Source organism: Flavobacterium sp. TN-1, assembly GCF_052828645.1.
Genome location: NZ_CM128253.1, coordinates 3056592 through 3114262 on the forward strand (window position 1 = coordinate 3056592; position 57671 = coordinate 3114262).

Below are 57671 nucleotides of genomic sequence, written 5' to 3' on the forward strand. Positions count from 1 at the left end.
CCAAAAAATGGTTTTGCTGTATTTTCTGAAATCTATTATGGCAAAGGTTGGAATGCTTATATAGACGGAAAATTAGTTGATCATTATCGTGTAGATTATATTCTAAGAGGCTTGCCTATTCCTGCTGGTAAACATAATATAGAATTTAAGTTTGAACCTCAAGTTGTAAAAATAGGTAGCATTATAGCATTAATAAGCTTTATTCTAATGATAGGACTTATCATAGGAGGTATTTATTTAATTAAAAAGAAATCAATAAACTGAAATCAATATTTTATATAGGACTTGGAGGAGGGATAGGTAGTATTTTACGCTACCTAGCCTCTCTTTTTTTTAATCGGTTTGTTATAAGTGGCTTTCCTACTGGAACTTTTATGGTAAACAGCATAGGTTGTTTTTTAATTGGTCTTTTTTTGGGTTATTTTGAAAAACAAATTTATCATACAACCGAATTGAGATTTTTTTTTATAACTGGACTATGTGGTGGTTTTACTACCTTTTCTACCTATTCTAATGAAACTATTCAATTATTACAAAATAATCAAATAGGAATCGCTTTTTTGTATACTTTTTTAAGTATAGCCATTGGTTTTGGTATGACTTACTTAGGTATTCATTTAGTAAAAAATTAGCTCCTCTTAAAAAAAAGTATTGTAATGAAAAAAGTATTAATCATAACTTATTATTGGCCTCCTGCTGGTGGTCCAGGCGTTCAAAGATGGTTGAAATTTGTAAAATATTTACCTGATTTTAATATTGACCCGATTGTATACGTACCTGAAAACCCTACTTATCCTTTACTAGATAAAAAGTTAACAGAAGAAATATCTTCTACTATAACCATACTAAAAAGACCTATTATAGAACCTTATACATGGGCTTCTTTTTTTTCGAAAAATAGTACTAAAAAAATAAGTTCTGGAATAATTCCCGTACAAAAAAAACAATCATTAGTACAAAAATTATTATTATGGATCAGAGGAAATTTATTTATTCCTGATGCACGTGTTTTATGGGTAACCCCCTCTATTACTTATTTATCTGAGTACATACAACAAAACAATATAGATACTATAATTACTACAGGCCCTCCTCATAGCCTACACTTAATCGGATTAGGACTTAAGGAAAAACTAAATATCAGGTGGTTAGCTGATTTTAGAGATCCTTGGACAACTATTGGTTATCATAAGGCATTAAAATTAACTAAGAGTTCTGCTAAAAAACATAAAAAACTTGAACATAAAGTTATGAATACGGCAGATGAACTAATTGTTACTAGTCCAACTACTAAAAAGGAATTTCAATCTATTACAACAAAGCCTATACATATAATTACAAATGGTTATGATGTAGAAAGAATAAATAAACAAACTTTAGATGAAAAATTTTCATTAGCTCATATAGGTTCTTTCCTATCCGATAGAAATCCTGAAATTTTATGGCAGGTTTTAAAAGATTTAACTATTGAAAATTCTATTTTTTCTAAGAATTTTGAATTAAAACTAATTGGTGCAACTAGTCAGGAAGTTCTTAATTCTATAAAATCTTTTAATCTAGATTCGTTTGTAAATAATTTGGGTTATGTTTCCCATGAAGAAGCTGTTGCACATCAACGAAAATCTCAAGTTTTACTTTTAATTGAAATAGACTCTGAAGAAACAAAAAGTATTATTCCAGGTAAAGTTTTTGAATATATAGTTTCGGAACGACCAATAATAGCTATTGGTCCAAATGGTTCTGATTTTGCATCTATTATAACAGACACTAATACAGGTAGTTTCTTTACTTATAATGAAAAAGAATCTCTTAAAGAAAAGATATTAGTGTATTTTAATGCTTATTTAGAAAACAATTTAAAGGTATATGCTGTAGGATTACAACAATATTCTCGTAAAAATTTAACAAAAAAACTGGTTGATATTTTGTAAGGTTTTTTTATAAAAAATAATACCATTTAAACTTAAAATATACTGGATTAAAAAGTAAAATTCTCGATCTGTTTTTTTATTTTAAAAACAACTCGAACAAACGGTTAAGTATATAATTGAAATCATCGTTAGTTCGAGCGCGAAGCGCATCGAGAACCAATATTAATTTTTGTTGCTTTTGTAGGATAGTGTCTAAATCAAACAATGTGATTTCTCCCTTTGGTCGAAATGACAAGATTGCGAACTTTTTGGACAGTCTCAAGGTAAAAAATAGTATTATGCGGAAATTTCAAAGTTTAAATGGTATGACAATTCTTTTAATTGTTTTTATAGAGGGTATTCATTTAGCCCATAAAAAAAGTTGTTCTCTAAAAATAAGAACAACTTTTTTTGTAGATTTTCTAATATTCGTTTTAGATTTTTATAGTTTCTTTTTATTAAGCTTGCTGTTTTTAAATCCGTATGAAAAATAAATAACTAATCCTATTACTAACCAAATACCAAACCATTTCCAGTTAGATACTGCCATTCCTGTTAACAAATAACAACAAGATATTAATCCTAATAAAGGTATAAGTGATAATTTTTTTAAGAAAGACAGAACAGTCATAATTAAAGTAAAGATAAAAAATACTATTAAAGGCAAGTTTGTTGCTAAATTAACCTCATTTAAACTGAATGTGGTGCTAAAATAATCAGGTAATAGAAAGTTTATAGTTCCTAAAGATAAAATAACTATAATTGGAAAAATCCATTTTGAATTTATATATGGTATTCTAAATTTTCCTCTTGTAGGAGCATTCGCTTCTTCGTCATTATGAGGTGCTAACATAAGAACACCTCCACAAACTAACACAAAAGCAAAAAGAGTGCCTATGCTAGTAAAATCTAGAACAAAATTTTCATCTGTAAAGAAGATTGGCAATCCTACAACAATTCCTGTAATCACGGTAGCAAATCCAGGTGTTTTGTATTTTGGATGTATGGAGGCAAATTGTTTAGGCATTAATCCGTCACGACTCATGGTCATCCAGATACGAGGTTGTCCCATCTGAAAAACTAACATAACGCTAGTCATAGCTGCTACTGCTGCAATGGATACAATAAACAACATCCACTTTATTCCTTTTAATGCAAAAATTTCCGCTAAAGGATCACTAACTCCTAATAGGTCATATTTTACCATTCCAGTCAATACTAATGCTAAAATAATATATACGATCGTACAAACTACTAATGAATAAATCATTCCTCTGGGTAAATCATGTTGAGGATTCTTACTCTCCTCTGCTAAAGTAGAAACGGCATCAAAACCTATGTATGCAAAGAAAACGGCTGAAACTCCTGCCATAACACCTTTAAAACCATTGGGCATGAAAGGAGTCCAATTATCAATATCTATATAAAATGCGCCAACTACTATTACTAGTACTATGACAACTAATTTTAGATATACCATAAAATTGCTTACATTTTTTGACTCGCTGGTTCCTCTATAAATTAAATAGGTTATTAATACGTTTATCAATACGGCTGGCATATCAAAAATAATTTTTAATCCTGCTATTTCTGGAGCATTTTGCCAAGCTAAGTATCCTTCTCCTGTCTTATTTTCTAAAAAAGCTACATGTGCTGATTTATAGTTTATTGTTAGCCATTCTGGCAAATGTAATCCGAAGGATTCTAAAAGATTGGTGAAATATCCACTCCATGAAAAAGCAATATAAATATTTCCTATTGAATACTCCATTAATAATGCCCAACCGATGATCCAGGCAAACAATTCTCCAAAAGAGACATAAGCATAGGTATAAGCACTACCTGAAACAGGAACTCTTGAAGCAAACTCAGCATAACACATAGCTGTAAAACCACAGGCTATAGCACAGATAATGTATAACAAGATTACACCTGGTCCTCCTGAAAAACAGGCATTACCTATAGCTGAAAAAGTACCTCCTCCAATAATAGCTGCAATCCCAAAAAAGGTTAAATCTTTAACTGTTAACACTTTATTTAATCCTGAGTGTTCTCCATCACCTCCCTGTTTTAAGATTACGTCTAGTGATTTTTTTCTAAATAATCGTGTTAATGACATATTTTTTGATTGATTTTTTTTATTAAGATCAACAAATATATAAAACTTGCGGATTTTTTTTTATTTATCTATTTTTTTTTATTTATCTATTTTTTTTTATGTTTTTATTTGGTTTTCTATGAAACGGTTTTTCTAATCCTAAAGAATACTATACTTTTAGTTAACTTCTAACGGAGATAAGATTTTTAGAATAGACTATTAAAAAATATTTTTAGAACAAATATTTTATTTTCTTATAATTTTTTGTTTTTTCAAAAAATAGAAACAATCAAACTTTTACGATTTTATTATAAAAAAGTATTCAATCTTTTTCATTCGATATTTTTATATTATCTATAAAACAAGTTATCTTGATCTGAAAACGATTGAATACTGAAATTTATTGCTAAAAATAGCTTGAATTTTTTTTATATATACAATTAATTAAATACCTGCTAATTCTTTTAACTCACTCACAAAACGCTCCGCCAAAATATCAGCTTCTTTTTGTGAAGGTGCTTCTGTGTAAATACGAATAATAGGCTCTGTATTTGATTTTCTTAAGTGTACCCATTCCGTTGGAAAATCAATTTTTACTCCATCAATTGTTGAAATATTCTCATTTTTATATTTTTCTGCTATTTGGTTCATTACGCCATCAACATCTATTTGAGGTGTCAATTCTATTTTGTTTTTACTCATAAAATATTGAGGAAAATCAGCTCTCATTTCGGCAACTGTTTTATTTTGATTAGCTAAATGAGTTAAAAACAAAGCAACTCCAACTAACGCATCGCGTCCGTAGTGAATTTCTGGATAAATGATTCCTCCATTTCCTTCGCCCCCAATAATGGCTTGTGTGGCTTTCATTAGTTCTACTACATTTACCTCTCCTACTGCACTGGCTTGATAGGTTCCTTTATGTTTTTCTGTAATATCTCTTAAAGCACGAGATGAGGACATGTTAGAGACTGTATTTCCTGGTGTTTTACTTAAAACATAATCTGCTATAGCAACTAATGTGTATTCTTCCCCAAACATTTCACCATCATTAGAGATAAAAGCTAAACGATCTACATCTGGATCTACCACAATTCCAAAATCTGCTTTTTCTTCTACCACTAATTTACAAATATCTGCTAAATGTTCTTTTAATGGTTCTGGGTTATGCGGAAAATGACCATTAGGTTCGCAATATAACTTGACTACTTCTACTCCCATTTCTTCTAATAATTTAGGAATAATGATTCCTCCTGAAGAATTAACTCCGTCAACTACTACTTTAAACTTTTTTTGAGTAACGGCTTGAACATCTACTAAGGGTAAATTTAATACCTCATCAATATGAATATCCATGTAAGCATTATTTTCTATAATTTTTCCTAAAGAGTCAACATTTGCAAAATCAAATGCTTCTTTTTCTGCAATTTCTAAAATTTTAGCTCCTTCTAAACCGCTCAAAAATTCTCCTTTGGCATTTAACAATTTTAACGCGTTCCATTGTTTAGGATTGTGAGAAGCGGTTAAAATAATACCTCCGTCTGCTTGTTCTAAAGGTACTGCAACCTCAACTGTAGGGGTAGTAGACAACCCTAAATCAATTACATCAATTCCTAAGCCTATTAGCGTATTAACAACCAAGTTATGAATCATAGGTCCTGAAATACGAGCATCACGACCAATACAAACTTTTAATTTATCTTTTGAAATATTTTGTTTTAAGAAAGTTCCGTAAGCTGAAGCAAATTTTACTGCATCTACTGGTGTTAAATTATCGCCTACGCTCCCTCCTATGGTACCTCTAATTCCTGATATTGATTTTATTAAAGTCATTTTTGTTATATTTATAATTAAAAAACAAATATACTTTAAAGATTTAAGTAAAAAAACTATATTTATAACACTTCTAAAATGATTAAAACATAATAATTTTGAATTTTTTAGCTCATATTTATTTATCTGGTGAAAATGAATTACTTAAAATAGGTAATTTCATGGCTGATGGTATACGTGGAAAAGAGTATACCAAATTTGATATTGAAATTCAAAAAGGTATTCTTTTGCATAGGTTTATAGATTCTTTTACAGATGCTCATCCTTTGTATAGGAAGAGTAAACATAGGCTTCATAAAAATTACGGTCATTATGCTGGTGTTATTATGGATATTTTTTATGATCATTTTTTAGCAAAAAATTGGATCAGCTATCATTCTATACCGTTAGATCTATATGCTCATGCTTTTTATCAATTACTAAAAGACAATTATAATTTATTGACTCATAAGACGCAAAATATGCTTCCTTATATGATTGCTAATAATTGGCTTGTAAGTTATAGCACACTCACAGGAATTGAAATGATTCTTTTACAGATGGATTATAGAACGCAACATAGGGTAAATATGCCGCAAGCAATTTGTGAACTAAAAGAGTTTTATCTTCTTTTTGAAGAAGAATTTACGGCTTTTTTTGAAATTCTAATGAAAGAGTCTGATTTAAAAAGAGCTTCTTTTTAAACAATTTATTATGGTTAAAAAAATAGAAGTTGTTTGAAAGTAATTATCTAATATTAGTTTTCCTATTGGCTAAAAAAATCAATTTATAAGCATTATGTAACTTGCTTTAGATGTTTTCTTCTGATTGAGAGAACTTTTTAGAGCATCTTCTAATGTAAATAATACAGAAAAATATTAAGTTAAGATATTTTTCTGTATTATACTTTAGACAATTAAACTGTTTTTAAAATTTGAGATGCGTGTTCTTTTGTTTTTACTTTTAAGATGATATCTTCTATATATCCTTTTTCATCAATTATAAATGTGGTACGATGAATTCCATCAAACTCTTTTCCCATAAATTTTTTAGGCCCCCATACTCCGTATGCTTGAATTATTTCTTTATTTTCATCTGCTAATAAAGGAAAAGGGAAACTAAATTTTTCTGAAAATTTTTTTTGGTTTTTAGCGTTATCTGCACTTACTCCTAAAAGAACATAATTAAGTGAGGTAAATTTTTCAAAATTATTACTTAAATCACATGCTTCAGCAGTACAACCTGGGGTATTTGCTTTTGGGTAAAAAAATAGTATTATTTTTTTACCAGTATAATTTTTCAATTCATGCAAATTTCCATTTTCGTCTAAAACTGAAAAATCAGGAGCTTTATCTCCAATTTTTAAATTTGTCATTGTTTTACTTATTTTTGGTAAAAATAAAGAATAATGAACAAAGCAGAAAAAGTTAATTTTGTAATTAATACTCTTAAAGAACTCTACCCCACTATACCTATTCCTTTAGATCATAAAGATCCTTATACTTTATTAATAGCGGTCTTACTTTCTGCTCAATGTACTGATGTAAGAGTTAATCAGATTACACCTCTTCTTTTCGCAAAAGCAGATAATCCATACGATATGATTAAATTAAGTGTTGAGGAAATTCAAGAAATTATTAGACCTTGTGGACTATCTCCTATGAAATCAAAGGGGATTTATGGATTATCTCAAATTTTAATTGAAAAACATGAAGGAATAGTGCCTGTTTCTTTTGATGCGCTAGAAGCTTTACCTGCGGTGGGACATAAAACAGCTAGTGTTGTTATGAGTCAAGCTTTTGGTATTCCTGCTTTTCCAGTTGATACTCACATTCATAGGTTAATGTATCGCTGGAATCTTTCAGATGGTTCTTCTGTACAACAAACTGAAAAAGATGCTAAACGGCTTTTTCCTAAAGAAATGTGGAATGATCTTCATTTGCAGATTATATGGTATGGTCGAGAATATTCTCCGGCAAGAGGTTGGAAACTTGAAAATGATATTATTACTAAAACGATTGGAAGAAGTAGTGTTATCAAGGAATATAATAAAAAGCATCCTATTTAAGGATGCTTTAACATTACATAATCAAGTATTAATTGGTAACTAACTCAATTTTTTTACCATCTACTTTTATTATTTTTAAATCTCTTGAGTAACTCAAAATAAAATTTACCGTTTCTTTTTTTGGCATTATTTTAGAAAATCGAGATGTTTTTTTCGTGTAAAGTTTTGCCATAATAGTATTAAATAATCATTTGTATTACAACGTAAACTTTTTATTTTTATTGTTTTTAACTAGCTAAAGTTATATTATTTTTTTCTATACTTCTTCTCATATTAAGTAAAGCATAACGCATACGACCTAGAGCTGTATTGATACTAACTCCTGTTATTTCTGCTATTTCTTTAAAACTCAAATCGTCATATATTCTCATTTCTAATACTTGACGTTGATCATCTGGTAGTTCTTCTATCAAACGGATCAAATCATTTTCTACTTGTTCTGTGATCATCTTCATTTCAATATTAGGCGAACCATCTGTAATCAGAGAAAAAACAGAAAATTCTTCTGTATCTCGATATTTAGGCATTTTCTTTTCTTTTCTAAAAGTATCTATAATTAAATTATGAGCAATTCTCATAACCCAAGGCAAAAATTTTCCTTCTTCATTATAATGTTTTCCACCTCCTTTTAAAGTTTTGATTACTTTAATGAAAACATCTTGAAAGATATCATTTGCTATTTCAGTATCTTGTACTTTTGAATATATAAAACTGTAAATTTTAGTTTGATGACGATCAACCAATTGAGCTAAGGCATTCTCATTACCTTCTATATAGCTCCTTACTAAGAGTGCATCTGGAATTATAGTAGTAGTCATAAACAATACTTTTTAAAAGTTATTCAGGTAAAAAACTAAAATTAAAAGTATTATTGCTTTATAGGCCTCTATATTATATGTTATAACACAAATTTATAACTATTTTCTTTATAAGAAGAAAAAATATTTTTTTTTAACATTTTTATAAAAATATTTTTTCTTACAAAGGCAGGTTCAGAATGCTTTTTAAAGTTATTATTTGATAAGTATCGTAAAAATCAAAACTGCTAACATGCTTCCTAAAATAGGTCCTATTACAGGAATCCAACTATAAGACCAATCAGCATTATCTTTATGTTTAATAGGTAAAATAGCATATATGATACGAGGACCTAAATCTCGTGCGGGATTAATAGCATATCCTGTGGCTCCACCTAATGAAAGTCCTATTCCTAAAACCAATAAAGCAACGGGCAATGCGTCTAAACTACCCAAAGAATTTTCTGCTCCTGTTAAAAACAAGATTCCTATGACTAGAACAAAGGTGGCTATTATTTCTGAAATTAAGTTGTGTAAAACATTTCTAATTGCTGGTTCATTACAAAAAGTAGCTTTTACTAATCCAGTATCTTCTGTTTCATCATAGTGTTGTTTATAAATTAAATACACTAATAATGCTCCCATCATAGCTCCTAAAAATTGAGATAAGATATAATATGACATGTCTTTCCAAGTTAGTTTACCCAAAATGGCTAAAGCTAATGATACAATAGGATTTAAGTGAGCGCCACTGCTTGAAGCGGTTATATAAACTCCTACAAATACAGCGATCGCCCATCCAAATGTAATGACAATCCAGCCTCCGTTATGTCCTTTCGTTTTATTTAATACCACATTAGCAACTACTCCATTACCTAGTAGTAACATGATCATGGTTCCAATAAATTCTGCTAAAAAAGGATTCATCATTTTTATTTTATTAAATATTGATTAGCTAATTGTTTAAATTCTTTAATTTGTTTTTCCATACTTTTAAATGTTATATTTTTTTCCTTGGCTATTATTTCGGCAACTGTATCTGTGCATTCTAAGCAAGCAGAGGCATCTAAAAATAATAATCGAATGCGTCTTGCTAAAATATCTTCTATTGTTTGAGCCATTTCGTTACGAAGAAACCATACTACTTCTGCTTTTGTGTAAGGATATTTTGGATGAAGTAATTCTGCAAGTTCATTATTATGAACTAATAGTTCTTTTATTTTAGGTATATCGGCTCCATAAATAGTTAAATGAGTAGAATCGTTTAGACGAGTCCAACCATGTATTTTTAATTGTTGTGTTTGGCATTTTTTAAACGGTAAATTAGCTGCTTGAATAGCTGTATTTATAGTATCTTCTGCCATACTTCTATAAGTTGTCCATTTTCCTCCAATAACATGAATTAAACCTGATGGTAAAATGGTTATTTCATGATCTCTAGGCATTACTTTGGTTGTAGTTATATCTTCTTTTTTTACTAAAGGTCTTAATCCTACAAATATACTTTTAACATCGTTTTTAGTTATCTTGTGAGAGGAATATTTATTAAAATGTTTTAATATAAACTGTATTTCTTCTTCTAGAGCTAAGGGTTCGGTTAAGACTTTATCGACCGCTGTATCTGTAGTTCCTAAAATTATTTTATCATACCAAGGAATGATAAAAAAAACTCTACCATCATCTGTTTTAGGCATCATTAGGGCGTGATGTCCTTTAAAAAAACAGGAATCAATAACTAAATGAATTCCTTGAGATGGTGCTATTGTTTTAGAGTTAGTATTTTCAGCTAAAGACAAGAGATCATCTGCAAAAACGCCTGTTGCATTAATCACTACTTTTGATCTAATGGAATATTCTTCTTGAGTTAACACGTCTTTTACTTTAACTCCTTTTAAATGTTTTTTATCTTTTATAAAATCTATTACTTCAAAATAATTAATAATTATTGCTTCTTTTTCAACGGCTGTTTGTGCTAAATTTATTGCTAATCGACTGTCATCAAACTGACCATCATAATACAGTATTCCTCCAAATAAATCTTTTGATTCTAAATCTGGTAAATATTCTTTTGTTTGTTTTTTAGATAAGAATTGAGTTACTCCTAAACTTAATTTACTTGATAACAGTTCATATATCCATAATCCTATTCCATAAAACCATTTATCATACCAATGATAAGCAGGCATTACAAAAGGCACTTTTTTACAAACATGAGGTGCATTATTTAATAATCTTCCTCTTTCTAATAAGGCTTCTCTTACTAATCGTATATTTCCTTGGGCTAAATATCGAACTCCTCCATGAACTAGTTTTGTAGCTCGACTTGAAGTTCCTTTGGCAAAATCATTTTTTTCTATTAATAATGTTTTATATCCACGAGAGGCAGAATCTACGGCACATCCTAATCCTGTTGCTCCTCCTCCAATTATAATAATATCAAAATCATTAGTAGATTTTAGTTTTTGTATTTGATCTTGTCTATTCATTTATATAAATGCTACGGATGCGTTAATAGTTTTTTTCCAACCTTCATTTAAAGAATTTCGTAATTCAGGTTCCATTGTGGAGGTAAATACTTTTTCTACTTGCCATTGTTGTTGTAATTCTTCTATACTTTTCCAAAAACCAATGGCTAAACCAGCTAAATAAGCAGCTCCTAGGGCTGTAGTTTCTGTAATAATAGGTCTTATTACTTTGCTATTTAATACATCGGCCTGAAATTGCATGAGTAAATTATTAACTGTGGCACCTCCATCTACGCGTAATTCTTTTATATAAATATGGCTATCTGCTTGCATTGCTAATAATACATCGCGTGTTTGATAGGCTATACTTTCTAAAGAAGCTCTAGCTATATGAGCTGCTTTAGTTCCTCTTGTTAATCCTGTAATAGTTCCTCTTGCATGCTGATTCCAATAAGGTGCCCCTAAACCAGCAAAAGCGGGTACTACATAAACTCCTTCTGTGGTTAATACTTTTTCAGCTAATGTTTCTACATCTTCCGAAGATTCTATAATACCTAAACCATCTCGTAACCATTGAACAACGGCACCCGCAATAAAAACGCTTCCTTCTAAAGCGTAATGTGTGACTCCATTTATTTTCCAGGCAACGGTTGTTAACAAATGATTTTGAGAGGGTATTAATTCTTCTCCTGTGTTCATTAGCATAAAACAGCCTGTTCCGTATGTATTTTTGACCATTCCTGGTTGAATGCACATTTGACCAAATAAGGCTGCTTGTTGATCTCCTGCTATTCCTGCTATTGGAATAGTAATTGTTTCGTCTAAAACATTTGTATAGCCGTAAATTTCACTACTACTACAGATTTGGGGTAAAATGCTCATCGGAATATTTAATATTTCCAATAATTCTTCATCCCATTCACAATTATGAATATTACAAAATAGGGTGCGACTTGCGTTACTAACATCAGTAACATGAACTTTACCTTGAGTTAGATTCCAAAGTAACCAAGTGTCAATAGTCCCGAATAAAATTTCTCCTTGTTCAGCTTTTGTTCTTGCTCCTTCAACATGATCTAAAATCCACTTTACCTTTGTTCCACTAAAATAAGAATCAACTACTAAACCTGTTTTTTGTTGAATTATGTTGTTTAGACCTCTAGACTTCAAATCATCACAAAAGACAGCTGTTCTTCTATCTTGCCAAACAATTGCATTGTAAATGGGCTTCCCTGTTTTTTTATCCCATAATACTGTGGTTTCACGCTGATTGGTAATACCAATAGCTTTTATTTCTGAAATTTTAATTTGTGCTTTTTTTATAACTTCAAAAATAGTTGTAAGTTGTGATTCCCAAATTTCTATGGGATCATGTTCTACCCAACCTGGTATAGGGTAAATTTGTGAAAATTCTTTCTGAGATACTGCTACAACATTTCCTTTTAAATCAAATAAAATAGAACGGCTACTTGTAGTTCCTTGATCTAATGATAATATATAATTTGACATAATATGCACGCATAGTTTTACCAAATATAACAAAATCAAAATCTATTTTTAAAAAAATGTCAAAAAATATTATTATTATTGTTTTCTAACTTTTTATTAAATAAGCTACAAGCTGAGAAATTTATTGTTTTTAGGAGTTAAAGAAAAAAGAAGTTATCCTAAAAGGTAGCATTTTGTATTTTAACTTCATTTAATTATCTTACTTAAATCGAAATTAAGGCAAAATGAGCAGCTATAAAGAATCAAATATTATTATGTTTAGATTCTTTCTTAGTGTGAAAATAAGAAACTTAACACTAAGTTGTTCTCTTTTAGGAATCCTTCTTTTTATATTTTTTTGTTGTTAAAATAATTATTTTTTTTTGATATCATCTTGATTTCTGAAGACTAAATGATTATCAAAACAGTCTAAAAGAATCATAGTTTCTGTGGTTATTTTACTTGCTAAAATTTCCTTCGAAAGCTGGTTTAAAACTTCTCTTTGAATTACTCTTTTTACGGGTCTTGCGCCAAATTCTGGATCAAATCCTTTTTCTGATAAATAGGTAATTGCTTCAGGTGTTGCATCCATTGTTATATTTTGATGTGCTAACATTTTGGTTACACTTTTTAGTTGTAAGGCTACAATTTCTTTAATGTTAGTATTGGTTAATGGAGTAAACATAACAATTTCATCTATTCTATTAATAAATTCTGGTCGAACGGTTTGTTTAAGCAAGCCTAAGACTTCTATTTTTGCTAACTCTGTAGCAGCTTCTATGGATCCTCCTAAATTTTCAAATTTTTCTTGTATTATTTGACTTCCAATATTAGAGGTCATTATAATAATGGTATTTTTAAAATCGGCCAATCGTCCTTTATTATCGGTTAATCTACCTTCATCTAAAACTTGTAGTAAAATATTGAAAGTATCTGGGTGTGCTTTTTCAATTTCATCTAGTAATACTACAGAGTACGGTTTTCTTCTTACTGCTTCTGTCAACTGTCCTCCTTCATCGTATCCAACATAACCTGGAGGTGCTCCAACGAGTCTACTTACACTATGACGTTCTTGGTATTCGCTCATATCAATACGAGTCATGGCGTTTTCATCATCAAAAAGATATTCCGCTAATGCTTTTGCTAATTCTGTTTTGCCAACGCCTGTTGTACCTAAAAACAAAAAGGATCCAATTGGTTTTTTAATATCTTGTAAGCCTGCTCGGCTTCTGCGTACTGCATCGCTAATAGCTTGTATTGCTTCTTCTTGTCCTACGACTCTTTTATGAAGTTCGTCTTCTAGTTTTAATAATTTTTCGCGTTCACTTTGCAACATTTTTACTACTGGTATTCCTGTCCATTTAGCTACTACTTCTGCAATATCATCTTGCGTAACTTCTTCTTTTATTAAAGAATTTTCTTGTTGGTTTTCATTTAATTCTTTTTGTAAGCTATTTAATTTTTCTTGAGCTTCTTTAATTTTTCCGTATCTGATTTCGGCTACTTTTCCATAATCTCCATCTCTTTCGGCTCTTTCGGCTTCTAGCTTTAGATCTTCTATTGTTCGTTTTACATTTTGAATAGCGTCTACTAGATCTTTTTCTGATTTCCAGCGAATAAAGATATCATTTCGTTCTTCTTTTAAGTTAGCTAAATCTAAACCTAATGTTTTTAATTTAACCTCATCATTTTCTCTTTTTATGGCTTCTATTTCTATTTCTATTTGCATAATTTTTCGATCCAAAACATCTAATTCTTCTGGTTTAGAGTTGATTTCCATACGCAATTTAGAAGCTGCTTCATCCATTAAATCAATTGCTTTATCAGGTAAAAAACGATTAGTAATATAACGTTGAGACAATTCGACTGCGGCTATAATAGCGTCGTCTTTGATACGTACCTTATGATGTGTTTCATATTTTTCTTTAATTCCTCTTAATATAGATATGGCACTTTCTGTATCAGGTTCATCAATATTTACTTTTTGAAAACGACGTTCTAATGCTTTATCTTTCTCAAAATATTTTTGATATTCATCTAAAGTGGTAGCTCCAATAGCTCTTAATTCTCCTCTTGCTAAAGCTGGTTTTAAGATATTCGCTGCGTCCATTGCTCCTTCTCCTCCTCCTGCACCAACTAATGTGTGTATTTCATCTATAAATAATACAATATCTCCTTCTGCTGAAGTTACTTCTTTTACAACGGACTTTAGACGTTCTTCAAACTCTCCTTTGTATTTAGCTCCTGCTATAAGAGCCCCCATATCTAACGAATAGACTATTTTATCTTTTAGATTTTCAGGTACGTCTCCATCTACTATTCGGTGTGCTAGTCCTTCTGCTATGGCTGTTTTTCCTACTCCAGGTTCTCCTATAAGCATTGGGTTATTTTTTGTTCGTCTCGTTAGTATTTGTAATACTCTTCTTATTTCTTCATCTCTTCCAATGACTGGATCTAATTTTCCAATTCTAGCTAATTCGTTTAAGTTTTTGGCATATTTATTTAATGAATTATAGGTTTCTTCTGCTGATGCTGATGTAACTCGTTCGCCTTTTCGAATTTCTGCAATAGCGCTTTCAAGTCCTTTTTCGGTAACGCCTTGATCTTTTAAAATCTGAGCTACTTTACTTTTTGATTTGAAAATAGCTAAAATTAGATGTTCTATTGAAACATATTCATCATTTCTTTTTTTGGCTATGTTATTTGCTTCAATTAATGATGTGTTTGCTTCACGAGAAAGTATTAGATCACCACCTGATACTTTAGGAAAATTCTGAATTGTACTTTCTAGTATTTTTTTAAAAAGTTCTACGTTTACATTTAGTTTTTTTAGTATAAAAGGTGCTACATTTTCATCTACTTCTAGAATTCCTTTAAAAATGTGTTCATTTTCCAGTTGTTGTTGTCCACTGCCTTGTGCTATTTGTTGGGCTTCTTGCAAGGCTTCTTGCGATTTAATTGTTAAATTATTTAAGTTCATTTTAGTTTTAATTTCAAGTTCAACATTTTAGTTTTAATCTTAGGAGTATTTTTAAACTTTTATTTGTTTTAAAATAAACAATTTATGTTCCATTGCAATTCTTAAGACAAAATGTCTTTTATTTAAACATACAACTTACACAAAACAGTCAAAATGACAGAGTTATATCTTTCTTGTAGATGATTATAAAAAAATTAGATCAGAAGCAAAAAACAACAACGAATTGACCGAAATGAGTACGATAAATGTTGTTTTTTTGAATAGGTAGAAAATATTTTATATTTAAGAGTTCGTTATTTTGGTATGCTTCTATGTTTTTTAGTGATGAAAATGACGTTATACTTTCACTAGTAAAACTTTTGGAGATAAAAAATTAAACAAAATAGTGTTAATAAAAATTCAGTTTATATCAAACATCTAAATCAAACAATTTTCTTAAGGTATCTAAAGCTGGATTTATATCGCGCATTAATTGATATTTTTCTTCTGCTGTAAATGCTTTTTTTGTTTCAATGGTTTCGTTAAGTTTAATCTCTAAATTAATAGTATGGTTATGTAGTTTTCCTCTTAGATAACCTAACAAATCATGTTTTTCTCCTTCGAAATCTATTTTTGAACTTTCATTAGGCAATTCATGAATAATAGTAGTTCCTTCTAAAATAGGATCATTAATGAGCATTAAGGATTCTAAAATTTTATATCCTTTGTTTCCTAATTTTTGAGCATACTTTAACCATTGCTCTAGCATTTCGGTTTCAGTAAATGGTTCTACTGGTAGTTCATCATGATGTTTTTGTTCTGGTTTTAATTGAGCTTCTAATTCTTTTTTTACTCGGATACTTGACAATGATAAAGAGGATACTTTAGGGCCTATATCTTGGGTAGTTTCAGGCTTAGATTCTTTTTTTTCAGGAGAAACTTGCTCTTTATTTAGTTCTTTTCCTGAAAGATTTACTTTATTGGTGAGCTGATTTTTTGGCGTTTCAACAATTGGTTTTACCTCTGTAATGGAAAAACTAGAGTTTCTATAATAAGTAGGCGGGATTATAAATGAGTTAGCTTTTTTTTTTCTCCATCAAAAGTGATAGAGGCTAACTGCATTAAACACAACTCAACCAAAAGACGTTGATTTTGGGAGGTTTTGTATTTTAAATCACAATCATTAGCTAATTCAATACCTTGCAATAAAAAATCTTGTGATGCTTTTTGAGCTTGTTCTCCATAAAGTTTTTGTGCATGTTCTCCTGCTTCAAGAAGTATTAAAGTGGTTGGATTTTTACAAACTAACAAATTTCTAAAATGGGAAGCTAAACCTGCCACGAAATGATGGCTATCAAAACCTTTTGCTAAAATTTCGTTATAAGCTAATAATAAATCTGGAATTTTATTTTCTAATATTAAATCTGTTACCTTTATATAGTACTCGAAATCAAGTACGTTTAAATTTTCAGTTACAGCAGCTCTTGTTAAATTTTTACCACAATAAGATACTACGCGATCAAAAATAGATAGAGCATCACGCATAGCTCCATCTGCTTTTTGTGCAATTATATGCAAAGCATCATCTTCAAACATAATACCTTGATTCCTTGCCACTTCTGCTAAATGTTCTTTGGCATCTTTAACTGTTATTCTTTTAAAATCAAAAATTTGACAACGAGATAAAATGGTTGGTATAATTTTATGTTTTTCGGTTGTAGCAAGTATAAATATTGCATGCCTAGGAGGTTCTTCTAATGTCTTTAAGAAAGCATTAAAAGCCGCAGTTGACAACATGTGCACCTCGTCTATGATATATACTTTATATTTACCTGTTTGTGGTGGTATTCGTACTTGATCTATCAAATTACGAATATCATCTACTGAGTTATTAGAAGCTGCATCTAGCTCAAATACATTAAAGGCAAAATCTTCATAGGGATCATCATATCCTTCCTGATTAATTTTTCTTGCTAAAATTCGAGCACAAGTAGTCTTTCCTACTCCTCTAGGACCTGTAAATAATAACGCTTGAGCTAAATGATTATTATCAATGGCATTTAATAAAGTATTAGTAATAGCCTGTTGCCCAACAACATCCTTAAATGTTTGAGGTCTGTATTTACGAGCTGATACAATAAACTGTTCCATAGACAAAAATGAGCTACAAATATAACAGATTAAAACGATAGTTTCCAAAAGGAAGTTTTTTTTATTTTCAGATTGCTTTAAACATGAAAACTAAAATATTTTATTTTTTAGAATTAAATTGGCAATTATATCATTAGTTATTCATAAGTTTGCAGAGCAGATCGCCTTATCGCTCTCTATTTTTAGAGGGAGGAAAGTCCGGACACCATAGAGCAAGCGTAGCGGGTAACACCCGTCACTTTGAAATAATTCAGAGGAGGACAAGTGCAACAGAAAGAATGTACAGATAATGCTGTAGTGAAATCAGGTAAACTCTATGCGGTGAAATGCCATGTATATCAGTAGTTAAGGGTTGCTCGCCCGTTGCTGAGGGGTAGGCAGATGGATCAAATTAGCAATAATTTGACTAGATAAATGATAAGGACATATTTATTATGTACAGAATCCGGCTTACAGGTCTGCTTTTTTTTATTTTACTCCCACCTTTACACTCTCTTTTTTATTCAAGTAAAAAAATCAAAGTCAATAGAGAGATAATTTATAATTCTGATATTTATAAAAAAAGCCAACTTTGAAATTTTCAAAATTGACTTTTACCACACTAAATGAAATGAGTGTATACTAAACAAACATTCTTACAATATCTTCTTTTAAATAGCTCTATAAAATGAAAGAAAGCACCTCTATTCTTGGGGATAAGAGGCACTTCTCAATCAAATAAACAAACTAAAAAACTAAACTATCATGAATTTATTTTCAGATTTTTTAAAGGTCTAAAAACAAATGTTGTTCTGATTTCTGTTACAAATATAAAACAAGTTTCGATTAAATTACAAATAAAATCGATAAAAAGCATATTTTATTTTAAAAAGTAAGAAAAAACTTACGTTATGAGTTGTTTTCAAGGGGATAATCGACTAATTTCCCAATTAAATTCTTCTTTTAATTGATACCTAATACGATCATGTAGCCTATTTGGACGTCCTTGCCAGAACTCTACTTCTTTAGGTTCTATTAGAAATCCTCCCCAATAATCTGGTCGAACAATATCTTTTCCTTTTAAATCTATTTCTAATTTATGTAATTTTTGATCTAAAAAGGCTCTACTTGGAATTACTTCACTTTGTTTTGAAACTATTGCACCTAATTTACTTCCACTAGGTCTTGAATCAAAGTAAGCATCTGAGATAGAAGGTGAAATTTTTTGAGCTATTCCTTTTATAATGACTTGACGCTCCATTGAATGCCAAAAAAAAGAAAGACATACGTTTGGATTTGCTGTAATTGCTTTCCCTTTTTCTGATAAATAGTTGGTATAAAAAACAAAACCTTCTTCATTGTATCTTTTCAACAAAACCACTCTTGCTTTTGGAAACCCATCTAGTCCTATTGTTGAAATCGTCATAGCATTTACTTCATCTACTCCCCCAAATTCTTCTACCTCATGAAACCAACGATGAAAAAGATTTATAGGATCTTCTGGAATGTTTTCTTCTAATAATTCACTCCTTTGATATACTTTTCTATAATTACTTAAATCTTCCATTTTTGCTAATTCAGTTGTTATTTTTTTTACTGTGTAAGAAATACAAACTTATTATTTTTAACAATTCAAAGTTTTTTTATTCTACAAATTTACTTTGTATCATGATTTATTTTTATTTCAAGCGACTTTGGTTTTATAGCTGTATGCTATTGTTTCTTTATATTTCTGTATTGATAATATAAATGATTCTTCAGTATAGAATAAACTTCTTAATTTATCCTAAATTTTATTTTAATCTTTATTTTACGACAGATAAAGTATACTAAAATTTTCCACGTACTAAAATCATAAATGGAGTACTTTTTTAGATTTAAAAATTTTTTATCTAAAATTACCATTAACTAAATCTAATATTTCATTTTATTCAGATAGGTTAATGGTATAGATTTAAACTTGATGGAAGTTCTCAGAATAAATCTATTGTTACTTATCTTCTAATAACGATGGTTAATATAGTTTTTTTCTTACTATTAATTTAGAAGAATTTTATTTAAAATTCAAAACAAGCACCATCATCTCCTAATAAGACATTTTTAAATACTGCTTCTGCTTCTTTTTTAAAAGGTTTTATAGATTCGTATCGAGTAGAATAATGTCCTAGAATTAATTTCTCTACATTAGCTTGTTGAGCTATTAAGGCTGCTTGTTGAGCTGTTGAGTGCATTGTTTTTTCAGCAATATGTTCTTCTCCATTTAAAAACGTAGACTCATGATAAAGGACTTGTACTCCTTTTATGATAGGTACTATGCTTTCATCATATATTGTATCAGAACAAAAAGCGTAGCTTTTGGGCTTAGGAGGATCAAGACTTAGAACTTGGTTTGAAATTACACGTCCATCTTCTAAAACAACATCTCGTCCATTTTTAATATTTTGAAAATAACAACTTTCTATCTGATATTCCTGTACTTTATCTATATTTAGTTTTCGTTCCTTTTCTTTTTCTATAAATAAAAAACCATTGGTATAAACTCTATGTTTCAAAGGAATTGTTCGTACTATTACTTTTTTGTCTTCGTATATAATTTCTGTTTTTTTAGATTTAAGTTCTACAAAATTCAATTCATATTGAGGCCATGAGTTTGCTAAACGTAATTGTAATTTAATAACTTCTTTTATACCTACGGGTCCATAAATCGTGAGTGGGTTATGTCTGTTTAATAAGGTAAAAGTAGAGATTAACCCTATCAGTCCATAAAAATGGTCTCCGTGTAAATGAGAAATAAAAATGTGATTAATAGCCGTAAATCGAATTTTATTTTTCCTCAATTGTGTTTGTGTTCCCTCTCCACAATCAATTAAAAATAAACGATTATTAATTTCTAAAACCTGCGATGTAGGATTGGTAAATGTCCTAGGTGTAGCAGCATAGCAACCTAAAATAGTTAAATTCATCTAATTCATAAAATATAACAAACATTGCAGCTTTAAAATCATACGATATATGGAGCTGCAATATTTTTATTTTTGTTTTCTTCTGTTTCGTTCTTTTTTTATCAGTGTGAGTTCTCTACTTGTTTGACCTGCTACTGATGTATTTTCTTCGGCTCTTCTTATTAAATAAGGCATTACATCTTTAACTGGGCCAAAAGGTAAATATTTAGCAACATTATACCCGTTCGCTGCTAAATTATAACTAATATTATCACTCATTCCGTATAATTGACCAAACCAAACTCTAAAATCATTTTTAGCGACTCCTTTATGTGCCATTATTTCCATTAGCTTATATGAACTTTCTTCGTTATGAGTTCCTGCAAAAATGGCCATTTTATCTATATGTTCCATCATATAAGCTACTGCATCATTAAAATTATAATCTGTTGCTTGTTTAGATTCACATATTGGACTCTTGTAACCTTTTTCTTGCGCTCTTGCATTTTCTTTTTCCATATAGGCTCCTCGAACTAATTTCATTCCTATATGAAATCCTTCTTTTTTAGCTTGAGCATGTAATTTTTTTAAATACCCCAAACGATCCCAACGATACATTTGCAATGTATTATATACGATGGCTTTTTCTTTATTATATTTTTGCATCATTTGAGCTACTAAATTATCAGCAGCATCTTGCATCCAACTTTCTTCTCCATCAATTAATAGAGCAATATCATTTTCATAAGCTAACTTACATACCTTATCAAAACGTTCTTCTACTCGCTTCCATTCTGCCTGTTCTAACTCTGTTAATTCTTCTCTTTCCCCTATTTTTTGATACAATTCAAATCGCCCGAAGCCAGTAGGTTTAAAAACAGCAAAAGGAATCGCTTTTTTTTCTTTAGCAAAAAGAATAATTTTTAACGTCTTATTCATTGCATCATCAAAAGCCGATTCATCTTCTTTTCCTTCTACAGAGTAGTCTAAAACTGATGAAACTCCTTTCGTAAACATTTTATCTACTACAGGAATACAATCATCTTCTGATACTCCTCCACAAAAATGATCAAACACAGTAGCTCTAATTAATCCTTCTACTGGCAATTTTGCTTTTAGAGCAAAATTAGTAACGGCTGTCCCTATTTTCACTAAAGGCTCAGAATCAATTACTTTAAACAAAAAATGAGCCCTTTCCAACTCTGTATCGCTTTTTAAACTAAAAGCATTTTGTGTATTGTCAAATATTTTTTCCATCTTATTTTTTTTCTTATGCAAATATAAAGTCATGACTTCATAATTTATATAGTATTTTTTATTTTATTTTGCACAAAAACTTAATTCTCAAAAAAATGCAGGCTCCTTTTTCAGTATATTTTGTAAATAATGATTATTATGTATTAAATCATTTTCTAAAAGAAAATAAATTTTCAAAAATTTTCATTATTGTAGATGAAAACACTAATGAATATTGCCTTCCTCATTTTTTACCAAAATTAGAAACTGAACTATCTTTAGAAATAATAGAACTAGAAGCAGGTGAAGAAAATAAAACAATTGAAACTTGCGTGAATATATGGGAAGCTTTAACTGAATTAGGTGCTGATCGAAAAAGTTTAATTATTAACATAGGCGGAGGGGTTATTACAGATATGGGAGGATTTATTGCCTCTACTTTTAAAAGAGGTCTTTCTTTTATAAATATTCCCACAACCTTACTCTCTATGGTAGATGCTTCCATTGGAGGTAAAAACGGAATTGATTTAGGCGGACTCAAAAATCAAATTGGAACGATTACACAACCTAATATGGTATTAATTGATTCCTATTACTTACAATCTTTATCACAAAGAGAACTCCGCTCAGGTTTAGCAGAAATGCTCAAACATGGGCTTATTGCTAACAAAAATCACTGGAATCGTTTTAAAGATCTTTCTTCTATTAATTTTCAGGATTTTGATTCAATAATTAAGGAATCAGTAACTATAAAAGCACAAATTGTGGAACAAGATCCTCGAGAAATAGGCATTAGAAAAACGCTTAATTTTGGGCATACATTAGGACATGCAATCGAAACTTTTTTTTTAGAACATTCTAACAAAGAACGATTACTCCACGGAGAAGCTATTGCTTGCGGTATGATATTAGAAAGTTTTTTATCATTCAAAAAAAAGCTTTTATCAGCAGATGAATATCTGGAAATAAAAAATTTAATCTGTGGCATATACGATTCTATTTCTTTTGATTCTGATGAAATTAATTTTATTATCAATTTATTAATTCATGACAAGAAAAACGAATTTGGAAAAGTACAATTTAGTCTTCTAAATTCTATCGGTCAATGCGTAATAAATCAAACAGTAGAGCACTCTGAAATTCTGGCTGCTTTTAATGATTATAAAAATTGATTTTTTTAAAAATTTTCTTTGGAGTAAAAAGCTATTATTTTTTATTTTTGCCAGCATGGATGAACCCCTTTACACCGAACTAGAAATCATTTTTGCGAATATTCGTATTTGAATAAATTGTATAGAGTTTTTTTATTAATTTTAATTACAATTTATTTATAGCTAAATGAATACAAAATATTTCGACTTAATCAATCAAACATTTTATTTTCCTCAAGAAGAGTTCACTTTAAGCAAAGATCACCTACAATTTCATGGTATTGACCTAATGAAATTAGTGGAACAATACGGAACACCTCTAAAGTTTACTTATTTACCTAAAATTTCTCAAAATATCAACAAAGCCAAGATGTGGTTTCGTAATGCCATGGAAAAACATGGATATGAGGCAAAATATTATTATTGTTATTGTACTAAAAGTTCACATTTTGAATTTATTTTAAATGAAGCTTTAAAAAACAATATTCACATTGAAACCTCTTCTGCTTTTGACATTAATATTGTTGAAAAATTAATGGAAGATGGAAGAATCAATAAAAACACTTTTGTTGTTTGCAATGGTTTTAAACGCGGACAATATGTAACCAATATTGCCCGATTAATCAACAATGGACATAGAAATACAGTTCCTGTAATTGATAATTTTGAAGAATTAGACCTATTACAAGAAGAAATAGACGGTAAATTTAAAATAGGAATCCGTATAGCAGCCGAAGAAGAACCTAAATTTGAATTTTACACGTCTCGTTTAGGGATAGGTTATAAAGACATTGTCCCTTTTTATAGAAAAAACATTCAAGACAATAAAAAAGTTGAATTAAAAATGCTTCACTTTTTTATTAATGCTGGTATACGTGATACTGCCTATTATTGGAATGAACTATTAAAATGTATGAAGGTTTACATTAATCTAAAAAAAGAATGTCCTACTTTAGATAGTTTAAACATTGGAGGAGGATTTCCTATCAAAAATTCATTAGCTTTTGAATACGATTATCAATACATGGTAGATGAAATATTGAATCAAATTAAAATTGCTTGTGACGAAGCAGAAGTTCCTGTTCCTCATATATTTACTGAATTCGGATCCTTTACAGTTGGAGAAGCAGGAGGAGCTATCTATCAGGTATTGTATCAAAAAAAACAAAACGATAGAGAAAACTGGAATATGATAGATTCTTCTTTTATCACAACTCTTCCTGATACATGGGCAATTAACAAACGCTTTGTCATGCTAGCCGTAAACCGCTGGAATGACACTTACGAAAGAGTACTCCTAGGAGGTTTAACATGTGATGGTGATGATTATTATAATTCTGAACAGCACATGAATGCAATTTATCTACCTAAATACAATAAAGAAAAGCCCTTATATATCGGTTTTTTCAACACAGGTGCCTATCAAGAAACTATAGGAGGACATGGAGGTTTACATCACTGTATTTTGCCACAACCTAAACACATTTTAATTGATAAGGACAAAAATGGCATTTTTGCAACAGAAGTTTTCTCAGAAGAACAAAAAGCAGAAGAAATTTTAGAAATCCTAGGATACAATAAAAAATAATCACAAAAAATACAAACACAAACAATAAATAAAAATGAGTAAAGGACCTATTAGTCAATTTATTGAAAAACATTATCTTCATTTCAATGCAGCAGCCTTAGTAGATGCAGCCAAAGGATATGAAGAACATTTGTTAGACAATGGTAAGATGATGATTACTTTAGCAGGAGCTATGAGTACTGCTGAATTAGGCAAATCATTAGCAGAAATGATACGTCAAGACAAAGTACACATCATTTCATGTACTGGTGCTAACTTAGAAGAAGATATTATGAACCTTGTTGCTCATAATTCATATAAAAGAGTGCCCAATTACCGAGATCTATCACCACAAGAAGAATGGGATCTATTAGAAAATCACTACAACCGTGTAACAGATACCTGCATCCCTGAAGAAGAAGCATTCCGTCGTTTACAATCACATTTATTTGATATTTGGAACAAAGCAGATAAATCAGGCGAAAGATATTTCCCTCATGAGTTCATGTACCAAATGATTAATTCTGGTGTATTAGAACAATATTATGAAATTGATCCAAAAGATTCTTGGATGGTGGCAGCTGCTGAAAAAAACTTACCAATAGTAGTACCAGGATGGGAAGACAGTACAATGGGCAACATCTTTGCTTCTTATTGCATTAAAGAAGAATTTCAAGCAACTACCATGAAAAGCGGTGTAGAATACATGATGTGGTTAGCTGATTGGTACACTAAAAACTGCGAAGGAAAAGGAATAGGATTTTTCCAAATAGGAGGTGGTATTGCAGGTGATTTCCCTATTTGTGTTGTTCCTATGTTATACCAAGATATGGAAATGCACGACGTTCCTTTCTGGAGTTATTTCTGTCAAATTTCAGACTCAACTACTAGTTACGGTTCTTATTCTGGTGCTGTTCCTAATGAAAAAATTACTTGGGGTAAATTAGATATTACGACTCCAAAATTCATTGTTGAATCTGACGCAACTATTGTTGCTCCACTAATTTTCGCATACGTTTTAGGTCAATAAAAAAAGATTACCCCCAATTTATGAAAAGAGTTATTGTAGATTATTCAAAACTTACGAGTGAAATTTTAAACCTTTTAGTAGAAAAATTCCCTGAAGGTTATGATGATTCTGACATCATTCGTTTTAAAAATGCTAAAAATGAAACAATTGAAGCTGTTGAAGTTAGAACTGAAGATACTATTTATTTAGTAAAAGTAAGCACTAAACTAGCTGATCGAATTGTGAACTTTGATGACGATGACGATATCGATGGTGATGATACATTAGACGCATTAAAAGACTTAGAAATTGATTCTGATGCAGCATCTGATGAAGAAAAAGAAGACTCATCTGATGAGGAAGATTCTGAAGACGAAGAAGACGAAGAAGACGAAGAAGACGAAGAAGACGAAGAATAATAATAGAAAAGGGTTCAAAAAATTTTGAACCCTTTTTCTTTATATACAAATTCACTCGATTCTTTTCAGAAATCTTTATCATTTAATACTTCTTCTAAAATATTGAATCAAACTTACACCATTTAAACTTAAAATATACGGGATTAAAAAGTAAAATTCTCGATCTCTTTTTATTTTAAAATAACTCGAACAAACGGTTGAGTATATGATTGGAATCATCGTTAGTTCCAGCGCGAAGTGCATCGAGAACCAACACTAATTTTTATTACTTTTGTTGGATAATACCTAAATCAACATATAGTTTGTCACTCCTACGTAAGGAGGAGTCTCTTAATCAATAGTATGTGATTTCTCCCTTTGGTCGAAATGATTGCGAACTTTTTGGACAGTCTCGAGGTAAAAAAAATAGTATTATCATTAATTATAAATAACAGATCTTATTTATTATCAAAATAAAAGTAAATACATAATTTTAGTATAAATCTGGAAATTCATAAAAAACAAAGTATATTTTATTATCAAACATCTACCTCTCTAGCTGTCCCAGACAAGAATACCTCCCTCTATCCTCAATTACCAGAACCCTAATTCTTAATCAAAAAAAATTCCTTAAAAGAAAAAAATCATCATTTAGTTTAACATCCTCCTAACAGCACATAATCTACATAAGAAATATCATATAATTTATTTGCCTCATTCTTATTTAAATATTTTAAAAAAACAAAAGTAACCGAACTAAGTTAAACCAGAAATTTATTTAATTTCAAAAAAAATTTGCTCTATATAGAATTAAAATCCTAAATCACGTTCTATTTCTTCCATTTCAATTATATCATGTGCTTCTAACAAGGTAGGAACCACCAAAATAGTATCTGGAATTTCATTAAAGTCAATTCCTTCAGCTACTAATACAAAAGATTTTTTTAGTACCCTATGCTTATCTGACAATTCCACAAAAGAACTAATAGCTTCTAAATCAAATGATTGATCATGTGTAATATCAATAATTAAATTAGAATTTTTAAAGGAATTATATTGACTTATTAATTTTTGTAGAAAAATATCAGAATTTCCTTCTGTATCTTTTATAATGGTAGTATGGCCTTTATGATCAACTTTCATTGCTATTTTTTATTTGCTAAATTAAACATTCATTTATTAAATTAAAATGATAATCTATTTTATTTAATCTTTGATGCTAATAAATAAATCACCGCCATACGAACTGCTACTCCATTTTCAACCTGATTTAAAATAACTGATTGTTTAGAATCAGCTACATCGCTGGTAATTTCAACTCCCCTATTAATTGGCCCTGGGTGCATGATTATTATTTCTTTATTCAGATCATCTAAAAACTCTTTATTCACACCATATTGCATACTATACTCACGAGTCGAAGGAAAATAACTAATATCCAAACGTTCGTTTTGTACACGCAACATATTAGCCACATCGCACCATTCTAATGCTTTTCTTAAATTTGGTTCCACCTCTACTCCTAATTCACGAATGTATCGTGGGATTAAAGTGTTTGGCCCACAAACCTTCACTTGCGCTCCTAATTTTTGCAAAGAATAGATATTAGACAATGCCACACGCGAATGCAGAATATCCCCTACAATCACTACTTTTTTGCCCGCAACATCTCCTAAACGCTCACGAATTGTGTAAGCATCTAACAAGGCTTGTGTGGGATGCTCATGCGCCCCATCACCGGCATTTACAATACTTGCTTTTACATTTTTAGACAAAAAAACAGCTGCTCCAGGAGAAGAATGACGCATCACCACCATATCTACTTTCATAGCTAAAATATTATTCACCGTATCAATCAGCGTTTCCCCTTTGGTTACCGATGAACTCGAAGCTGCAAAATTTACCACATCAGCCGATAATCTTTTTTGGGCTAATTCAAAAGAAAGCTTGGTGCGCGTACTATTTTCAAAAAAGATATTGGCTATCGTAATATCACGTAACGAAGGCACTTTTTTTATCGGACGATTAATCACTTCTTTAAAATGGTCAGCTGTTTCAAAAATCAACTGAATATCTTCTTCTGTAATATATTTTATTCCTAAAAGGTGATTTACACTTAACTCCTTCATTTTATTTGGTAATTATTTCAACTGAATCTTCTCCGTGGATTTCTTGCCACTTTACTACTACTTTTTCATTATTAATCGCATCTACTTGACGACCTCTATAATCAGGCTGTATAGGCAAATGACGACTAAAACGACGGTCTATCAACACTAACAATTCCACCTCTACAGGGCGACCAAAAGATTGCATCGCTTGTAGAGCGGCATTGATACTTCTACCAGTATACAAAACATCGTCGATAAAAATGACTTTTTTGCCTTCAATCAAGAAATCGATTTGTGTTTTGTTAGCTTCCAAAGTTTCGCCACGACGGAAATCGTCACGGAAAAAAGTAATATCTAAGAATCCTAAGGGAATATTTTTCACTTGATATTCTTGTTCAAGTACTTGAACCAAACGTTTCGCTAAATAAGTTCCTCTGGGCTGAATACCGATTAAAACGGTTTGAGAAAAATCGAGATGGTTCTCGATAAGCTGACAAGCCAAACGATGCAGTATAATATTTACTTCTTTAGAAGTAAGGAGCGTTTTATGACTCATATTGTGTTATTTCGTTTGGAGTGTAAATTTATGCTTTTTATTTTATTAAACCATATAAGTCCCTTAAGAAATTGAAACACATAAAAAGTAAAAGAGAGCTTTCAAAAAGCAAAACCACGAATTCACAACAAGCGTACACTTCGTGAATTCGTGGCTTAAAATCTTTTTAGCTTGTTATTGCTTTACAAACTTCGTATGACTTGTTCCTTTATCAGAGTTAATTTTTATAAAATAATTACCCGAAGTCAAACCAGAAACATCAACATTTTTGACATTTTTAGCATTAGGAACTACTAATACTAATTGTCCAAGAGCATTATAAACCTGAACCGAATACAGTTCAATATCAGATTTTGTATCTATAGTTACATTCGAAGAAGCAGGATTTGGATACAAATTAAAATAAGTTTCAAACTCAAAATCCTGATTAGCTAAAGCAGCAATAGTTGTCGTAGCCGTATTTGTGGTAATTGGGAAATTGTAATCAAAATAAATATTGGCGTTTTTAGAAAAAGTATCACCTGCAACTAAGGATGCTTTAGTTTTTATTTTGAAAGACACATAACCATCATTGGTTGCATCATCAAACGGAAGATTAATATTTTCAAAAATAAATTCTACTTTATCCCCATTGACTCTAGTAGTAAAATCATGACTTCCTTTGATTGGAATGATTGAGTTTACATCATATTTAGCATTATCCACCCCGTCTTTTACCACAATATTTGTTGCATTAGCACTACCTGTATTTTCAAAACGAATCATATAATGCACATAATCACCAATTTTAGATGTTGATACTTTTGCCCCTTCTAAGCAAGTGATATCATTTGGATCAAATGAATTAACAACAGTTTGATTTAAGGTAAATGTATTATCGCTAGGTAATTCATCAGTATTCGCAGATGTAATAGTTGCAGTATAAATTAAAACATCACCACCATTTACTGCTGGAGTTTCCATGGGAGAATTCATATTGAAAACTAAATCAATCGTTCTGGTTTCAAAAGGTTGCAAATTACTGTAATTCCAAGTAAATTGGTTAGTCGCTTGACTATTGAAAACTGGACTTAAAGAAACATAATCCATTTTAGCATCATCAAAAGTTAAATTTACACTGCCATTTTCAACTTGGTTTCCTTTATTTTTATATATAATTTTATACTTAACATCAAATCCAGGTCTTGCAGCTTCGACAGGGATGACTGAAACTTCTACATCAGAATGAGTGCCATTAGGTGTTACACAAAAATCTTGTGTAAACGGACTAGCTTGTGTTGGGAAAGTCACAGTAGTACTTGCTGGAGAAACGTTAAAATATGTTGAGTTTTCTATAACTGGAGTAATTGTATGTGTTCCTGCTTGTACAGGAATTGAATAATTTCCAGTAGCATTAGAAATGAAACTACCAGTAATTGTTCCATTTGAAATATTGAATTTTAAATTTGCTAAATTTAAATCAGAAGCTTCACAACCATTATTATCAACATCTAACTTAGTTTGGCCATTTATTGTGTAAAAAGTTCCACCAGGAGTAAATGAACAATATGAATTTACATGGCAATTTTGATAACCGTAATAATTAATCATTGCTCTAAATCCATCAACATAAACATCATCAGCGCATATGTAATTTAAATTTGGATTATCATTAAAACCACTAATCCTTAAATCAGGATTACCATTTTTAATATATAAACTTGTTAATTTATTATAACTAACATCAAATTTATTTAAATAATAATTTCTATTAAAATCCAAAGTTGACAATTGATTGTAACTACAATATAAGGAGTATAATTTATAATTATCAGCAAGTTCCAAACTTTTTAATTGATTAGCACTACAATTCAAATCACACAACAATACATTTTTATTCAAAAAAAGATTCATCAATTGATTATTACTGCAATTTAAAGAAGCTAATGATACATTATTATTTAAATCAAGATTTCTCAATTGATTATTACTGCAATTTAAAGAAGCTAATGATACATTATTATTTAAATCAAGGTTTGTCAATTGATTATTACTGCAATTTAAAGTAGTTAATGATAAATTATTATTTAAATCAAGATTCGTTAATTGATTACCACCACAAAATAAGCTTGACAAAGCAATATTAGCACTTAAATCTATTGACGATAAATGGTTTGATGAAAGGAACAAACTTTTGATATTCGTAAAATTATTTATATCTACAGAAGTAAGATTATTTGCTGAATAATTTAATTTATCTAGACTTAATCCGTTTAAATTTAATGATGAAATATGATTGTTAGAACAAATTAAATTGTGAAGTGTATTTAACATACTCAAATCTAATGTTGACAGATTATTTGAAGCACAATTTAAATACAAAATATCAGTTACTCCTGTTAAATCTAATGTCGTAAATTGATTATTATAACAATTGATTGAATCCATATTTCCTATTCCGTCTAGATTAATAGAAGTTAATTTATTGTATTCGCAATGCATTATTTCTAAGTTAATTAAATTCGATACATCTAATGTTGAAAGTTGATTATACGAACAAATTAGTATCTCCAAATTATTCAATCCGGAAACATTTATATTCTTTAATCTATTAGAATTACAATTTAAATATTTCAAATTTTTTAAAGTTGAAACATTTAAATTTGTTAATTGATTTAACCTACATCGCAAATAAACCAAACTAGTAAAATTCTCAATTCCAGTTAAATCTACAATAGATGCTTTTGAAATATCTAACCATTTTACTGCTCGTGCTTCGTTCATATCAATAGCTCCATCATAATTAGTATCAATTCGTTCATAGGAAGAAGGAATCCAGCTTTGATAAGCTGCGATATAAATTGGTTCTTCTGTTGATGCAATTTTATTACTTGGACCTGCTGCCAACAATCTAGCTTTAAAATTAGCATCAGGAATATTAATAATCTGCGCATTAACACTAAGAAAAGAAACAAGCATTATAAGTAAAAAGTAGATTTTTTTCATTTGAAATATGGAAAAATTTAGTGGTGCAAAAATAACAAAAAAAGCCTCACATTTCTGTGAGGCTTTTACTATTTAGAGTCAGGAAATATTATTTCTCTCCTCTTTCCATTTTAGCTTTTAATTCAGCTAAAGCGTCGATATCACCTAAAGTTGATTTCTCAGCTTGAGTAGAAGTAGTTTTAGTTTCAGCTTCTTTAACTACTTTTTCTTCTTCTTCACGGAAGATAGCTGTGTGAGACGCTACTACTCTTTTGAATTCTTTGTTGAATTCAATTACTTTGAAGTCAGCTGTATCACCTTTTTTCAATTTTTTACCATCTTCTTTTTCTAAATGACGCGTTGGAATGAAAGCAACTACATCATCACCGAAATCTACAGTTGCACCTTTGTCAACCATTTCAGAGATAGTTCCGTTGTGAACTGTACCTACAGCGAAAGCATCTTCGTGTTTATCCCATGGATTAGCAGTAGTTTGTTTGTGACCTAAAGACAATTTACGTGCATCAACATCTAATTCTAATACAACAACATCTAATTTATCACCTACGTTAACAAATTCTGATGGGTGTTTGATTTTCTTAGTCCATGATAAGTCAGAAATATATACTAAACCATCAATACCTTCTTCTAATTCTACGAAGATACCAAAGTTAGTGAAGTTTCTTACTGTTCCTGTATGCTTAGAACCTACTGGATATTTAGCAGTAATATCTGTCCAAGGATCATTTGTTAATTGCTTGATACCTAAAGACATTTTTCTTTCTTCTCTATCTAAAGTTAAGATAACTGCCTCTACTTCATCACCAATTTTCACGAAATCTTGAGCTGAACGTAAGTGCGTAGACCAAGACATTTCAGAAACGTGAATTAAACCTTCAACACCTTCAGCCACTTCGATAAAAGCACCGTAATCAGCTAAAACAACTACTTTACCTTTAACTTTATCACCAACGTTTAAGTTAGCATCTAAAGCATCCCAAGGGTGAGCGTTTAATTGTTTTAAACCTAATTGGATACGAGTTTTCTCATCATCAAAGTCTAAGATAACTACGTTTAATTTTTGGTCTAATTCTAATACTTCAGATGGATGGTTGATTCTTGACCAAGATAAGTCAGTAATGTGGATTAATCCATCTACACCTCCTAAGTCAATGAATACACCGTAAGAAGTAATGTTTTTAACAACACCTTCTAATACTTGACCTTTTTCTAATTGACCAATGATTTCTTTCTTCTGAACTTCAATATCAGCTTCGATAAGTGCTTTATGAGAAACAACAACGTTTTTGAATTCGTGGTTAATTTTTACCACTTTGAATTCCATCATTTTGTTTACATACTGATCGTAGTCACGGATAGGCTTCACATCAATTTGAGAACCTGGTAAGAAAGCTTCAATACCAAATACATCAACGATCATACCACCTTTAGTTCTGCATTTCACAAAACCATTAACGATTTCACCAGACTCGTTAGCAGCGATAACTCTATCCCATGCTTTGATTGTTCTAGCTTTTTTATGAGATAATACTAATTGACCTGATTTATCTTCACGAATATCAATTAATACTTCTACTTTATCTCCTACTTTTAAGTTAGGATTATAACGGAACTCGTTTAAAGAAATAACACCTTCAGATTTTGCATTAATATCAACGATTGCATCTCTTTCAGTAATTCTAACAACAACACCTTCTACTACTTCTTCAGCACCTGTAGAAATGAAGGTTTTTGCTACTAAATCTTCAAACTCTTGTAAATTTTTAGCATCTACTGCGTCAATACCTTCAGCATAGTTATGCCAGTTAAAATCTGCTAAAAATTGTTCTTGTTCTTTTGTAATTTCAGACATGATCTGATTTTTAAAATTTGTATTCTGTCTCTTCGGTGTTTCATTAAGCAGTAAAAAACAGAAGCGTTTTACATATAATTACTTGAATTCCTTTTAGATACACCTACCGCTAAAAGGTTTGCAAAATTACACATAATTAATTAATTAACAAAAGTTTTTTCTTTTTATAAACAAAAAAGCCGATTTTATTAAAAATCGGCTTTTAAAATAATTTATTTTTTTTAGTGCGAGAAGGATTCTACATCTTTAGGATTATGTTTGTGCTTGAATAAAAAAGCAAAAGCAATTGCTATAATTAACGCATATATAGCAAAAGAAAACCAAATATTATGCCAATCTCTTTGTCCATTGATTGTAAAATAAGCATCTATTACCTTACCACTAATTAACCCTCCAAAGAAAGATCCAAAACCATTTGTCATCATCATAAATAATCCTTGTGCAGAAGAACGAATAGAGGAGTCTGTTGTTGTTTCTACAAATAAAGAGCCTGAAATATTAAAGAAATCAAACGCCATCCCGTATACAATACACGATAAAATAATCATCCATAATCCGCTTGCGGGATTTCCATAAGCAAACAATCCAAAACGTAACACCCATGCTAACATAGAAATTAGCATTACTTGTTTAATACCAAAACGTTTTAGAAAAAAAGGAATAGCTAATATAAATAATGTTTCTGAAATTTGAGAAATAGACATTATTAGGGTCGAGTTTTTAACTATTAAACTATCTGCATATTGAGGCATATTTCCAAATTCTGACAAAAACACATCTCCGTACATATTAGTCAATTGTAATGCTCCTCCTAAAAACATAGAAAAAACAAAAAACAATGCCATTTTATAAGTTCCAAATAATTTAAACGAGTCTAAACCTAATTTTTTAGATAATGTAGCATTTTCATCAATTAAGTTTTGAGGTTTACAAGCTGGTAGAGTAAATGAATACACTCCCAAAACTAGAGCTGTTAAGGCTGAAATATAAAACATATTAGCAGATGCTTTATTTCCTGTTAAATTAGTAGCCCACATGGCCAAAATAAACCCTACAGTACCCCATACACGAATAGGAGGAAATACCTTAACTACATCGAAATCATTTTCTTTTAAAATTGTATATGCTACAGAATTGGATAGGGAAATAGTAGGCATATAACACATCATTGCAGCAAAAATAACCCAATAAAAAGTGGTTGGATTATCTACTTGTGGAAGATAGGCTACACACAATCCTCCTAATATATGAAGTATTCCGTATAATCTTTCAGCATTCATCCATTTATCAGCCACAATTCCTGTAATAGCTGGCATAATAATAGAAGATATTCCAAGTGTTGAAAAAATGGCTCCAAACTCCGCTCCGCTCCATTGTTTGGTTCCAAACCAGTAATTCCCAACTGTAATTAACCAAGCTCCCCACACAAAAAACTGTAAAAAGCTCATTAGGGTTAGTCTAATTTTTATATTCATACGTTTTGATTTGGTTATTATATTCTAAAAAGCGAGTAAATCTATGAAAAAATCAGTACTTTGTGACGATTCTATAAAAAAATATCGACTTTTTTTACATTTTCTCTTTAATAATTTTCATAACCCATTCAAATTGTTCTTCTCGTGTTAATTCTGAATTATCAATTTCTATTGCATCATTTGCTTTAACTAAAGGCGAATCTTTACGTGTAGTATCAATATGATCTCGTTGTAATACATTTTCTAACACTTGATTATAAGAAACGATTTGTCCTTTTTCAGTCAGTTCATCAAAACGACGTTGTGCACGAACATTTGCTCTGGAAGTCATAAATAATTTAACTTCTGCATCTGGAAAAACAACAGTTCCTATATCACGGCCATCCATTACTACTCCTTTATCAACTCCCATTTGTTTTTGTTGGTTTACTAACATAGTCCTAATTTCTGATATTTCTGCAATTTTACTCACATAGTTAGAGACTTCTAATGTGCGTATTTCTTTTTCTATATTAGTTCCATCTAAGTGTATTTCTGCAAATCCAAGACTTGGATTAAACTGGAAAGTTAAATTTAACGTTGGTAAAAGCTTTATTAATTGCTTAACATCAATTTCTGACTTATCAATTAAATTATGTTTCATAGCAAAATAAGTTACGGCTCGGTACATAGCTCCCGTATCTACATAGACATATCCTAATTCTTTCGCTACTTGTTTAGCTAAAGTACTTTTTCCTGTAGAGGAAAATCCATCAATTGCAATTGTAATTTTTTTCAATTTTTAAAGATTTATAGTTAATCCAAACATCGAAGTATTGGATGCTAAAGTGTATCTTGCGTAAGAATAATCAAAACGAAATTTAGAAAAACGGATGCCTATCCCTGCTGAAAATCCGGCAAAAGTGCGCTGTTCTAATATTTTAAGTTCGGCTGCTCTTCTAAAATTATAACTTATTCTAAAATTAATCCCTTTATCTGGTAAAATTTCAGCACCTAAGATTACGTGACGTATGGCATTTCCTAAAAAACCAACTTTTTCTTCTTTTAGTGTTCCGTCTAGAGTTTGCTCGCTTCTTGCGGGATTAGAGAATGCTAATTGCCATTTTTGTAAATTATCTAATGTTAGATGCCAACGTATTGGTAAATGTTCTAATTTTTGAGAAACTCCTAGCATTATTTCAAATGGTAAGTTTTCCTGTATTCCATTATAGGTTTTTATCTGGGTGCCAAAATTTTTGATTAATAGAGCGTAGTTAACAGATTTTTGCTCATCTAAATAAGTAACTCCAATATCAGTAGCTATTCCAAATGACTGATAATTTTCTAAAGAAGATGCTATTAATTTAGCATTTGTTCCTAAATACCAATCGCTTCTAGGAATATTATATGCGTAACCTAAAGACATAGCTAATTCGTTAGCAGTAAAATTACCCGTTTGAGTACCTAACTCGTCTCTTCCATCAAATTTACCATAGTTAATATAGGATATTCCCCCATGAATTGTTTGAACGTGTCTATCATAGGTCAAGGCATAAGATGCTGTTCCATAATTTATATCCCCTAAATAGCTACCGTAATTAACCGCTAACTTTCCATCCATTTCTTGATTGATAGAGGCTGGATTCAAGATAGGCTGATTTACATCGTTATCGTATATCGTAATCGCTTTACCTCCTAAGGCTGCTTGCCTAGGGGATATACTTAAATTTAAAAAACGATATATACTATTCCCTCCTATTTGTGAATAGATAGAAAAGGAATAAATATAAGCTAAGAATAGGAGTTTAGATCGCATCAAAATTTGCGTTAATTAAATATTTATAACGCAGGGGCTAAGATATTATTTTTTCATGAGACTGTCCAAAAAGTTCGCAATCTTGTTATTTCGATCAAAGGGAGAAATCACATAATATTGATTATGAGACTTCTCTTAACGTTGGAGTGACAAACCGCATGTTTATTTATTACTTTTTGGACAGTCTTATTTTATAATGTTTTTGGATTTTTTACTTTTTCTTTTGTTATTGCTATTTCGAGTACTTCGCTCATTTCACTTACATAATGAAAAGTCAATCCTTCTAAATAATCTGGATTAATTTCATCTATATCTCTTTTATTTTCTACGCATAAGATGATTTCCTTAATTTTAGCTCGCTTAGCGGCTAGTATTTTTTCTTTTATTCCTCCTACTGGCAATACTTTTCCTCTTAGGGTTATTTCACCTGTCATTGCCAATTGTTTTTTAACTCTTTTTTGTGTTAATAAAGAAACTAAAGAAGTTAACATAGCTATACCTGCGCTTGGTCCGTCCTTAGGAGTAGCACCTTCTGGGATATGTACGTGAATATTATATTTAGTAAAAATTTCGGTATCTATGCCTAAACTACTTGTATTAGCTTTTACATATTCCATGGCAATTGTAATGGATTCTTTCATTACAGTTCCTATATTTCCTGTAAAAGTGAGTCCTCCTTTACCTGCTGAGATAATTGATTCGATAAATAAAATATCTCCTCCTACACTAGTCCATGCTAAACCTGTAACAACTCCTGCGGTTTCATTATTTTCATATTTATCACGTTCCATACGAGGAGCACCTAATACTTTTACAACATCTTCATCTGTAGCTTTTATATTGTACTCTTCTTCCATAGCTACTGATTTTGCCGCATTACGAACCATCTGTGCTATTTTTTTCTCTAAACCGCGTACACCTGATTCACGCGTATAACCTTCTACTATTTTTTCTATTTGTTTTTTACCTATAGAAAATTGTTTGGTATTTAGTCCATGATCTTTTATTTGTTTGGGAACTAAATGTTGTTTTGCTATTTCAATTTTTTCTTCAACGGTGTATCCTGTCATGGTTATAATTTCCATACGATCTCTGAGAGCGGGTTGCACGGCTGAAATATTATTAGAGGTAGCAATAAACATAATTTTAGATAGATCAAAACCCATTTCTAAGAAATTATCGTAAAATTCCTTATTTTGTTCTGGATCTAGTGCTTCTAATAAGGCAGATGATGGATCTCCACTATGGCTACTTGACAATTTATCAATTTCATCTAAAATAAAAACAGGGTTTGATGATTTTACTTTTTTTAAATTTTGTAAAATACGTCCAGGCATTGCTCCTATGTATGTTTTTCTATGCCCTCTAATTTCAGCTTCATCACGTAAACCACCTAAAGACATACGGACATATTCACGACCTAATGCTTCTGCTATAGAACGTCCAATAGAGGTTTTACCTACTCCTGGAGGTCCTGTAAAACATAATATAGGAGATTTCATATCATTTCGTAATTTTAAAACAGCTAGATGTTCTATTATACGTTTTTTAATCTCTTCCATACCATAATGATCACGATCTAATATGGTTTGCGCTCTTTTTAAGTCAAACTTATCTTTAGTATATTCGTTCCAAGGTAATTCTAAGAAAAGTTCTAAATAATTTCGTTGAATACTAAAATCAGGAGAATTAGGATTCGTTCTTTGTAATTTTTGTAATTCTTTTTCAAAATGCTCGCCTACTTTTTTCTTCCATTTTTTGACTTTTGCTTTTTTGCGCATTTCTTCTATTTCTTGCTCAGTAGAATTTCCTCCTAATTCTTCTTGTATGGTTTTCATTTGTTGTTGCAAGAAATATTCGCGCTGTTGCTGGTCTAAATCAAAACGAACTTTTGATTGAATATCGTTCTTCAATTCTAATTTTTGAAGTTCAATATTCATGTGTTTTAATGTTTCTAGTGCGCGTTCTTTTAGCTCATCTATTTCTAATAGCTTTTGCTTTTCTTCTGCTGTTAGATTCATATTAGAGGAAACAAAACTTACTAGAAAAGGATCACTTTCTATATTTTTTATGGCAAAAGTAGCTTCCGTAGGAATGTTAGGACTTTCTTTTATTATTTGAATTGCTAGCTCGCGTATTGAATCTATAATAGCATTTAATTCATCATCTGTTTGAACAGGACGAATCTCGGGTACTTCTTTTATAGTAGCTCGTATGTAAGGTTCTGTTGTAGTTACAGCATCTATTTCAAAGCGTTTTTTACCTTGTAAAATGACGGTAATATTACCATCTGGCATTTTTAATATTTTTAAAATACGTGCTACAGTACCTACTTTATTAATCTGATCTTCTGTAGGATCTTCATCTTCTTCGCTTTTTTGCGAAACAACACCTATGATTTTATCAAGACTATTTGCGTCATTCAATAATTTTATTGATTTATCTCTACCTGCGGTAATAGGAATAACTACTCCTGGAAAAAGTACCGTATTACGCAAAGGTAGGATCGGTAAATCTACAGGTAGACTTTCTTTATTCATTTCTTCCTCATCTTCTGGTGTTAGAAGAGGGATTAATTCTGCTTCATGATCTATTTCCTGAAGTGACATGTTGTCAAGTGTAATGATTTTTTGTTGTGACATATCGTAAACTAAGCCATTTTGACATTAAAAAAATTTTATCTGTTTTGTCTTTATTATTGTAAACAGTATAAAAAACATTGATTTACAAAGCCCTAAACACATATTGGGTTTTGTAAGCCCGAGTAAACTTTCAAGGATTATGCCATTTCTTTTAAATACTTGAGTATTTATTTTTTGGTATTCTTAAAAGTAATAATAGGCCTATCATAAAAAAAACAGCTAAAAATAATACTGAATTTCTCATGGTACCTGTAATTTGATCTATAATACCATAAATAGACATTCCTATTACGATTCCTATTTTTTCCGTTACGTCATAAAAACTAAAATAAGAAGCGGTATCTGTAGTTTCTGGTAAAAATTTAGAATAAGTAGAACGGGCTAATGATTGAATTCCTCCCATTACCAATCCTACAAATCCTGCTGTTCCATAAAATTGAACGGGTGTTTTTACATAAAAAGCAACTATACACAAAATAGCCCAACATGCGTTTAAAAAAATCAATACCTTAATATTTCCTAATTTACGTGAAGCTCTAGATGTTAAATAAGCCCCTATAATTGCTACTAATTGAATCAATAAAATACTTATAATTAATCCAGATGTTTTTTGGCTATCTGTTTTCCAAGTAATTTCTTCTGCTCCAAAATAGGTAGCTACTAACATTACCGTTTGAACAGCCATAATAAAAACAAAATAACTAGCTAAATAACGTTTTAATGCTAGATTTTTTTTTAATTCTTTCCAAACTAATTGCAATTCTCTGAAACCATCTAAAATCACGGCTCTTGTAACTCTATGTCCTGTACTAACTCCTTTGGGAAGATAATAATAGGTTATATGACTAAAAGCAATCCACCAAATACCTGTCATTACAAAAGAGTAACGCATCATTTCAATTGCTTTTTCATTAGAGTCTGCACTCATTACCATTCCTAGATTAACTAATAACAAAAGAGTACTTCCTAAATATCCCATAGAAAAACCGCGTGCGCTTACAGCGTCTTGCTGTTCTGGGTAAGCTATATCGGGTAAATAGGAATTATAAAATACCAAACTTCCCCAAAAACCTATTAATCCTAAAAGGTATATTGTAAAACTTAAAAAAAAGTTATCCGAATCAAACCAATACAACCCCATACATGCTATCCCTCCCATATAACAAAAGAAACGAAGAAATGCCATTTTATTTCCAACATAATCTGCTATTCCTGATAATATGGGCGAAATGAGTGCTACTATGACAAAAGCAATTGCTGTTACAAAAGAAATTACAGCGGTATCTTTAAAATGATATCCAAAAATATCAACAAAATGATTTCCTCTAATTTTAAAAATAGCACTATAGTAAATAGGAAAAATAGCAGAAGTTATAACTAAACTATATACTGAATTTGCCCAATCATAAAAAGCCCAAGCATTTAACAACTTTTTATCTCCTTTTTGAAGTGGTTGCATTTTTTTTTGATTTAGATTAAAAAAATAAAAGCCCCTTTCGGGGCTCCTAAAGTAGTCTTTTTTATTTAAATACAACACCAAATTTAGCGGCTTCTACTTTTACATTAGGAATCCACTGCTTTAGATTTGTAATACGAGTTTCGTTGCTAGGGTGCGTACTCATAAATTCAGGAGGTGCTTGTCCTCCTGCTTTTGCCGACATACGTTCCCAAACATATACTGCATTTTCAGGATTATAACCTGCAATGGCCATAAGTAACAGTCCTATTTGATCTGCTTCTGATTCATGTGATCTACTAAAAGGCAACATTCCTCCTACTTGAGAAGCTAATCCGTAATATTGCATAAACTCAGCTTGTTGTTGTTGTGATTTACTACTTGTAGCAATAGCAACCCCTATAGTTCCTGCTTGTTGTAATAAACCTGCGCTCATGCGTTGTTGTCCATGATTAGCAAGTGCATGTGCCACTTCGTGCCCCATAACTGCTGCCATTCCTGCTTCATCTTTAGTAATAGGTAAAATACCTGTATAAACTACTATTTTACCTCCTGGCATACACCAAGCATTTACCTCTTTGCTATCAACTAAATTGTATTCCCATGCGTAATTTTTTAAATAGGTTGAATTCCCATTTGCATTTAACCATCTTTCCGCTGCTGTTTTAATTTTTATTCCAACATTTTCTACACGTTTTGCATCTGCCGTTCCTTTTAGAACTTTATTTTCAGACAAAAACTGATTGTATTGCTGAAAAGCGGTTGGAAAAATTTGACTATCAGGCACTAATGCCATCGTGCTTTTTCCTGTAAAAGGATTTTTAGCACATCCTATTATGAGACATAAAATACCAAATCCGAGTACAATTATTTTTTTCATTATTTCTTTTTTAAAAAAGTAAAATTACATTTTTTTAAAAAGTCATTCTCATAAAATAAGTAGAAATTCATCTATAAATACTTCTTTTAAATCAAATTCTTTATTTAAACATCATCTTAAACCATTTTTTTTATTTATCATGAAAAATTTTCAAGAAAAAACAAATAAAATAATTATTTATTTCTTATTATTTTTTCATACAATAATTCATTTATATACTCTCTAATTAAATAGATAAATTAATAAGAATATATAATTAGAATTAAATAAAACAGAGTTACATTAGTCCATTTTAACTCAAATTCTATATATTTTTCTAATTTATTATATTTTTTTCAGTTATTCTCAAAAAAATCCCATTTAAAATTTCAATAAAAAACAGGAATAGCAATGCTTATATATTTTTAACATCTATATTTATGATTCATTAATTTGTATTAATTTAGCTTTAAAAAATTACTCTATTTTGAAGAAGAAAAAACAAAATGGTATTACTGTACCTAAGATAATTATTTATACAGCAAAAGGATTCTCTCTTTTTTCTAAAAAGTTAACTGCAAAATTTTGTATTCATTTATTTACAACCCCTACAAAGCATAAAACACCTAAGAGAGAATGGGAAATGGTAAAAAAATCACGAAAAGAATCTCTTTTTATTCCGAAGATAAACAAACCAATAGTAGTTTACCATTATGGAAATAGTCCGAGAAAAGTTTTATTAGTTCATGGTTGGTCAGGAAGAGGCACTCAACTTTTTAAAATAGCTGACGAATTATTAAAAATGGGATATTCTACAATTAGTTATGATGCTCCAGGGCATGGAGAATCAAAATCAAGTTCTACATTAATAACTGATTTTATAGCCTGTAACTTTGAGCTAGAAAAACAATTTGGACCATTTGATTATGCTGTTGGTCATTCTTTAGGAGGTATGTCTTTACTTAATTCTGTAAAAAGAGGGTTAAAAATAAAAAAAATGGTTACAATTGGAGCTGCAGACAGAATTATTGATATTTTACATTCTTTTGTTAAGCAATTAGAATTAAAGCCAGAAATTGCAGAACTCATGAAACAAAAATTTGAAACTAATTTTGGAAAATCTATAGATAATTATGATGCGGCTGGTGCAGCCAAACAAGTCACAATACCTACCTTAGTAATACACGACAAAGATGATTATGAAGTTCCTATTATTTGCGGACAAACTATTTACAATCAACTGCCTGATGGTTTTCTTATAGAAACCGAAAAATTAGGTCATAGAAAAATACTAGGAGATGATAATGTAATAAGAGAAACTGTATCGTTTTTAATTTAGTTTTTTTATTAGACACAAAAACAAACAGATTTTCAAATAAAACATACCTAAATAATATCATTATTTAGTCTCTTTACATCTTCTTTCTGGTCAATTTTCATTAAAAAAATAACGGATTAAACAAAAAATTAATACCTTGTTGTCTTTACAAAAAATTGGTTTGGTAAATTTGTTTTGCAAACTAAAAACCAAACCAATTCTTTGTTTTTTTCTTTATAATACCATTTAAACGTAAAATATACTGGATTAAAAAGTAAAATTCTCGATCTGTTTTTTTTCATTTTAAAACAACTCGAATATACGGTTGAGTATATAATTTAAATCATCATTAGTTCGAGTGCGAAGCGCATCGAGAACGAATACTAATTTTTATTGCTTTTGTAGGATAGTGCCTAAATCAGCATACAGTTTGTCACTCCGGTAAGGAGGAGTCTCATAATCAACATTATGTGATTTCTCCCTTTGGTCGAAATGAAAATTGTGAACTTTTTGGACAGTCTCAAGGTCAAAAAATAGTATTATGAGGAAATTTCAAAGTTTAAATAGTATAACAAGTAGTAGCAACTTGAATTAGTTATAAGAATACTATAGTTTTATTATATCTGTTTCGTTACCAGAAACACCTTACTCTTTATTACTTTTTTGTAAGAATATTAACTCGAAACATTTGTTTTTCTAATTTTAATTACAATTATCTATTTTTGTACTGAAAGAATTGAATTTTAAATTAATGAAATTAGAATATTATTTAGACAGAATAGAAGAAGTCGCAGCTCAGGTTTTAGCTTCTAATCCTGAGAAAGTCATCCTTTTTAATGGCGAAATGGGAGTTGGAAAAACAACTTTTATAAAAACTTTATGCAAAGTTTTAGGAGTACAAGAAGCAACCAGTAGTCCTACTTTTAGTTTAGTTAATGAATATCAAACTAATTATAATGAAATCGTGTATCATTTTGATGTTTATCGACTAAAATCACAAGTTGAAGCCTTAGATATGGGAATAGACGAATATCTTTATTCTGGTCATTGGTGTTTTATAGAATGGGCCGAAAAAATAGCCGATTTAATTCCTGAAAAACATACTGTTATTTCTATTTCAACTTTAGAGGATGGTAAAAGAATACTTCATCTAAACCCTTAAAATCCATATAAAAACAATGAACTATTTTAAAAAACATAATTAATTTCAAACATTCAATCATATAAAATAGTTCTTATTTTTAAATTCAACTAACAAATGAAGTTTTGTAACTTATACAGATTTAGAATTCAAAATAAAACAAAAGGTAATTTTGTTCCCATTAAGATTTTTTCGTAATTTGTTCCTATATAAAATATCATCATGGCCATTACTCCTTTTAGCAAAAAAGAGTTACTTCCACAAGAAGAAAAACTGGAAGTTACCAAACACAAAAGCGAACTTTTTATTGGTATTCCAAAAGAAACCGCATTTCAAGAGCGACGCATTTGTTTGACACCTGATGCTGTCAATGCAATTGTTAGTCATGGTCATAGAGTCCTAATTGAGGCAGGAGCTGGTAAAAATGCTAGCTATAGCGATAAGGATTATAGTGATGCAGGAGCCGAAATTACTAACGATACCAAAAAAGTTTTTGCTTGTCCTATGATTCTTAAAGTAGAACCTCCTACTCAAGAAGAAATAGAAATGATGAAATCTCAAACAATTCTTATTTCAGCATTACAAATAAAAACGCGTAAAAAAGAATATTTTGAAGCTCTCAAAAAAAAGAAAATAACAGCTCTTGCTTTTGAATATTTAAAAGATGATGACAATTCTTTTCCTGCTGTTAAGTCTTTAAGTGAAATTGCAGGGACGGCCTCAATTCTAATAGCAGCAGAATTAATGACCTGTAACAAAGAAGGAAACGGGTTGCTTTTTGGCAATATTACAGGAGTAAGACCCACTGAAGTTATCATTTTAGGAGCTGGCACTGTAGCGGAATATGCTGTTAAAACGGCTCTTGGTTTAGGTGCTTCGGTAAAAGTTTTTGATAACTCAATTACCAAATTACGACGTTTACAAAACAACTTACAACAACGTATTTTTACCTCAACAATACAAAACAAAACGTTACTAAAATCTTTAAGAAGATGTGACGTAGCTATAGGTGCAATGCGAGGCAAACACAGAACGCCTGTTGTAGTAACCGAAGACATGATAGGGCACATGAAAAAAGGCTCTGTAATAGTAGATGTTAGCATAGATACTGGAGGTTGTTTTGAGACTTCAGAAATTACAACACACGAAAACCCTACTTTTGTAAAACATGGTGTAACGCATTATTGTGTCCCGAATATACCTTCCCGTTATGCAAAAACAGCATCTCTTTCTATTAGTAATATTATAACGCCTTATCTACTACAAATTGCAGATGACGGAGGAATAGAAAGCGCTATACGCTGTGACTCAGGACTAAGAAATGGGATTTACTTTTATCATGGAATTTTAAGTAACAAAACGATAGGTGAATGGTTTAGTTTAACTTATAGAGATATTAACCTAATCGTATTTTAGTTCATAAGATTTACTACTTTTGCAAAAAAAAATTAAATGAGTACATTTACATATCGCTTAGCTTATTATTTGTTTGGTGTATTAGGAGGTAGCATTGTATTATTTTTTGTTTTAAATCAAAAAAAGACAAGCTGTAGTTATTTCCCAAATGATCGCGTTTTAAACAACTTACGTTCAAAACCATTTCATTACTCAAAAGAAGCTTCTCAAATTTTATCAGAAAAATGGATTGATACCACTGATATTAAAAACACTTTAACTTATGGTGATGTAGATTTTAGCAGAAGTAACATTCAAACTAAATCAGGTGGAAAACGCTACATAATAGAAGGGTTTACTACTAAAAAACAGTCTATTGAATTAGAAATAGAAAACTTTGAAGATAAAGCTGTTTTAAAAAATATTACTAAAATTAAATAAAAATATAAAACGGGTTTGTATAAAAATTTATTTTCATCAAACCCGTTTTTTAAATACCTTATTTTTCCTTGTTTCTTTAAGGTTTATTTAATTCAAAGAAAACTACTGAATCATTATCCCATTTTTTTTTCAAGTACAAAATCATCCATAACGTACCCCTCACCTATTTCAATTACTTCCTCTTTTATTATTTCAAATCCTATTTTTTTATAAAAATACAATGCTTTATTATATTTATTAACATTTAAATAGAGGTATAAATTATGGGCTTTTTTGGCTCTATTTTCTATCTCATTTAACAAGAGTCTACCTATTCCCTTTCCTTGTAAATTTGGAAGTATATAGATTTTATGCAGTTTTGTCTTTTTAGCTTTTGAGTTTATTTCATAGGAAGCAAAACCTAAATATTGGGAATCATTTTTTACTAATAAAAATTTCTGGTTAGTATTCATTTGTAATAATAAATTATCTTCATTATAAAACGAATCCAGCATGTATTCTATTTGTTTTAGATCTAAAATTTCACCGTAAGTATCAGGCCAAATAGTATAAGCTAAATTCCTGATTTTTTCTATATCTTTCGTTTGTGCTTCAATAATTTTCATTTTTTTTAATAATGTGAAAAAGGATAGCTAAAAAACATTTAAATTTACGATTACTCCATTGAATTATCTTATAATTTAAAAAAATTAAATAATATTTACTTATATGTGAGGTAAGAAACGTATGTTTATCTTAAAAAAATCACCTAGTCCTTTCTATCTTAAACTCACGAGCTAGTAATGTATTTTTCAACAACATAGCAATTGTCATAGGCCCCACACCTCCTGGAACAGGGGTTATATAAGATGCTTTTTTAGAAACATTTTCAAAATCTACATCTCCTTTTATCACATATCCTTTTGGATTGGTTTCATCGAGTACTCTTGTAATTCCAACATCTATAATTACTGCATCATCTTTAATCATTTCTGCTTTCAAAAAACCAGGCACTCCTAAAGCAGAAATAATAATATCAGCTTGTGATGTAATTTGATTAATGTTTTTAGTATGACTATGAGTTAAGGTGACTGTTGAATTTCCTGGAAATCCTTTTCTTCCCATTAAAATACTCATTGGTCTTCCAACAATATGACTACGTCCAATAACTACTGTGTGTTTTCCTTTTGTTTCAACATTATAGCGTTCTAATAATTCTAAAATACCAAATGGTGTAGCGGGAATAAAGGTTGACATATCTAATGCCATTTTTCCGAAATTTTCAGGATGAAATCCATCTACGTCTTTACTGGGATCAATTGCCATTAAAATTTTTTGTGTATCAATTTGTTCTGGCAGGGGTAACTGAACTATAAAACCGTCTATTTCGTCATTTTCATTTAATTCTTTTATTTTTTTAAGCAACTCTGTTTCAGAAGTAGTACTAGGCATTTTAATTAAAGTAGATTCAAAGCCAACTTTTTCGCATGCTTTTACTTTACTTCCTACATAGGTTAAACTAGCACCATCATTTCCTACAATCAAAGCGGCTAAATGAGGTACTTTTTCTCCTTTTGCTTTCATTGTTTGAACTTGTGCTGCTATTTCATTTTTGATGTCTTCAGAAACTTTTTTCCCGTCTAAAATTTGCATTATTATTTTTTTTGTGTGTTGTGTTTTAATTTAAATTAAAATAAAAAGGCGCGAAAACACGCACCTTTTTTTATTTCATTCCTGGAAGTCCTCCTTTCATTCCTCCCATCATTTTCATTAATTGTTTTCCTCCTGGACCTTGCATCATTTTCATCATTTTACTCATTTGATCAAATTGTTTTAACAACTGATTTACTTCCTCTATTTTTCTACCTGATCCTTTGGCTATTCTATTTTTACGTTTAGTATCAATTAATGAGGGTTTACTTCTTTCTGCTGGTGTCATAGAGTAAATAATAGCTTCAATGTGTCTGAAAGCATCATCTTCAATTTCTACATCTTTTAGGGCTTTACTTGCTCCTGGTATCATACCTACAAGATCTTTCATATTCCCCATTTTCTTAACTTGTTGTATTTGAGCTAAGAAGTCATCAAAACCAAATTCGTTTTTAGCAATCTTACGTTGTAATTTACGAGCTTCTTCTTCATCGTACTGTGCTTGGGCACGTTCTACTAAAGACACAACGTCTCCCATTCCCAAAATACGGTCTGCCATACGTTCTGGATAAAACACATCAATAGCATCCATTTTTTCACCTGTACCAATAAATTTAATAGGTTTGTTAACAACGGATTTAATTGATATAGCAGCACCTCCACGTGTATCTCCATCTAATTTCGTAAGAACAACTCCATCAAAATTTAAACGATCATTAAATGCTTTGGCTGTATTGACTGCATCTTGACCTGTCATTGAGTCTACTACAAACAAGGTTTCATTTGGTGTAATTGTTTTATGAACATTAGCAATTTCTGTCATCATTTCTTCATCAACTGCTAAACGTCCTGCTGTATCGACTATAACTACGGTAAACCCATTTGATTTAGCGTATTTGATAGCATTTTGTGCTATTTCAACTGCATTTTTATTTTCTGGTTCTGAATATACTTCTACACCTATTTGTTCTCCTACAACATGTAGTTGGTTAATAGCTGCTGGACGATAAATATCACAGGCAACTAATAGGGGTTTTTTATTTTTCTTTGTTTTTAAGAAATTAGCTAATTTACCTGAGAAAGTTGTTTTTCCTGAACCTTGTAAACCAGACATCAAGATAACAGAGAAATTTCCTGATAGATTAATTCCTTGCGCATCACCTCCCATTAGCTCTGTTAATTCATCTTTTACGATTTTAACTAATAACTGCCCTGGTTGTAAGGTTGTTAATACATCTTGTCCTAATGCTTTTTCTTTTACTCTTGTTGTAAAATCTTTTGCAATTTTAAAATTAACATCAGCATCAAGCAACGCACGACGCACCTCTTTTAAGGTATCCGCAACATTTACTTCTGTAATTTTACCGTGTCCTTTTAATATATGAAACGCCTTATCTAACTTCTCTGATAAATTATTAAACATAATTCCTTATTTTTTTAGAAGTTGCAAAGATACTATAATTAAGAATTATCTAAAATTTTTAAAAATAATTTTTAGATTTTATTTTTTTATTTAATCAAATATTCTTTATAATATAACTAAAGATAGGGTAAATTAGTTTCTATAAAAAGAATCTTTTAATGATATAAATTCACTTCAAAAAAAAACCGTCTGTTTGTGTTCAGACGATTTTATTTTTTTATATTACATAAAATATTTTTATGCTAATTTATTTTTTTGATCCCCATATTCCATAATGTAAATGCTTGTATATCTACATTTTCATTTATAGTAGCGGAAACTGATTTTCCAGCTCCATGTCCTGCATTTATATCAATACGTATCAAAGTGGGGTTTGTTCCTGATTGCTTATCTTGAAGTTCTGATACAAACTTAAAACTGTGTGCAGGCACTACTCTATCATCATGATCTCCCGTAGTTACTAAGGTTGCTGGATATTTTACTCCTTTTTTGACATTATGTATTGGCGAATATTTTTTGAGATACTCAAACATTTCTTTACTATCTTCTGTTGTTCCATAATCGTACCTCCATCCTGCTCCTGCGGTAAAGGTATGATAGCGTAACATATCTAACACTCCAACGGCTGGCAAAGCTACTTTCATTAAATCAGGACGCTGTGTCATGGTTGCTCCTACTAATAAACCTCCATTAGAACCTCCTCGAATTGCTAAAAAATCACTAGATGTAAATTTATTTTTTATGAGATATTCTGCTGCTGCTATAAAATCATTAAAAACATTTTGTTTTTGCAATTTAGTTCCTGCTATATGCCATTTTTTACCATATTCACCTCCTCCACGCAAATTGGCTACGGCATAAACTCCTCCATTTTCTAACCAAAGTGCATTTGAAACACTAAAATTAGGCATTAAACTTATATTAAATCCTCCGTATCCATATAATATAGTTGGATTTTTCCCGTTTAATTTAGTCCCTTTTTTATATGTTATAATCATTGGAACTTTTGTTCCATCTTTAGATTTATAAAACACTTGTTTTGATTCATACAGATCACTCTGAAAGTCTACTTTAGGTTTCTGATAAATAGCCGTCTCTCCTGTTTCTGGATTTAAAGAATAAATACTATTAGGAGTGTAATAATTAGAAAAAGAAAAATATAATGTTTTATCTTTTGGTTTTCCAGCAAAACCACTTGCTGAACCTATTCCTGGCAATTTAATTATGCGTATTAAGTTTCCTGAAAAATCATATTGTTTTACCATAGAAACGGCATCTTGTATATAGTGTGTAAAAATATATCCAGCTCCCACCGTGGAAGTTAATACATCCGTGGTTTCTTTTATCAAATCTTTCCAATTTTCTTGTTTTGGATTTGATAAATCAACTGTCACAATTTTTTTATTGGGTGCTTTATAATCCGTTGTTATATAAAAAACATCTTCTTTATTTTCTATTACATCATTATCTGAATCAAAATTATCTACTAAGGTTATAATGGGACTATTATTTTTCCTTAAGTCTTTTATATATAATTCATTACCATAAGTTGAATTAGATGCTGTTATGACTAAATAATGATTATCTCTTGTTACAAATCCTCCTACATATAATCTTTTTTTATCTAAACCAAAAACTATTTGATCATTTTTTTGTTTGGTTCCTAATTTATGATAATACAACTTATGTTGATCCGTTTTAGCTGATAATTCACTTCCTTTGGGCTTGTCATAACTGGAATAATAGAAACCCTCATTTTTATACCAAGAAACTGCACCAAATTTTACGTCTATTATTTTGGTATCTAATATTTTTTTGGTTTTGGCATCTATAATAATTATTTCTCTCCAATCTGATCCTCCTATAGAGATTTGATAAGCTACCTTACTTCCATCTTCTGAAAAGTTGACAGCTGCTAAGGATGTTGTTCCATCTTTAGAAAATGTATTAGGATCTAAAAATACTTCTTCTTTTCCGTGCTTATCTTTTCTATATAAAACAGATTGATTTTGCAAACCATTATTCTTATAATAATAAGTATAATCTCCTTCTATAAATGGGGAACTAATTTTTTCATAATTCCACATTTTTTCTAAACGCTCTTTCAATACAGCCCGATAAGGTATTTGATCTAAATATTTATAGGTAGCGGTATTTTGAGTCTTCACCCATGCCTCGGTCTCTAAGGAACGATCATCTTCAAGCCAACGATAAGGATCCTGAATAGCTGTTCCAAAATAGGTATCAACATGTTCCTTTTTTTTTGTTTCAGGATATTCCATAGAATTCATGTTTATTTTAGATTGTGCTATAGCCCCCAAACTAGTAGCCAAAATCACTGTAGATGTTAAAACTTTCATTTTTTAATTTATTTTAAACAAAAATACGTTTTCAAATGTTAGAAATACGTTAAAAAAAAGGCACTCTTTAAGAAAAGAGTGCTTTTTTGTCCAAAAATGAATTATTTTACAGTTTAAAATTAATTCCCAGTACAATATTTCTTCCCATATTTTGAATATTATCTGTCTTTAAACGAGACAGATGGGCTATATATTTTTGATTTAATATATTATTTGCTACAACATTCAAATTAAAATTTAATTTAAAAACAGAAAAATCACCTCCTAATCCAAAATTTAATAATGAGTAAGAGGATGTATTTTTTTCAAAAGTAGAAATATTATTTTGAGCAAAATTTGTTTCATAGTTAGCTAAAAGATAACCTTCTTTTATTGTCTTATTTATATTATATTGGGCTTTTATCGTATTCATCCATTTGTTTGCGGGTATTAATGGTAAAAATTCGTCATTTTGTTTTTTACCTATTACCATTTCAAAACTAGAAGTTATATGCAACCAGTCTATAGGATGCGGGTGTAAATGCACTCCCATTTCTCCTCCATACAATTTAGCATTTGTCTGTTCATAAGTATAAACATCTTTGTCATCTATACGATCACCTGTTGGAGCTATATAGATATAATTTTTTATATGGTTATAAAACCCATTAGCAAATAATTCGATATGAGAATTTCCGTATTCTAAATTCAAATCTGCTTGAATATTTTGTTCATTTTTTAAATCTTCGTTTCCTTTTTCATAACGATTACTTCCTTCATGCACTCCGTTAGATGTAAGCTCAGCTAGATTAGGTGCTCTAAATCCAGTAGCTAGATTTAATCTCATAATAAAATTATCAAACAAATTTGTTTTATAACCTAAAGACGCATTAATACTTCTAAAATTTTTATCAATGGGCTTAAAATATCCTTCTTCGCCTTCTTCTCCATGTAAATCTGTTTTTACATTTCTTTTATCAAAACGAATTCCTGCTTGTAAAACTTTTTTATTCCAAGTATACATAGACGTTATCAAAACACCTAGATCATTTGTTTTTGCATCAGGTATTAAAAGTTCTTCTCCAGAGTTCTTATTAGTTTGATACATTCCTTGCACACCTACAATTGTTTCAAGATTGCCTATTTTAGGAGTGTAATATTTTAGATTATAATTTAGTGTCTGTAAATTCATATTCAATGAAGCTATTGGTGAATTTTCAAATTCTTTTCTTTTATTAGCCACATATCCTATTTCGGCTTCTAATTTTGAATTATTTAAAAATAATGTATTATTCCAGCTGGCTATTTGACCTATTATTAATTGTTTGGGATCAAGCGTTTTTTTAGACAAACTTTGCTCACTCAATTCTTCTGGCAAGCCTAAATCTAGATTATTAATATTATATCTTAATACAGATGAAAATCTTGAATGATAATATCCTAAAGCTATTTTAGCATCTGTTTCATTAAAACGTGAATTAGTTACTCTTTGATTTTCTCCTGTCAAATAATCTGAGTGTGTATTATGTGCTCCTCTAATAGAAAATTTCCAATGTTCACCTGATGATTTCAAGCCAAAACCTGTAGAACTTCCCTGAGTATTACTGAAATATTTTTGAGAAAAATGAGCGGCGTAAGCGCCTGATGGTGCAAATTTTTCTGGATTAAAATACAAGACCCCTCCTAAAGCATCTGAACCATATAATAGAGAAGCGGGTCCTTTTATAACTTCAACACTCTCTACACCGCTATCACTCAAGCCTAAACCGTGTTCTTCTCCAAACTGTTGATTTTCTAATCGTACACCTTGTGAATATACTAAAACACGATTGCTACTTAATCCTCTAATCACAGGTTTACCTATTGATACTCCTGTTGACACGTTAGAAATACCAGGTATTGTAGCAATATTTTCCATTAATGTTGCTCCTCCTTTTTGTTGTAATGCCTTTAATGAACTATGTTCTACTTTCATTACATTTTGGCTCTGAGCTTTATTAAATGCGGTAGAAACAATTACTTCTTCTATATGATGTGTATGTTCTTCTAATAAAACAACATCATAGGTATTCTCTTTTTTATTCAACATCACTATTGAGGTATAAACATCGTAATTTGGATGTGATAAAATAATTGAAAAAACTCCTGATGCTAATTTATCTATTTTAAAGTTCCCAAAATCATCTGTTATTGTTTCTTTGTGCAGTTCAGGAATTGAAATTGATACTCCTTTTATTTCTTCTTTATTTATGTTTGTAACTTTTCCTTTCAGAATATTTTGACTATATACAATAGCATTAAGCCCCAATAATAGGGCTATTATTTTTTTTCTCATTTAAGTTGGAATATTTTTATTGTTAATATGTGGGATATATAATAATTTAAACAATAAAAAATGGAGGCGCTCTGGTATTTTGTAAACTGCCATTGAAAAAACTTACTTTCTCAATATAACCAAACAAATACGCAGTATTGTAATCTATTGATTCAAATTCAATAGTAGGTAATACAAAATTTAAGTAATCACCAAAAGAATAATGGCAAACAAAACAGTCATCAAAATCTTGGTGACTATGTGAAACAACCGTATGCGAATGATCATACTTATGTTTACAATGGGGTGTCCTTAATTGTTCTATTAAATGTTCTAATGAATGCAAAGATTGGAATGCTAAGACAAAGCCTAACACTCCTAGTAGCAAGAAACTAACTATATTTATCTTTTTATTCATTTAACAAAAATAAACAATCCTTTTTTAATAACGAAAAAATATCTGTTTTTTTTAAACAAATCACAAAACTTGTCCTATTTCTTTTTTAAGATACGCAAGAGCTACCGATGTAGGAGATTCTTGATGGGATAACTGACTTACGATAACTTGACGTAAATCATCAGCATTTTTTATTTTTTCGTTTTTGGCATTTTTTTGAATGTTATGTATAACTGTATTCTTTGCAGTTAAAATAACATTCCAACAATTATCTGTTAAATAGATTTGCTGTGTAATATTATGTTCTAGTTCTTGCTCTATATGATCTATTAAAAAAACAGCATACAGCATTTTATCTTCACTCATTGGGGCTACTCTCATTAATAATTTAGAAGGATTAATACGTTCTAAAAACAAAGCCATTCTTTCGTATGCTTGTAATTTTAAAGGTAAAGAGTCTTTTTGATTTTCTTTTTGTAACAACCAATAGCGCATATTTTGTTGATCTTTGAAATATGCTTGAAAAAAATAATAAGCAACACCTGCTGTCACTACAGAAGGAATTGTATACGCAGCAATCTCTAATATGTTTATTGAACTCATTTTTTAAAAATACTTTTTATTAATTTATGATGTGAATACAAATAAACTCAAAAAAATTATTGTAATCCAATTTTAGTAGCAGTATTTTTGACCCTTTGATTTTTGGTTATGATTCAAGAGATAATAGAAAAACTAAATGATGCACAAAGAGCGCCTGTTTTACAAAAAGAAGGTGCCATGATTGTAATTGCTGGAGCTGGTTCGGGCAAAACACGTGTATTAACAGTTCGTATTGCTAACTTGATGAGTCAAGGAGTAGATGCTTTTAATATTTTGGCCTTAACTTTTACAAACAAAGCAGCTCGTGAGATGAAGGTCCGAATTGCAAGTATTGTAGGAAATAATGAAGCCAAAAACCTGTGGATGGGAACCTTTCACTCTATTTTTGCAAAAATTCTACGTATAGAATCCGAAAAACTAGGCTATCCTTCTAACTTTACTATTTACGATTCTCAAGACTCTGTGCGTTTGATAGGACAAATTATTAAGGAAATGCAATTAGACAAGGATATTTATAAACCCAAACAAATATTAAGTAGGATATCACAATACAAAAATAGTCTTGTTACAGTAAAAGCATACTTTAATAATCCTGAATTACAAGAAGCCGATGCCATGAGCAAAAAGCCTCGATTAGGTGAAATTTATCAAAATTATGTTGAGCGTTGTTTCAAATCAGGAGCTATGGATTTTGATGATTTGTTATTAAAAACCAATGAACTTTTAACTCGTTTTCCTGATGTCTTGATGAAATATCAAGATCGTTTCCGATATATTTTAGTAGATGAGTATCAAGATACTAATCATTCTCAATATTTAATTGTTAAGGCACTCTCTGATCGTTTTCAAAATATTTGTGTTGTGGGAGATGATGCTCAAAGTATCTACGCTTTTAGAGGAGCTAATATTAATAACATCCTAAATTTTCAAAAAGACTATGAGAATGTGCAAATGTATCGTTTGGAACAGAATTACCGTTCTTCAAAAAATATAGTAGAAGCAGCAAATAATGTTATTGATAACAATAAAACGAAACTTGATAAAGTAGTATGGACTGCTAACGATAATGGTCCTAAAATAAAAGTACACCGAAGTTTAACCGATGGTGAAGAAGGAAGATTTGTAGCATCTAGTATTTTTGAAGACAAAATGCAAAATCAAAAAAAGAACAGTGATTTTGCTATTTTATATCGTACCAATGCACAATCTCGCGCTATGGAAGACGCATTGCGAAAACGAGATATTCCTTATAGAATTTATGGAGGTCTCTCTTTTTATCAAAGAAAAGAAATTAAAGACGTACTTTCTTATCTAAGATTAGTAGTAAATCCTAAAGATGAAGAAGCATTAGTACGCGTTATTAATTATCCTGCCCGAGGCATTGGCGATACTACCGTAGAAAAATTAACCGTAGCCGCCAATTATTATAAACGTTCCATTTTTGAAGTTATGGAACACGTTGACAAAATTGATTTAAAATTAAATTCAGGTACAAAACAACGAATAAGTGATTTTGTAACCATGATCAAAAGTTTTCAGGTCATCAACGAAAATCAAGATGCCTTTTATCTAACAGAACATGTTACTAAAAAAACGGGACTCGTTCAAGAACTAAAAAAAGACGGAACCCCTGAAGGTATTGCCAGAATAGAAAATATTGAAGAATTACTAAATGGTATTAAGGACTTTATAGAAGGACAAAAAGAAGTGGATGGAGCTAGAGGTGCTTTATCTGAATTTTTAGAAGATGTAGCTTTAGCTACGGATTTAGACAATGATACAGGCGATGATGATCGTGTAGCATTGATGACTATTCACTTAGCCAAAGGACTTGAGTTCCCTACTGTTTTCATTGTAGGTATGGAAGAAGATTTATTTCCTAGTGCTATGAGTTTAAATACTAGAAGTGAACTAGAGGAAGAAAGACGACTTTTTTATGTAGCTCTCACACGAGCTGAACATCAAGCTTACTTAACCTATGCTCAATCTCGTTATAGATGGGGTAAATTAATAGATTCAGAACCTTCTCGTTTTATAGAAGAAATTAATTCCCAATATTTAGAATTTTTGTCTCCTGTAGAAACAAATTATCGTTACAAACCTACTATCAATGCTGATATTTTTGGAGAAGTAGACAAATCCAAACTACGCTTACAAAAACCTATTGCGGGTACACCTCCTAAACAAATTAACACAGAGCCAACATCTAACCCTGCAATTAGACGCTTAAAGCCTTTATCTAATCCTACATCAGGATCCGAAATTAGCAATACAACTAACAATACAGGTTTAACAATTGGTAATATTGTTATGCACGAACGATTTGGTAAAGGACAGGTATTAAATCTTGAAGGTGTTGGAGCAGATAAAAAAGCAGAAATACGTTTTGAAATTGGAGGTATTAAAAAATTATTATTACGTTTTGCTAAATTAAACATAATAGGATAAAATTTAAGAAATACACGTTTTATCCTTTATTATGATTCAAAAGAGGTTGTCCAAAATATGATTTATACTAATTTGTTCAACCTCTTCCTTTTTCTAAAAATACCTAAAGTAAAATTGATTAATTAAAAGAACAAAACTACGGTTATACTATCCACAATTTTTTTAAATTCAAACAAGAACCTAAAAATTTACAGACCTAATTTCAATGCCTTAATAAAAATATTTTAATTCTCTAAAATACAACCCCTTTATTGAATTTATGTTGAAGAATAAAAAATAAAATACATAGAAATTTTTATCTGTAATTATTTTCTACCACGTAACTTTAATTAGATTTTATTTATAAATTCTACTAACTGTTTAACCGCTTTTGCTCTATGACTTATTTTTGATTTTTCTTCAAGCGTTATCTCTGCAAAAGTATTTTCATATCCATCAGGGATAAAAATAGGATCATACCCA

45 protein-coding genes and 1 other RNA gene (2 of these 46 cut by a window edge) are annotated in these 57671 nt (G+C 30.3%); 15 read left to right on the forward strand and 31 right to left on the reverse strand.

Annotated elements, in window-relative coordinates; translation table 11 throughout:
- The 3 genes in view from ACUXZJ_RS13795 to ACUXZJ_RS13805 are tightly spaced (at most 24 nt apart) and all read left to right on the forward strand, a layout consistent with a single transcriptional unit that may run on beyond the window.
- Nucleotides 1-264, forward strand: the end of a protein-coding gene (locus tag ACUXZJ_RS13795; RefSeq protein WP_063743011.1) for a YfhO family protein. Its footprint begins 2160 nt before the window's first position; the window shows 264 of its 2424 coding nt (coding positions 2161-2424); its start codon lies off the left edge, out of view; it ends in the stop codon at nt 262-264.
- 14 nt (nt 265-278) lie between these two features.
- Nucleotides 279-632 carry a fluoride efflux transporter CrcB gene (gene crcB, locus ACUXZJ_RS13800; protein ID WP_446196296.1) on the forward strand — a complete coding sequence of 118 codons (354 nt, stop codon included), beginning with the start codon at nt 279-281 and terminating at the stop codon, nt 630-632.
- 24 nt (nt 633-656) lie between these two features.
- On the forward strand, nt 657-1931 hold the full coding sequence (locus ACUXZJ_RS13805) for a glycosyltransferase family 4 protein (RefSeq protein ID WP_088420047.1): 1275 nt from the start codon (nt 657-659) through the stop codon (nt 1929-1931).
- A gap of 421 nt (nt 1932-2352) precedes the next feature.
- Here ACUXZJ_RS13805 and ACUXZJ_RS13810 read toward each other — a convergent pair whose 3' ends face one another.
- A complete protein-coding gene (locus ACUXZJ_RS13810; RefSeq protein ID WP_376777539.1) occupies nt 2353-4029 on the reverse strand; it encodes an amino acid permease in 1677 nt (558 codons plus the stop codon).
- A gap of 423 nt (nt 4030-4452) precedes the next feature.
- Nucleotides 4453-5841, reverse strand: a complete 1389-nt coding sequence (glmM, locus tag ACUXZJ_RS13815; protein ID WP_060382544.1) for a phosphoglucosamine mutase — start codon at nt 5839-5841, stop codon at nt 4453-4455.
- A 98-nt stretch (nt 5842-5939) separates the two neighbouring features.
- Here glmM and ACUXZJ_RS13820 point away from each other — a divergent pair, with 98 nt between their 5' ends.
- Nucleotides 5940-6524 carry an acyl carrier protein phosphodiesterase gene (locus tag ACUXZJ_RS13820; RefSeq protein ID WP_060382545.1) on the forward strand — a complete coding sequence of 195 codons (585 nt, stop codon included), beginning with the start codon at nt 5940-5942 and terminating at the stop codon, nt 6522-6524.
- A gap of 212 nt (nt 6525-6736) precedes the next feature.
- Here the strand turns inward: ACUXZJ_RS13820 and bcp are convergent, their stop codons facing one another.
- The gene (gene bcp, locus ACUXZJ_RS13825; RefSeq protein ID WP_060382546.1) at nt 6737-7195 is read right to left on the reverse strand and encodes a thioredoxin-dependent thiol peroxidase; all 459 of its coding nucleotides are present in this window, start codon (nt 7193-7195) and stop codon (nt 6737-6739) included.
- A gap of 33 nt (nt 7196-7228) precedes the next feature.
- Here bcp and ACUXZJ_RS13830 point away from each other — a divergent pair, with 33 nt between their 5' ends.
- Nucleotides 7229-7888 (forward strand): endonuclease III domain-containing protein, encoded by a 660-nt coding sequence (locus tag ACUXZJ_RS13830; protein WP_060382547.1) that lies wholly within the window; start codon nt 7229-7231, stop codon nt 7886-7888.
- Nucleotides 7889-8115: 227 nt separating this feature from the next.
- Here the strand turns inward: ACUXZJ_RS13830 and ACUXZJ_RS13835 are convergent, their stop codons facing one another.
- The 7 genes from ACUXZJ_RS13835 to dnaX all read right to left on the reverse strand — a co-directional run bounded on the left by ACUXZJ_RS13835 (nt 8116) and on the right by dnaX (nt 17748).
- The gene (locus tag ACUXZJ_RS13835) at nt 8116-8706 is read right to left on the reverse strand and encodes an RNA polymerase sigma factor (protein ID WP_063743014.1); all 591 of its coding nucleotides are present in this window, start codon (nt 8704-8706) and stop codon (nt 8116-8118) included.
- A 195-nt stretch (nt 8707-8901) separates the two neighbouring features.
- Entirely contained in the window at nt 8902-9612 is a 711-nt protein-coding gene (locus tag ACUXZJ_RS13840; RefSeq protein ID WP_060383854.1) for an MIP/aquaporin family protein, read from the reverse strand.
- 5 nt (nt 9613-9617) lie between these two features.
- Nucleotides 9618-11171, reverse strand: coding sequence for a glycerol-3-phosphate dehydrogenase/oxidase (locus tag ACUXZJ_RS13845; protein WP_063743015.1), 1554 nt, complete (start codon nt 11169-11171; stop codon nt 9618-9620).
- On the reverse strand, nt 11172-12659 hold the full coding sequence (gene glpK / locus ACUXZJ_RS13850) for a glycerol kinase GlpK (RefSeq protein ID WP_063743016.1): 1488 nt from the start codon (nt 12657-12659) through the stop codon (nt 11172-11174). It lies immediately after the preceding gene.
- A gap of 352 nt (nt 12660-13011) precedes the next feature.
- Nucleotides 13012-15618, reverse strand: coding sequence for an ATP-dependent chaperone ClpB (gene clpB, locus ACUXZJ_RS13855; protein WP_063743017.1), 2607 nt, complete (start codon nt 15616-15618; stop codon nt 13012-13014).
- 409 nt (nt 15619-16027) lie between these two features.
- Nucleotides 16028-16465: a hypothetical protein gene (locus tag ACUXZJ_RS13860; RefSeq protein WP_060382552.1), complete on the reverse strand. Its 438-nt coding sequence runs from the start codon at nt 16463-16465 to the stop codon at nt 16028-16030.
- Nucleotides 16466-16662: 197 nt separating this feature from the next.
- Nucleotides 16663-17748 carry a DNA polymerase III subunit gamma/tau gene (gene dnaX, locus ACUXZJ_RS13865; RefSeq protein ID WP_060382553.1) on the reverse strand — a complete coding sequence of 362 codons (1086 nt, stop codon included), beginning with the start codon at nt 17746-17748 and terminating at the stop codon, nt 16663-16665.
- 153 nt (nt 17749-17901) lie between these two features.
- Here dnaX and rnpB point away from each other — a divergent pair.
- An RNA gene (gene rnpB, locus ACUXZJ_RS13870) (RNase P RNA component class A) lies at nt 17902-18217 on the forward strand.
- Between the two features lie 432 nt (nt 18218-18649).
- On the opposite strand, the gene pdxH is transcribed toward rnpB, so the two are convergent.
- The 3 genes from pdxH to ACUXZJ_RS13885 form a co-directional block, all read right to left on the reverse strand.
- A complete protein-coding gene (gene pdxH / locus ACUXZJ_RS13875; protein WP_060382554.1) occupies nt 18650-19294 on the reverse strand; it encodes a pyridoxamine 5'-phosphate oxidase in 645 nt (214 codons plus the stop codon).
- 490 nt (nt 19295-19784) lie between these two features.
- Complete coding sequence (locus tag ACUXZJ_RS13880; protein ID WP_060382555.1) at nt 19785-20690, reverse strand: ribonuclease Z; 906 nt, start codon at nt 20688-20690, stop codon at nt 19785-19787.
- Nucleotides 20691-20756: 66 nt separating this feature from the next.
- On the reverse strand, nt 20757-21926 hold the full coding sequence (locus ACUXZJ_RS13885) for a proline dehydrogenase family protein (RefSeq protein WP_063743018.1): 1170 nt from the start codon (nt 21924-21926) through the stop codon (nt 20757-20759).
- Nucleotides 21927-22021: 95 nt separating this feature from the next.
- Between ACUXZJ_RS13885 and aroB the strand changes: the two genes are divergently transcribed.
- The 4 genes from aroB to ACUXZJ_RS13905 all read left to right on the forward strand — a co-directional run bounded on the left by aroB (nt 22022) and on the right by ACUXZJ_RS13905 (nt 26051).
- Nucleotides 22022-23077, forward strand: a complete 1056-nt coding sequence (gene aroB, locus ACUXZJ_RS13890) for a 3-dehydroquinate synthase (protein WP_063743019.1) — start codon at nt 22022-22024, stop codon at nt 23075-23077.
- Between the two features lie 166 nt (nt 23078-23243).
- The gene (locus ACUXZJ_RS13895) at nt 23244-24644 is read left to right on the forward strand and encodes a decarboxylase (protein WP_014164206.1); all 1401 of its coding nucleotides are present in this window, start codon (nt 23244-23246) and stop codon (nt 24642-24644) included.
- Between the two features lie 34 nt (nt 24645-24678).
- The gene (locus tag ACUXZJ_RS13900; RefSeq protein WP_063743020.1) at nt 24679-25653 is read left to right on the forward strand and encodes a deoxyhypusine synthase family protein; all 975 of its coding nucleotides are present in this window, start codon (nt 24679-24681) and stop codon (nt 25651-25653) included.
- A 20-nt stretch (nt 25654-25673) separates the two neighbouring features.
- Entirely contained in the window at nt 25674-26051 is a 378-nt protein-coding gene (locus ACUXZJ_RS13905; protein ID WP_063743021.1) for a hypothetical protein, read from the forward strand.
- 789 nt (nt 26052-26840) lie between these two features.
- On the opposite strand, the gene ACUXZJ_RS13910 is transcribed toward ACUXZJ_RS13905, so the two are convergent.
- From ACUXZJ_RS13910 to ACUXZJ_RS13960, 11 genes are all read right to left on the reverse strand, one after another.
- Complete coding sequence (locus ACUXZJ_RS13910) at nt 26841-27173, reverse strand: hypothetical protein (RefSeq protein ID WP_060382560.1); 333 nt, start codon at nt 27171-27173, stop codon at nt 26841-26843.
- A gap of 59 nt (nt 27174-27232) precedes the next feature.
- Nucleotides 27233-28159, reverse strand: a complete 927-nt coding sequence (locus ACUXZJ_RS13915; RefSeq protein WP_060382561.1) for an aspartate carbamoyltransferase catalytic subunit — start codon at nt 28157-28159, stop codon at nt 27233-27235.
- A 1-nt stretch (nt 28160) separates the two neighbouring features.
- Nucleotides 28161-28697: a bifunctional pyr operon transcriptional regulator/uracil phosphoribosyltransferase PyrR gene (gene pyrR / locus ACUXZJ_RS13920; protein WP_060382562.1), complete on the reverse strand. Its 537-nt coding sequence runs from the start codon at nt 28695-28697 to the stop codon at nt 28161-28163.
- 174 nt (nt 28698-28871) lie between these two features.
- Nucleotides 28872-31682 (reverse strand): DUF7619 domain-containing protein, encoded by a 2811-nt coding sequence (locus ACUXZJ_RS13925; protein WP_063743022.1) that lies wholly within the window; start codon nt 31680-31682, stop codon nt 28872-28874.
- A gap of 88 nt (nt 31683-31770) precedes the next feature.
- Entirely contained in the window at nt 31771-33534 is a 1764-nt protein-coding gene (rpsA, locus tag ACUXZJ_RS13930) for a 30S ribosomal protein S1 (RefSeq protein WP_060382563.1), read from the reverse strand.
- A 221-nt stretch (nt 33535-33755) separates the two neighbouring features.
- On the reverse strand, nt 33756-35009 hold the full coding sequence (locus ACUXZJ_RS13935; RefSeq protein WP_060382564.1) for a nucleoside permease: 1254 nt from the start codon (nt 35007-35009) through the stop codon (nt 33756-33758).
- 94 nt (nt 35010-35103) lie between these two features.
- On the reverse strand, nt 35104-35787 hold the full coding sequence (gene cmk / locus ACUXZJ_RS13940; RefSeq protein ID WP_063743023.1) for a (d)CMP kinase: 684 nt from the start codon (nt 35785-35787) through the stop codon (nt 35104-35106).
- A gap of 3 nt (nt 35788-35790) precedes the next feature.
- Nucleotides 35791-36804, reverse strand: coding sequence for a type IX secretion system protein PorQ (gene porQ / locus ACUXZJ_RS13945; RefSeq protein ID WP_088419710.1), 1014 nt, complete (start codon nt 36802-36804; stop codon nt 35791-35793).
- Between the two features lie 191 nt (nt 36805-36995).
- Nucleotides 36996-39446: an endopeptidase La gene (gene lon / locus ACUXZJ_RS13950; RefSeq protein WP_063743024.1), complete on the reverse strand. Its 2451-nt coding sequence runs from the start codon at nt 39444-39446 to the stop codon at nt 36996-36998.
- A gap of 151 nt (nt 39447-39597) precedes the next feature.
- Entirely contained in the window at nt 39598-40905 is a 1308-nt protein-coding gene (locus ACUXZJ_RS13955) for an MFS transporter (RefSeq protein WP_063744135.1), read from the reverse strand.
- 61 nt (nt 40906-40966) lie between these two features.
- The gene (locus ACUXZJ_RS13960) at nt 40967-41782 is read right to left on the reverse strand and encodes a M48 family metallopeptidase (RefSeq protein ID WP_063743025.1); all 816 of its coding nucleotides are present in this window, start codon (nt 41780-41782) and stop codon (nt 40967-40969) included.
- A gap of 466 nt (nt 41783-42248) precedes the next feature.
- On the opposite strand from ACUXZJ_RS13960, the gene ACUXZJ_RS13965 reads away from it, so the two are divergent.
- From ACUXZJ_RS13965 to ACUXZJ_RS13980, 4 genes are all read left to right on the forward strand, one after another.
- Nucleotides 42249-43100: an alpha/beta fold hydrolase gene (locus ACUXZJ_RS13965; RefSeq protein WP_060382569.1), complete on the forward strand. Its 852-nt coding sequence runs from the start codon at nt 42249-42251 to the stop codon at nt 43098-43100.
- Between the two features lie 730 nt (nt 43101-43830).
- Nucleotides 43831-44241 carry a tRNA (adenosine(37)-N6)-threonylcarbamoyltransferase complex ATPase subunit type 1 TsaE gene (tsaE, locus tag ACUXZJ_RS13970; protein ID WP_060382570.1) on the forward strand — a complete coding sequence of 137 codons (411 nt, stop codon included), beginning with the start codon at nt 43831-43833 and terminating at the stop codon, nt 44239-44241.
- Between the two features lie 201 nt (nt 44242-44442).
- A complete protein-coding gene (locus tag ACUXZJ_RS13975) occupies nt 44443-45636 on the forward strand; it encodes an alanine dehydrogenase (RefSeq protein WP_063743027.1) in 1194 nt (397 codons plus the stop codon).
- A 36-nt stretch (nt 45637-45672) separates the two neighbouring features.
- A complete protein-coding gene (locus ACUXZJ_RS13980; protein ID WP_060382572.1) occupies nt 45673-46056 on the forward strand; it encodes a DUF4258 domain-containing protein in 384 nt (127 codons plus the stop codon).
- Between the two features lie 113 nt (nt 46057-46169).
- On the opposite strand, the gene ACUXZJ_RS13985 is transcribed toward ACUXZJ_RS13980, so the two are convergent.
- The 6 genes from ACUXZJ_RS13985 to ACUXZJ_RS14010 all read right to left on the reverse strand — a co-directional run bounded on the left by ACUXZJ_RS13985 (nt 46170) and on the right by ACUXZJ_RS14010 (nt 54761).
- Nucleotides 46170-46661, reverse strand: a complete 492-nt coding sequence (locus ACUXZJ_RS13985; protein ID WP_063743028.1) for a GNAT family N-acetyltransferase — start codon at nt 46659-46661, stop codon at nt 46170-46172.
- A gap of 139 nt (nt 46662-46800) precedes the next feature.
- A complete protein-coding gene (locus ACUXZJ_RS13990) occupies nt 46801-47688 on the reverse strand; it encodes a bifunctional 5,10-methylenetetrahydrofolate dehydrogenase/5,10-methenyltetrahydrofolate cyclohydrolase (protein WP_060382574.1) in 888 nt (295 codons plus the stop codon).
- A 70-nt stretch (nt 47689-47758) separates the two neighbouring features.
- On the reverse strand, nt 47759-49108 hold the full coding sequence (gene ffh, locus ACUXZJ_RS13995) for a signal recognition particle protein (protein WP_060382575.1): 1350 nt from the start codon (nt 49106-49108) through the stop codon (nt 47759-47761).
- Nucleotides 49109-49350: 242 nt separating this feature from the next.
- Nucleotides 49351-51468: a prolyl oligopeptidase family serine peptidase gene (locus tag ACUXZJ_RS14000; protein WP_446195281.1), complete on the reverse strand. Its 2118-nt coding sequence runs from the start codon at nt 51466-51468 to the stop codon at nt 49351-49353.
- Between the two features lie 106 nt (nt 51469-51574).
- A complete protein-coding gene (locus tag ACUXZJ_RS14005) occupies nt 51575-53782 on the reverse strand; it encodes a TonB-dependent receptor (RefSeq protein ID WP_446195283.1) in 2208 nt (735 codons plus the stop codon).
- A gap of 457 nt (nt 53783-54239) precedes the next feature.
- Nucleotides 54240-54761: a DUF7935 family protein gene (locus ACUXZJ_RS14010; protein WP_060382579.1), complete on the reverse strand. Its 522-nt coding sequence runs from the start codon at nt 54759-54761 to the stop codon at nt 54240-54242.
- Nucleotides 54762-54869: 108 nt separating this feature from the next.
- On the opposite strand from ACUXZJ_RS14010, the gene ACUXZJ_RS14015 reads away from it, so the two are divergent.
- A complete protein-coding gene (locus ACUXZJ_RS14015) occupies nt 54870-57209 on the forward strand; it encodes an ATP-dependent helicase (RefSeq protein ID WP_262914950.1) in 2340 nt (779 codons plus the stop codon).
- A 329-nt stretch (nt 57210-57538) separates the two neighbouring features.
- Here the strand turns inward: ACUXZJ_RS14015 and ACUXZJ_RS14020 are convergent, their stop codons facing one another.
- Nucleotides 57539-57671: the 3' end of a non-canonical purine NTP diphosphatase gene (locus ACUXZJ_RS14020; protein WP_060382580.1), read on the reverse strand. 443 nt of this gene lie beyond the right edge of the window; 133 of the gene's 576 nt are visible here — the last part of the coding sequence; its start codon lies off the right edge, out of view; the stop codon is at nt 57539-57541.

Bases quoted from the DNA above. Each gene is read 5' to 3' on its own strand.
- ACUXZJ_RS13835 (WP_063743014.1), bottom strand. From the start codon at position 8,706: ATGACTACTACTATAATTCCAGATGCACTCTTAGTAAGGAGCTATATA.
- ACUXZJ_RS13880 (WP_060382555.1), bottom strand. From the start codon at position 20,690: ATGAATTTAACTATTTTAGGTTGCTATGCTGCTACACCTAGGACATTT.
- porQ (WP_088419710.1), bottom strand. From the start codon at position 36,804: ATGCGATCTAAACTCCTATTCTTAGCTTATATTTATTCCTTTTCTATC.
- aroB (WP_063743019.1), top strand. From the start codon at position 22,022: ATGCAGGCTCCTTTTTCAGTATATTTTGTAAATAATGATTATTATGTA.
- pyrR (WP_060382562.1), bottom strand. From the start codon at position 28,697: ATGAGTCATAAAACGCTCCTTACTTCTAAAGAAGTAAATATTATACTG.
- ACUXZJ_RS13985 (WP_063743028.1), bottom strand. From the start codon at position 46,661: ATGAAAATTATTGAAGCACAAACGAAAGATATAGAAAAAATCAGGAAT.
- ACUXZJ_RS13975 (WP_063743027.1), top strand. From the start codon at position 44,443: ATGGCCATTACTCCTTTTAGCAAAAAAGAGTTACTTCCACAAGAAGAA.
- ACUXZJ_RS13980 (WP_060382572.1), top strand. From the start codon at position 45,673: ATGAGTACATTTACATATCGCTTAGCTTATTATTTGTTTGGTGTATTA.
- ACUXZJ_RS13905 (WP_063743021.1), top strand. From the start codon at position 25,674: ATGAAAAGAGTTATTGTAGATTATTCAAAACTTACGAGTGAAATTTTA.
- ACUXZJ_RS13935 (WP_060382564.1), bottom strand. From the start codon at position 35,009: ATGAATATAAAAATTAGACTAACCCTAATGAGCTTTTTACAGTTTTTT.
- lon (WP_063743024.1), bottom strand. From the start codon at position 39,446: ATGTCACAACAAAAAATCATTACACTTGACAACATGTCACTTCAGGAA.
- glmM (WP_060382544.1), bottom strand. From the start codon at position 5,841: ATGACTTTAATAAAATCAATATCAGGAATTAGAGGTACCATAGGAGGG.
- ACUXZJ_RS13885 (WP_063743018.1), bottom strand. From the start codon at position 21,926: ATGGAAAAAATATTTGACAATACACAAAATGCTTTTAGTTTAAAAAGC.
- ACUXZJ_RS14000 (WP_446195281.1), bottom strand. From the start codon at position 51,468: ATGAAAGTTTTAACATCTACAGTGATTTTGGCTACTAGTTTGGGGGCT.
- tsaE (WP_060382570.1), top strand. From the start codon at position 43,831: ATGAAATTAGAATATTATTTAGACAGAATAGAAGAAGTCGCAGCTCAG.
- bcp (WP_060382546.1), bottom strand. From the start codon at position 7,195: ATGACAAATTTAAAAATTGGAGATAAAGCTCCTGATTTTTCAGTTTTA.
- ACUXZJ_RS13990 (WP_060382574.1), bottom strand. From the start codon at position 47,688: ATGCAAATTTTAGACGGGAAAAAAGTTTCTGAAGACATCAAAAATGAA.
- ACUXZJ_RS13960 (WP_063743025.1), bottom strand. From the start codon at position 41,782: ATGAAAAAAATAATTGTACTCGGATTTGGTATTTTATGTCTCATAATA.
- dnaX (WP_060382553.1), bottom strand. From the start codon at position 17,748: ATGGAACAGTTTATTGTATCAGCTCGTAAATACAGACCTCAAACATTT.
- ACUXZJ_RS13810 (WP_376777539.1), bottom strand. From the start codon at position 4,029: ATGTCATTAACACGATTATTTAGAAAAAAATCACTAGACGTAATCTTA.
- ACUXZJ_RS13915 (WP_060382561.1), bottom strand. From the start codon at position 28,159: ATGAAGGAGTTAAGTGTAAATCACCTTTTAGGAATAAAATATATTACA.
- ACUXZJ_RS14005 (WP_446195283.1), bottom strand. From the start codon at position 53,782: ATGAGAAAAAAAATAATAGCCCTATTATTGGGGCTTAATGCTATTGTA.
- ACUXZJ_RS13830 (WP_060382547.1), top strand. From the start codon at position 7,229: ATGAACAAAGCAGAAAAAGTTAATTTTGTAATTAATACTCTTAAAGAA.
- rpsA (WP_060382563.1), bottom strand. From the start codon at position 33,534: ATGTCTGAAATTACAAAAGAACAAGAACAATTTTTAGCAGATTTTAAC.
- glpK (WP_063743016.1), bottom strand. From the start codon at position 12,659: ATGTCAAATTATATATTATCATTAGATCAAGGAACTACAAGTAGCCGT.
- pdxH (WP_060382554.1), bottom strand. From the start codon at position 19,294: ATGGAAGATTTAAGTAATTATAGAAAAGTATATCAAAGGAGTGAATTA.
- ACUXZJ_RS13805 (WP_088420047.1), top strand. From the start codon at position 657: ATGAAAAAAGTATTAATCATAACTTATTATTGGCCTCCTGCTGGTGGT.
- ACUXZJ_RS13910 (WP_060382560.1), bottom strand. From the start codon at position 27,173: ATGAAAGTTGATCATAAAGGCCATACTACCATTATAAAAGATACAGAA.
- ACUXZJ_RS14015 (WP_262914950.1), top strand. From the start codon at position 54,870: ATGATTCAAGAGATAATAGAAAAACTAAATGATGCACAAAGAGCGCCT.
- clpB (WP_063743017.1), bottom strand. From the start codon at position 15,618: ATGAACTTAAATAATTTAACAATTAAATCGCAAGAAGCCTTGCAAGAA.
- ACUXZJ_RS13895 (WP_014164206.1), top strand. From the start codon at position 23,244: ATGAATACAAAATATTTCGACTTAATCAATCAAACATTTTATTTTCCT.
- ACUXZJ_RS13900 (WP_063743020.1), top strand. From the start codon at position 24,679: ATGAGTAAAGGACCTATTAGTCAATTTATTGAAAAACATTATCTTCAT.
- ACUXZJ_RS13845 (WP_063743015.1), bottom strand. From the start codon at position 11,171: ATGAATAGACAAGATCAAATACAAAAACTAAAATCTACTAATGATTTT.
- ffh (WP_060382575.1), bottom strand. From the start codon at position 49,108: ATGTTTAATAATTTATCAGAGAAGTTAGATAAGGCGTTTCATATATTA.
- ACUXZJ_RS14010 (WP_060382579.1), bottom strand. From the start codon at position 54,761: ATGAGTTCAATAAACATATTAGAGATTGCTGCGTATACAATTCCTTCT.
- ACUXZJ_RS13840 (WP_060383854.1), bottom strand. From the start codon at position 9,612: ATGAATCCTTTTTTAGCAGAATTTATTGGAACCATGATCATGTTACTA.
- ACUXZJ_RS13955 (WP_063744135.1), bottom strand. From the start codon at position 40,905: ATGCAACCACTTCAAAAAGGAGATAAAAAGTTGTTAAATGCTTGGGCT.
- ACUXZJ_RS13925 (WP_063743022.1), bottom strand. From the start codon at position 31,682: ATGAAAAAAATCTACTTTTTACTTATAATGCTTGTTTCTTTTCTTAGT.